This window comes from Motilimonas cestriensis (genome assembly GCF_021295315.1).
In the GTDB taxonomy this organism is placed as follows: domain Bacteria; phylum Pseudomonadota; class Gammaproteobacteria; order Enterobacterales; family CBDFNC01; genus Motilimonas; species Motilimonas cestriensis.
Window position 1 is genome coordinate 1 of sequence record NZ_JAIMJA010000029.1, and the last position, 44078, is coordinate 44078.

General features: G+C 45.4%; 31 protein-coding genes and 1 pseudogene. 25 read left to right on the top strand and 7 right to left on the bottom strand.

Annotation, left to right across the window (positions count from 1 at the left end; genetic code table 11):
• Window positions 1-118 precede the first annotated feature (118 nt).
• Window positions 119-406, top strand: coding sequence for a GNAT family N-acetyltransferase (locus K6Y31_RS22530; protein WP_427901921.1), 288 nt, complete (start codon window positions 119-121; stop codon window positions 404-406).
• Complete coding sequence (locus tag K6Y31_RS19620) at window positions 403-1206, top strand: phosphotransferase enzyme family protein (protein ID WP_233054736.1); 804 nt, start codon at window positions 403-405, stop codon at window positions 1204-1206. Before K6Y31_RS22530 ends, K6Y31_RS19620 begins: the two co-directional genes overlap by 4 nt.
• A 24-nt stretch (window positions 1207-1230) precedes the next feature.
• Here the strand turns inward: K6Y31_RS19620 and K6Y31_RS19625 are convergent, their stop codons facing one another.
• The gene (locus K6Y31_RS19625; RefSeq protein WP_233054737.1) at window positions 1231-3441 is read right to left on the bottom strand and encodes a diguanylate cyclase; all 2211 of its coding nucleotides are present in this window, start codon (window positions 3439-3441) and stop codon (window positions 1231-1233) included.
• Between the two features lie 145 nt (window positions 3442-3586).
• Here K6Y31_RS19625 and K6Y31_RS19630 point away from each other — a divergent pair, with 145 nt between their 5' ends.
• A complete protein-coding gene (locus K6Y31_RS19630; protein ID WP_233054738.1) occupies window positions 3587-4225 on the top strand; it encodes a sulfotransferase in 639 nt (212 codons plus the stop codon).
• Between the two features lie 36 nt (window positions 4226-4261).
• Window positions 4262-4834, top strand: a complete 573-nt coding sequence (locus tag K6Y31_RS19635) for a MiaE family protein (RefSeq protein ID WP_232799691.1) — start codon at window positions 4262-4264, stop codon at window positions 4832-4834.
• Between the two features lie 58 nt (window positions 4835-4892).
• Here the strand turns inward: K6Y31_RS19635 and K6Y31_RS19640 are convergent, their stop codons facing one another.
• Window positions 4893-7187 carry a peptidase U32 family protein gene (locus K6Y31_RS19640; RefSeq protein WP_233054739.1) on the bottom strand — a complete coding sequence of 765 codons (2295 nt, stop codon included), beginning with the start codon at window positions 7185-7187 and terminating at the stop codon, window positions 4893-4895.
• A 133-nt stretch (window positions 7188-7320) separates the two neighbouring features.
• Between K6Y31_RS19640 and K6Y31_RS19645 the strand changes: the two genes are divergently transcribed.
• From K6Y31_RS19645 to K6Y31_RS19675, 6 genes and pseudogenes are all read left to right on the top strand, one after another.
• On the top strand, window positions 7321-7986 hold the full coding sequence (locus tag K6Y31_RS19645; RefSeq protein ID WP_233054740.1) for a glutathione S-transferase: 666 nt from the start codon (window positions 7321-7323) through the stop codon (window positions 7984-7986).
• Window positions 7987-8093: 107 nt separating this feature from the next.
• Window positions 8094-8603 (top strand): hypothetical protein, encoded by a 510-nt coding sequence (locus K6Y31_RS19650; RefSeq protein ID WP_233054741.1) that lies wholly within the window; start codon window positions 8094-8096, stop codon window positions 8601-8603.
• A 54-nt stretch (window positions 8604-8657) separates the two neighbouring features.
• Window positions 8658-9305, top strand: coding sequence for a hypothetical protein (locus K6Y31_RS19655; RefSeq protein WP_233054742.1), 648 nt, complete (start codon window positions 8658-8660; stop codon window positions 9303-9305).
• 633 nt (window positions 9306-9938) lie between these two features.
• A pseudogene (locus K6Y31_RS22535) lies at window positions 9939-10931 on the top strand (transposase).
• 569 nt (window positions 10932-11500) lie between these two features.
• The gene (locus K6Y31_RS19670; RefSeq protein WP_233054745.1) at window positions 11501-12073 is read left to right on the top strand and encodes a hypothetical protein; all 573 of its coding nucleotides are present in this window, start codon (window positions 11501-11503) and stop codon (window positions 12071-12073) included.
• Window positions 12063-12689 (top strand): hypothetical protein, encoded by a 627-nt coding sequence (locus K6Y31_RS19675; protein ID WP_233054746.1) that lies wholly within the window; start codon window positions 12063-12065, stop codon window positions 12687-12689. Before K6Y31_RS19670 ends, K6Y31_RS19675 begins: the two co-directional genes overlap by 11 nt.
• A gap of 125 nt (window positions 12690-12814) precedes the next feature.
• On the opposite strand, the gene hisIE is transcribed toward K6Y31_RS19675, so the two are convergent.
• The 3 genes from hisIE to K6Y31_RS19690 all read right to left on the bottom strand — a co-directional run bounded on the left by hisIE (window position 12815) and on the right by K6Y31_RS19690 (window position 15693).
• Window positions 12815-13447, bottom strand: coding sequence for a bifunctional phosphoribosyl-AMP cyclohydrolase/phosphoribosyl-ATP diphosphatase HisIE (gene hisIE / locus K6Y31_RS19680; protein ID WP_233054747.1), 633 nt, complete (start codon window positions 13445-13447; stop codon window positions 12815-12817).
• Window positions 13444-14217, bottom strand: a complete 774-nt coding sequence (hisF, locus tag K6Y31_RS19685; protein ID WP_233054748.1) for an imidazole glycerol phosphate synthase subunit HisF — start codon at window positions 14215-14217, stop codon at window positions 13444-13446. Before hisF ends, hisIE begins: the two co-directional genes overlap by 4 nt.
• 261 nt (window positions 14218-14478) lie before the next feature.
• A complete protein-coding gene (locus K6Y31_RS19690) occupies window positions 14479-15693 on the bottom strand; it encodes an MFS transporter (RefSeq protein WP_233054749.1) in 1215 nt (404 codons plus the stop codon).
• Window positions 15694-15910: 217 nt separating this feature from the next.
• On the opposite strand from K6Y31_RS19690, the gene K6Y31_RS19695 reads away from it, so the two are divergent.
• The 8 genes from K6Y31_RS19695 (at window position 15911) to K6Y31_RS19730 (ending at window position 34278) form a co-directional block, all read left to right on the top strand.
• Window positions 15911-17860 carry a TonB-dependent receptor domain-containing protein gene (locus K6Y31_RS19695; protein WP_233054750.1) on the top strand — a complete coding sequence of 650 codons (1950 nt, stop codon included), beginning with the start codon at window positions 15911-15913 and terminating at the stop codon, window positions 17858-17860.
• A gap of 213 nt (window positions 17861-18073) precedes the next feature.
• Entirely contained in the window at window positions 18074-19267 is a 1194-nt protein-coding gene (locus K6Y31_RS19700) for an isochorismate synthase (RefSeq protein WP_233054751.1), read from the top strand.
• Window positions 19264-20904 (top strand): (2,3-dihydroxybenzoyl)adenylate synthase, encoded by a 1641-nt coding sequence (locus K6Y31_RS19705; protein WP_233054752.1) that lies wholly within the window; start codon window positions 19264-19266, stop codon window positions 20902-20904. Before K6Y31_RS19700 ends, K6Y31_RS19705 begins: the two co-directional genes overlap by 4 nt.
• A 1-nt stretch (window position 20905) precedes the next feature.
• Entirely contained in the window at window positions 20906-21832 is a 927-nt protein-coding gene (locus K6Y31_RS19710; protein WP_233054753.1) for an isochorismatase, read from the top strand.
• Window positions 21829-24969, top strand: a complete 3141-nt coding sequence (locus tag K6Y31_RS19715; RefSeq protein WP_233054754.1) for a non-ribosomal peptide synthetase — start codon at window positions 21829-21831, stop codon at window positions 24967-24969. Before K6Y31_RS19710 ends, K6Y31_RS19715 begins: the two co-directional genes overlap by 4 nt.
• 2 nt (window positions 24970-24971) lie before the next feature.
• Window positions 24972-25727 (top strand): 2,3-dihydro-2,3-dihydroxybenzoate dehydrogenase, encoded by a 756-nt coding sequence (gene dhbA / locus K6Y31_RS19720; protein WP_233054755.1) that lies wholly within the window; start codon window positions 24972-24974, stop codon window positions 25725-25727.
• Window positions 25728-25736: 9 nt separating this feature from the next.
• Window positions 25737-32150, top strand: coding sequence for a non-ribosomal peptide synthetase (locus K6Y31_RS19725; protein WP_233054756.1), 6414 nt, complete (start codon window positions 25737-25739; stop codon window positions 32148-32150).
• The gene (locus K6Y31_RS19730) at window positions 32137-34278 is read left to right on the top strand and encodes an amino acid adenylation domain-containing protein (RefSeq protein ID WP_233054757.1); all 2142 of its coding nucleotides are present in this window, start codon (window positions 32137-32139) and stop codon (window positions 34276-34278) included. Before K6Y31_RS19725 ends, K6Y31_RS19730 begins: the two co-directional genes overlap by 14 nt.
• 171 nt (window positions 34279-34449) lie before the next feature.
• Here the strand turns inward: K6Y31_RS19730 and K6Y31_RS19735 are convergent, their stop codons facing one another.
• Complete coding sequence (locus tag K6Y31_RS19735; RefSeq protein ID WP_233054758.1) at window positions 34450-35397, bottom strand: ABC transporter substrate-binding protein; 948 nt, start codon at window positions 35395-35397, stop codon at window positions 34450-34452.
• 189 nt (window positions 35398-35586) lie between these two features.
• Between K6Y31_RS19735 and K6Y31_RS19740 the strand changes: the two genes are divergently transcribed.
• From K6Y31_RS19740 to K6Y31_RS19750, 3 genes are read left to right on the top strand one after another with little or no spacing between them, the layout of a single operon-like run.
• Window positions 35587-36600, top strand: a complete 1014-nt coding sequence (locus K6Y31_RS19740; RefSeq protein ID WP_345790275.1) for a FecCD family ABC transporter permease — start codon at window positions 35587-35589, stop codon at window positions 36598-36600.
• 9 nt (window positions 36601-36609) lie between these two features.
• Entirely contained in the window at window positions 36610-37698 is a 1089-nt protein-coding gene (locus tag K6Y31_RS19745; RefSeq protein ID WP_345790276.1) for a FecCD family ABC transporter permease, read from the top strand.
• Complete coding sequence (locus tag K6Y31_RS19750; RefSeq protein ID WP_233054759.1) at window positions 37698-38507, top strand: ABC transporter ATP-binding protein; 810 nt, start codon at window positions 37698-37700, stop codon at window positions 38505-38507. Before K6Y31_RS19745 ends, K6Y31_RS19750 begins: the two co-directional genes overlap by 1 nt.
• 108 nt (window positions 38508-38615) lie before the next feature.
• Here K6Y31_RS19750 and K6Y31_RS19755 read toward each other — a convergent pair whose 3' ends face one another.
• Window positions 38616-39428 carry a siderophore-interacting protein gene (locus tag K6Y31_RS19755; protein ID WP_233054760.1) on the bottom strand — a complete coding sequence of 271 codons (813 nt, stop codon included), beginning with the start codon at window positions 39426-39428 and terminating at the stop codon, window positions 38616-38618.
• A gap of 402 nt (window positions 39429-39830) precedes the next feature.
• On the opposite strand from K6Y31_RS19755, the gene K6Y31_RS19760 reads away from it, so the two are divergent.
• From K6Y31_RS19760 to K6Y31_RS19775, 4 genes are all read left to right on the top strand, one after another.
• On the top strand, window positions 39831-41342 hold the full coding sequence (locus K6Y31_RS19760; RefSeq protein WP_233054761.1) for a DUF1254 domain-containing protein: 1512 nt from the start codon (window positions 39831-39833) through the stop codon (window positions 41340-41342).
• 108 nt (window positions 41343-41450) lie between these two features.
• Window positions 41451-42317 carry an alpha/beta hydrolase gene (locus tag K6Y31_RS19765; protein ID WP_233054762.1) on the top strand — a complete coding sequence of 289 codons (867 nt, stop codon included), beginning with the start codon at window positions 41451-41453 and terminating at the stop codon, window positions 42315-42317.
• Window positions 42318-42381: 64 nt separating this feature from the next.
• On the top strand, window positions 42382-42855 hold the full coding sequence (gene dfrA, locus K6Y31_RS19770) for a trimethoprim-resistant dihydrofolate reductase DfrA (protein ID WP_108122820.1): 474 nt from the start codon (window positions 42382-42384) through the stop codon (window positions 42853-42855).
• 213 nt (window positions 42856-43068) lie between these two features.
• Window positions 43069-44078, top strand: a 1010-nt coding sequence (locus K6Y31_RS19775) for a transposase (protein ID WP_233054763.1), incomplete at its 3' end; no start/stop codon positions are given.

The following is a 44078-nucleotide window of genomic DNA, read 5'->3' on the forward strand; positions in this document are numbered from 1 at the left end:
AAAATCTTAAGTTCGCGCATCTTTCTGTTTGGTTTTTTGTGTTTTGGCGAATTCATTAGATCATACGGAAAGATGCCATTCTACTTAAATTTATGATTTTTAATGAAATCATCAGGGGATTCCTCAGGGTTATGCACCAGAAGGTGCACAAGCCGCATTAGCATTTGCGTTTGACCAGCTCGACCAACCAGCTATTTATGCTTTTACCACCTTAACAAATTCACCGTCACAGCGAGTGATGGCTAAGCTGGGAATGATTAATATAGAGCAAGATTTCTTGCACCCTAAATTAGCACCCGATCATCCTTTAGCACCACATTGTCTTTATCGCATCACCAAACAACAATTCACCAAACAATTCATCGAACAGCAATCCAACAAACAGCAATCGCAGGCCGGGCCATGACACAATTGAATACAACGGATGAATTATTACCAAATGAACACGCCGCTAACAACAAAGTTACCTTACAACACCATCGAGTGTACCGTGAAACGGGTAGCTGGACACCCGCGGTACATCAGCTCTTAACCTATTTGGCAGAGCAGCAATTTGAGGGCGTACCACAATGTTTAGGTATGACACCTGATGGTCGTGAAGTGTTGACTTTAGTGGCAGGTGAGGTATGTGATGGGCGCTTAACAGGCGAACAAACCAACGATAATACCCTACAAAGCGCAGCAAAATTTTTACGTCAATTTCATGATTGCAGTGCACGTTGGTCGGAAAAGGGCAGTCAAAGTGACTGGATGTTGCCAGTGCGAGAGCCGGTTGAGGTGATTTGCCATGGCGACTATGCACCTTATAATGTGGCTTTTAAAGGCGAGCAAGTTATCGGTTTATTTGATTTTGATACCGCTCATCCTGGACCAAGAATCTGGGATTTAGCCTATGCCATATATTGTTGGGCGCCTTTTAAAACTCACCCTAATGACGCGATGGGAACGCTGGGTGAACAAATCAGCCGAGCGCGACTATTTTGCCAAGCTTATGGCTTAGAGCATGGGCAACGCGTCACACTGGTCGATAATATGATTGAGCGATTAACAGCGTTAGTGAGTTTTATGCAAGCGCAGGCAGAGCAAGGCAATCGCGATTTTCAGCAGCACATCGCCGCAGGGCATCATTTGTCGTATCTGCACGATATCGACTATCTGACGAGTAATCAGAATCAAATAACTCAAGGATTACTAACTGATCCCTAGGCATTATTATCTATCCAAATAACGCTAACCGAGTATGGCGCGATTTCGACCGGCATGCTTGGCTTGATAAAGCGCCTGATCAGCTCGTTTTAACAATGCTCGGCAATCTGTTTCATTGCGGTGGCTTGCTACGCCCATACTCACGGTTAACGATTGAATATGCTCAAATGGCAGCATCGCAATCTTTTTGCGCAGCCGTTCAGCTATTTGAAACAGCTCGGTCTCGATGGTGAGAGGGCAAATAAGTAGAAACTCTTCACCGCCCCAGCGCGCCACTAAATCAGATTCGCGGGCAAGGTAGCGTAATTGTTTAGCGAACTCGATGAGTATTTCATCGCCAATTTGGTGGCCATGGCAGTCATTAATACTTTTAAATAAATCAATATCGATCAAGATCACCCCAAAGTCATATTGATTGCGCTGCGCCAATAAAAATTCATGTTTTAAGGTTTGATTTATTTTTTTTCGGTTCCAAAGACCGGTGAGTTCATCGGTATTAGCGAGCAAAGCAAGCTCATCATTTTTCTTTGCCAGTAACAGATTCATTTGGTTTACCTGCTCAAGGGCAAGGGCGGTTTTATGCTTCTCTTTGCGCAGAGAATAGTTCCAAAGCAATACGGCAATAATGATCGCTAATAAGCCTAAGCTTATTTTAATCACCCCTTGGTAATGGTTTTTAATTTTATATTGGGTTGTTACCCATTTATTATATATTTGCTGGTTCTCTTTTTTATCCATGAGGTTAATGGTTTTTTGAAATAAACTCGCCAGCTCGGGTAAGTCGGCACGCGTCGCTACAGTCAGTTCCATATCATAAGGGATCACATCCACCACTTTTAAATTAAAATTTGGCTGCGTTAGCATGATATGGCGAGCAATAATGGCCGAGCCGATATATGCGTCCGTTTGTTTATTATTAACCGATTCTAATGCTTGCTGTGAATTTACAGCGTCAACAATGTGTATATTAGGATAGTGCTTACGAATAAATTCACCCAACAAGGTGTCTTGAACCATGGCGACTTTTTTATTTGCTAAAGAATTTAAGTCAGACAGCGTTTGATTTGCTTGTTGTGTAATAATATTGATTGGACTGGTGACAATTGGCGAAGTATAGCTAATGCCTTGGTTGTGTTGGCTTGGCTTCATCGCCAGAGTTGCGACATCACATTGACGTTGGCCTAATGCTTGAATTGTTTCTTGCCAAGAGCGAGTAGGGTAAATATTTGTTTTTAGGCCTAAGCGACTTGTTAATATAGCAAGGTAGTCCTTACTCATGCCGTCATGTTTACCTTTAGTCAGGGATTCAAAGGGCATGCCATCGGGCGTTACGCAAACGGTGATCCTTTGTTGCTGTTTTAAAAACTGCACTTCTTTAGGGCTAAATGGGATGGTATTTTGATCGCCATAGCGATCGCTGCCAAACCCACCTAGCCAGCGATTTCGCAGTACTAACATTTCGTCTGCTGTGACACTGGCTAAGCCTTTATTAATAATGCTGACCAATTCAGGTTTATCGTTACGTAAGCCAAAAGTGAGATCGAAAGGTTTTTTGCCCAGCACAAAACCAACCTCAATTAGTTTTTCTAAGCCGACTAGCTGTGCCACATAAGCATAAGACTCGTCTAACACGGTGAAATCAGCTTGATCTGAGACCAGCGTCTTAATCATGTCATGAATACTATCAACATAGACAGGGCTTATATTCATGCCAGTTGCCTTTACCATACGCTCAAAAGCAAGGTTGCCTTTTTGCAGTGCAATGCGTTTGTTTTCTAAATCGTCAATATTTCTAATATTAAGGGGGTTACCTTTTTGTACTAGTACTACGGAATATAACTTTGTATAAGGTTTAGAAAAATTCAAATAGGTTTTACGATCTTCATCTGGGCTAGCGGTACTGATGCCGTCAAACTCTCGACGTTTAGTGCGCGCTTGCATCTCTTTCCAGTTTCCTAAAGCCAGTTTGATCTTTAATCCGGTTCGCTCACTGATTATATTCACTAAATCAGCATCGAAACCACTCACGCTGCCATCAGCATTTAAAATGGTAAAAGGTTCAAATGAATCGCCACTGGCTAAAGTGATAGCAGGATTGTTTTGAATAAAAACCTGCTCATCAGCACTGAGTGCAACAGTTGAGTGGTCTATTTCATGGCCAAAACTCAATTTAGAAACGCAACAGGTGAAAAATAATAAGGTAAGTTGTAGATATAATTTAGTGAACGTAATCATCCGTTGATCTCAATTATCTTAAAATGCTAAAAATTGGTCATTAATACTATGCTTAGCAATTAGCATACCCAAAGCTGTAAAATGCTTATTACTTGATTAATATTTAATTTTGGCGTTATGTTACAGGGTTTTACTGGAAGGAAAAATGATTAATTTGAAAAAGGTTTTTATTATTGGATTACCGCGCACGGCGACAACAAGTGTTTGTTTGGCGACGCTAAAGATGGGATTAACAACAGCTCATACGGCTTATACACGCCGTACCTTTGAGCAAGCCCAAGTGTTAGCCGACACGCCGATATTTGCCGATTATGCTGAGCTAGATATACTTTATCCTGATGCTAAATTTGTTTATTTAACACGGGATCTAAAAGATTGGATCCCTTCAATACGACAATTATTATTACGCATGTTGACTAATTTAATGCGTGAAGATGGCGGGTTTAATCCTATTTTAAAGCGCTGTTATAAAAGGGTATTTTCACCATTAACGTTAGAAAATATCCATGACGATAACTTTTTGACACTTTGCTATGAGCGTCATCTTGCGCAAGTGAAAGCCCATTTTAGCAATAGACCCAAAGATTTACTGATTATTAATGTTGCCGAGCCACAAAGTTACCACTCTTTACATGATTTTTTAGCGCCGCCGAGAGCCCTTGATGTTAACGATGGATTTGAGCGTATCAACATGGCGGGCAAAGTAACGGCATGGAAGCAAATAAAGCACCCGTTGAAGGTAGAATCAACTCTAGGAGGGAAGGTTGAAACGTTGCACTACTAGCAGGTAGAATCCCCCTCATTTTGCAGAGCCAACATTATGTTTGAATTAAAATACCACACGCCCTTTGCATGGACCGAGGCTGTGTTAGCTGATTTTGACGCGTTTTTACAAGATCACGCTGGGGCGGAAAAAAAGGCCGCAGGCATGGCAATGGCGATGTTATCTCATTATCCCGACCGCCAAACATTAGTACGCGCCATGGCGGATTTGGCGATTGAAGAAATGATCCATTTCAAGCAAGTGGTTAAGTTGCTACAAGCGCGCGGCGTAAACTTAGCCAAAGACGAAAAAGACCCCTACATCAAACAAGTGAGATCGTTATTTCGTAACGGCAGTAATGAATTTTTTATGGACCGATTAATCGTCGCGGGGGTGATAGAAGCGCGCGGTCACGAACGCTTTGACTTAGTGGCTCAAGCCTTACCTGAGGGTAAAGAAAAAGATTTTTATGTCACCATTGCCAAATCAGAAGAAAAGCACAAAAACTTATTTATTGAACTGGCGTATGAATACTTTGATAAAGCTGAGGTAGACGAACGTTTAGAGCAAATACTGGTTGCTGAAGGTGAGATTTGCAGCAAACTCGCGTTTCGGGCGGCATTGCATTAGGGTTGTATTAAAAAACTTGAACAAGAAGTGCGTGACGCACTTCTTGTTCATGGTTCATTTACAAGCCGTTTTGATATTGCTGGTAAGTCGACTCAGGCACTAAGTTCGCTAAAACCTGACTGGCCTCAGATTGACCGCTAAGCAAGGCTTCAAACTGTTTGATCAATGTAATTTTGTCCGGCGACTGCCTATCACCTGCACCAATATCCGTTAGATCAATCATAAAGCCATCAAACAAATCACTAAGATCATCAATAATCTCGGTATTTAAAAACTGATCTTGGTTATAAATACTTGGGTATCCCGCTTTTTGCTTATCGATAGCAAATGAATCCCCTTTCAGGTTTTTAATGCTGGTGGATTTATCACATGACAGCATGCAGCCATTATCAATGCGCGGTTTTTCACAGCCCACACTCTGCTGGAAAAAGCACTGACGGCTCGCCATTAGCAAAATCGGGTGATAAATACTGTAGAGCATTTTGAAATTCTTCGGTCTTGCGATGTGACGGATTTGCTGCTTGCTGATTTCGTTAGAAATAAACGCGCCGCGACAATCGAAATTTTGTTGCAGTGACAACAACACATACGAGTTGGTGGTATTGAGCAGCGGCCCTGCGATCCAATTAATGCCAAGGCGCTGGGCGTGATAAGCAATGCCGGTGTTGTTGGTGACAATTAATGGCGGCTTAACTTGTTCTAAAATATTCAACGCTACGTCAAAGTCTTTGCCAATTAACACCGCGGGAAACCACGGGATCAATCTCGGATTCTCTAGTAAGAAATCGACATATTTAGTGCAGCCACGCTTGTACGCATCGGGCAGTTTAAAGTAAATATCACCATCGGTCACGTCTGCCAGCGCGGCATCGGCGGGGTCGCAAATCAGCATCGAAAGTAACGGTGCTTGCCCGCTGGGCTTGGCGTAATGTTCAAGTTTAGGCAGGGTAACTTCGGGTACTGTCGCAATGCCATCATTTAAGTAAGCCAATAGGTCATTCTTAAGCTGAGTAACTTCTCGATATGGAATACTTAAACCGTCGGTTAGCGCAGCCGTATCAAGAGCCACTAATTCATAGTTTGCGTTGGCAATGTTTTTAAAACGCTTTTCGATTGTTTCTTGATCGACGCTTAACTTTTCACTTGGCTGCATAGGGCTTTGTGAAGTCAATACAGTGGTTTTAGTTGCATTGTCGGCATTGATTAAATGGTCATTTTGCGCTGTGATCACGGTTAAGGTTAATGGCTTGCCCTGTTCGCTGGCAAACTGCAGTGTGAGCTTGATTTTATCGATGCTCAAGTGCGCGATTTTTTCATCAACGCTGGCATTTATTTGTTGTTTGTCGGCATGGAGTTGCTGCTTGGCATCAAAAATCTGCACCACTGAAATGGCGTCGCCTTGGCTGGCTTTGAATTTTTCCACCGCGTGGTGTTTTGAATGATCCCGTGGGTTATCAATAAACATCGACTGGTTTAAATCACCGCGCAAAAAGGCATTGGTAAAATCGCGATTGAACACCTTGTAAAGTCGTTCGCCATCTTGGGTGAGCTCGCCCGTTTCAATATAACCATCAATTTGTTTACGAAAGCTGTCGATCACCGTGTGAACGTAGTTAGCCCCTTTAATGCGTCCTTCCACTTTAAACGAATACACGCCAGCATTGATCAACGCGGGTAAATCAAAAAATGCCGAGTTGTCTTTGATGTTGAGTGGGAAGTTGTTGCCTGACTCGGTGGTTTCATATTCCTCGCGACAGGCTTGGCTACAACGCCCGCGGTTACCTGAGTTACCAGCACTGGCCGAGGTGGAATAACACAGGCCAGAAAACGCGATACACAGCGAGCCATGAACAAACACTTCTAGTAGGGTATCGTGCTGCTGGCCAACTTTGGCAAGTGCGGTGATTTCACGTAAGTTTAGCTCGCGTGATAAGTTAACGCGGCTGGCGCCAAGCTGTTTCAGAAACGGAATTTGCCCGGCATTATGGGTGGTGAGCTGGGTAGATGCGTGAATATCCAGCGTCGGGAAGTATTCACGCAGTACATATAATAAGCCGATGTCTTGCACTATCACGCCGTCAAGGGTCGTATTCACTAAGCGGTTGAGCAATTTAACTAAGCTTTTAAATTCGTGCTCTAAAATCACGATGTTGAGAGTTAAGAAGATCTGACAATCATATTGATGGGCAAGTCTGATGGCGCCAACGAGTTCATCGAACGAAATATTGGCCGCGCGATTACGCGCATTAAAACTGTCTAAGCCGCAATAAACGGCGTCAGCACCCGCAATAATTGCGGCTTTAATGGCGTCAATATCACCGCCGGGGGCTAATAATTCAATCTTTGGCTTCATCACTTCACAAGGTCTCGGTTAACATTAAAGGGCGAATGTTACCCGTATCTGGTGCCAATGAATATCTTTGCGGGGCATTTATCCTTGTTGTCTTCATGTAAAGGCGATGTTAATAGCCATGGAAAATGAAAATATGACTAATAAAAACAAACCATTGCCCGTGATCTACTCGCTGCGCAATTGCCCCTTTGCCATGCGCGCCAGAATGGCCATATATCAAGCACAATTGCCGGTAATGCTGCGTGATATCGTATTAAAGGATAAACCTGCTGAAATGTTAGCTGCTTCGCCTAAGGGCACGGTGCCGGTATTAGTTACCCGTGATGGCATGGTGATAGAAGAAAGCCTGGAAGTGATGTTGTGGGTGTTAAGTGAACAAGACCCAGCAGATTTATTAATGAGTGGTGACGCCGCGCACTTAGATGAAATGCGCACTTTAATTTATCAGTTTGACAGTGAATTTAAGCCGTGTCTTGAGCAATACCGAGCGGCCAAGCGCTACCATGAGCCAACCTTAGACAAGTGTCGTAGCGCTTGTGAAAGCTACATCGCACAGTTAGAGGTGCGTTTATCGCAGCATCGCTATTTAATGAGTGAGCGTGAAAGCCTTGCCGACCTTGCCATATTACCGTTTATTCGCCAATTTGCGCGGGTAGAGCGCCAATGGTATTTGCAGTCTCCGTATCCGAAACTACGCCAGTGGCTAAACTTGTATTTACAAAGCAAAATGTTCAGTAAAGTAATGGCCAAACATGAGCTTTGGCAGGTGAACCAGCAAGAGGTGTTGCTGGTGGAATAATAGAGTTTTCGACAATAACAGCGCAGTGGTACAACTATTTTGAAAAAACGCCACCCGCCGCATAACCATACTATCTAGCCAGTTTCTATGAGCTGGTGCAGTCATGTTTGATTTTTATCAATCCGCTCAGCATTAGCATCTCATTTAAATTTTCAGTTAATAACGAACTGACAGTAGACTTGCTTGTCGCAAACCAGCACACAAGATTTGGCAATTGTTGTGGTGGCTTGGTGTTTGAAGCTGGCAATGCAGTTGGAATATTTAGGTGGGTGTCCCAGCTTTTATTCCCAAGGAACGGAAAAGCTTTTTGGGGCGAATGGTTAAAGATGAATCCAGACTCTCTAAGCCACACAAACAAGGCTTTAATTGAAGGACTTAACCCGAGAACTGGAGAGAGGTTATACCGTACAAATAAGAAGGGAATAAAGGTATACTACGATCACATTGCTCCCAGAGTTGACAATACATGGATAAAGCACTTTCCAGAGCATAAAGATTTTAAATTTCAAAGAATCGAGCATCATCATGTTGATGAGGGGCGTTGGGCTATTCCTTTGCCTTGGGACCTACACCGAGGAAAAGGAAACTATAATATTTGGCATAATTTTAACGATTAGTGAAATAATCATTTAATGGTCAGGCCTCGTGTAAATGGATAAAAAAGAGATATTATGAATAAAATGAACAACCCTAGTGAAATTAACAGTTTTTTTGAGTCTTATATTGACTGGATAACCGAACTTTTTCCTGAATTGCCAGTAGGGCATCCAATGAAAGGTTCTGAAGCGGATAAGTTGATTGAACACGAGTATGCCATATTTAAGTCTGACATGTTGAGTGATGATATTCTCAAGCTCTCAGATAATCCTGATATACCAAAATATTATTTGGAATTTTTATCGGAGTATAGTTATCGAAACCTTGAGGTTCCGTTATTCTCATTTCCTTCTACGCACCCTGAGGATGGTTTACGTGAAATTAAATCTGATATTGGACGTTATATTGAGTATGGGCTGGTTCCGTTTGTTTACGATAAATCTGGCACCGGATACTACTCTATAGACCTTCGTCAGGAGGAGGCAGTAGTATTTTACAAAAATGATGAGCGTCCAAGCTTGACGGTAAGAAACAAGAAATTGGCATCGTCATTTTTGTCAGTCCTAATATTTCTTAAGGAATACCTGGACTGGGGGGGGAATATTAGTGGTCTGGATGATGAGTACAAGCCTGAAGCATTAGCCGAGCTAAAAGGTATTGATTCGCAAATTGGTGCTGTTTGGGAAGACTGGTGGTTGCCACGCCTATTGTTCAATGCATAGCTTAATTTAGAAGAGAAATAATGGGACATCCAGTGCGCCGAGCTAAATCGGTAGAAGATTGGAGGTGAAAGCCCTCTGACTGGTAAGACCTAGCAAGTCGCCAGTACCCCGAGTCATGGGCGGCGTGCCGTGAGGCACGCGGTTAAGCGTTGACAGGGGAAGCCATAGGCTAAGTATTGAGCTGCGTAATCACCCTTTATGTGTGTTGACCTTGTTGGATGAAGGGGAAAGCAATATAGACCTGAGGCGTTATGCGAGTTTCAGGCTAACACGTCGCAGTCGTAGACCTTACGCATGTGGTGATGTCTTTTATGCGGAACTCGGGAGGTCTTGTCGTTAGCTTGCGGAGCAGGCAGCAACTAGGAAGCGAAAGTGCATAGCTAGTTGCCATTAACGGCAAGAAGTCGGATCCATTCATAGTAGTGAGGAAGCAGACGAACAATCATGGTCAGTGTTTAACGCATTACCCTTGAGCGGAGTCCGTGGAGCGAAGGGATGGAACAAAGAGAAAGTCGATCAACAGGCGTACGACCATGACTCAGAGCATGGTGAATAGCGGACACCCACCACTTTTTGCGCTAACGCACATCCTGAGCCATAGTTTAAAAACCACTTATGGAGCAGGATGTGGCCATGACTTTGCCTCGCGGGCAGTTGATCTGCCCTGAATCAACGCCTTACTATCATGTCACCAGTCGCTGTGTGCGCCGTGCCTTTTTATGCGGTATCGACCACTATACTCAGCAGAGTTACGAGCATCGCAAGCCTTGGGTGTTGGATAAACTAAAGCAACTAGCGGACATTTTCACCATCGATGTCTGCGCTTACGCCATTATGAGCAATCATTACCATTTGATATTGCATATTAATTTGCTTGAGAACCGCAATCTATCTGATAGTGAAGTTGCAGCGCGTTGGCAGCAGATGTTTGCCATGCCCATGCTGGTAGATGATTGGTTAATGGGAAAAGAGCAAACAGGTGCAGAGCAAGCGGTAGTGGCTGAATTAATTGCTGAATGGCGCAGTCGCCTTAAAAACATCAGCTGGTTTATGCGCTGTTTAAATGAAGACATTGCGCGCAAGGCCAATCAAGAAGACCGCTGCAAAGGGCATTTTTGGGAGGGGCGCTTTAAAAGTCAAGCCTTACTGGATGAAAAGGCCCTGCTTACCTGCATGACTTACGTTGATTTAAACCCCATCCGCGCCGATATGTGCCAGCGTGTTGAAGAGCAATAATTCACCTCGATTTATGAGCGTATTCAGCAATTTAAAGCGAAGCAGAATGACCAGATTGTGAAATCCGAGCTGTTACCCTTTGAGCGCCAATTCGATACTCGACAACCCCATGAAATCCCGTTCTATTTTGAAGAATACCTGCAACTGGTTGATTGGACGGGTCGTGCCATTCGCGATGATAAGCGCGGCTATATTCCCGCCGATGAACCCAAGTTATTACACGAGCTGGGTATTGAACAAGATAGCTGGTTGCAACTGGTCAGTTACTTTAGCCGAAGTTTTGGCAGCGCCGCAGGCAGTTGGGAGCATCTGACTGCCCACAGTAGAAAGGCTGGCCACTGCTGGACGCGAGGACAAACGGCATGTAATCGACTGAGTGGGTTGGGATAATATTTTCCGCAGCACAAACTAACTGCGTAACTTGCTTAACAGGCAGGATTGCTCACACCTAAAAATTACACATCCAGTCAGAACTACGGATTTCTAATAACATTGTAGCCAAACCTTCCATCCATTAATGAATCAGCAGCGAATCCTTACAGCAGATCTAGCCTTTTTCGCTGGCTTTTTGCGCCATCAGATAGCTAGATTATTTAGATGGCTGTCCGATATTAATAGACTGAGTGGGTTTGGATAAAACTAACCTGAAAAAAGCTGCCCGTCGCATAACCATACTATCTAGCCAGTTTCTATGAGCTGGTGGAGCCATGCCCAATTTCTATCAATCCGCTCAGAGCTTAGCATTTCAGTTCAATTTCCAGTTTTAACTGAACCGACAGTAGACTTGCTTGTCGCAAATTAGCAAACAAAATTTGGCAATTGTTGCGGTGGCTTGGTATAAGTTTGCTTAATTATTTGGGTGGGTGTCCCAGCTTTCCTTTTCCAGCTTTCCCATAGGTGGGTGTCCCAGCTTTCCCTTTCCAGCTTTCGCATGCGCAATAACTAATAAAAGGTTGTCTATGAAGAGCAATGTAGGATTAAAATTGAGTTTTTTTACTAAATATAAGTTGTATCGAAGAGGGTTTGATTTTCGCTTTGTTGTTATATTTATGGCTATTGGTTTTATTGGGATTGTTCAGAGTCGTTATTTTAAACCTTTTCCGGATAATAAGCTTCTCAGTCAACCACAAAGTGTTTTTTTAACAGGGGTTGTTTATGTTAAGCAGAAAAAAGGAGAGTTAATTAAATTTCTGACTGCGGATCAGTTGAAAGTGCTTAATGACAGTATACAGGCTGGGGCTAAAAACCGTTACAGGCATGCTAAAGCCTCTTTTGATAAGCATCCAGATAGTTCAAGATACTGCTCTGTGGTAATTAATCTCATAAATAACCCTTTCAGCAAGGTGCAGTTATCAGGTCTTGTTGAATTAGATTTTAACAAAGGCATAAATCATGTTAGTTTGCGAAGTTTTTCTTTTGGTCATGAAAATGTTAATAGTAGTCGCCACGCTAATGAGCGAATGGATCAGGTGATTACGCTGCCTTTAGATTTTTTGTTAGAAATTGCTGGAATAAGTAAAAATGATTGCTGAAAAGCTGAAAGTACAAGATTACATTGTTTTTTTTATGATGGAATTAGTGGTTGGTTTTTTTATTTTTTTTATTTTTTCATACACTTTTTCTCATTTTATTTCAACTAAAGGTTCAGAGTTAAGTGTGGAGGATTTTATAAATAATGAGAGTGTCTATACAAAGGAGTTTAGACAGTGGGGGGTGACATCATATATTTTATCTTATCGAGAAAATGAACATTCTATTAATTTTGAAGAAGTTCGATTAAAAGATTCTGTTACCTATAATAGTTTGTCTCAGCAACTTCTTGAAGAGAGAAAGTTAATTCAGCCAGTTCCAATAAAACAAACCCTAGCTACAAGGTGTCTAATTACATTGGTTCCTAGAGAAAAGCCGGAAATAAATTACATAGAAAATGATGAGCTAAGAAGAGGGTTTGTAACCTATCCTATTCTTTTTCTGGACAATGAAATTAGAAGTTTACCAAGAGTGTCCTCAGAATTTTTTTATAATTTTGAGCATATGATTTATGCGGATAAAAAAGGGGTGGTGTTTAACGACCCTGAGTTTGTGTTGTTGATGAAACATGCGTTTGCAGAATTGGCAAATAACAATGACTTTTCATGCTTATATTAGCTAAATAAAGCTATGACTATCGTCAACTAACTTGAAAAACGCCGTACATGGGAGGATTACCGGAAACCTTGAAAAAAAACCGCCAGCGGCGGTTTTTTCAATTAATAGGTTATTATCTCAAATTATTAAAAACGAACAGCTTTTTTACCGTGACGAGATTTAAGTTGGTTAACCACTTCTTCTAGCGCTACGCCTTCGTTTTGCAGTAATACCGTTAGGTGGTATAGCAAATCGGCGCTTTCACAAATTAGCTCTTCGCGATCTTTGGCCATGGCTGCTAGGGCGACTTCAACACCTTCTTCACCGACCTTTTGGCTGATGCGTTTAGTGCCTTTAGCAAATAGGGCGGCGGTGTAGCTTTCGCTTGGATCAGCGGCTTTACGCTCGGCCAAAAATTGCTCTAAGTGGGCAATGAAGGTCATGGCAGGCTGCTGCTCGTTTTCAAAACAGCTGACATTGCCTAAATGACACGTTGGGCCGATGGGATTGGCGGTGATCAGTAAGGTGTCGTTATCGCAATCAGGGGTGATTTCCACCACTTTTAAGAAGTGACCTGAGGTTTCACCTTTACACCAAAGGCGCGATTTAGTGCGGCTAAAGAAGGTTACATTACCGGATTCGATAGTGGCGCTTAAGGCTTCTTGGTTGACATAGCCTAGCATGAGCACTTGTGCTGAAACCGCATCTTGTACAATCACTGGCATTAAGCCATCAACTTTATCCCAATCTAGGGCACTTAATTTTTCTTCGTTTATCATAATCTTATGTCAACCCCTTGAGCGATGAGATAGGCTTTAAGTTCGCCAATATTGATAATGGATTTGTGGAATACGCTGGCCGCGAGTGCGCCATCGACATCAGCTTTGTTGAATACATCCGCAAAGTGGACCATTTCTCCCGCGCCGCCAGAGGCGATTAACGGTACCGTGCAAATTTCACGTACTCTTGATAACTGCTCTAAGTCATAACCACAGCGCACGCCGTCTTGGTTCATTACGTTCAGTACAATTTCACCTGCGCCGCGTGATTGCACTTCTTTCACCCAGTCAAAGGTGTTCCAGCGTGTGGTCACGGTGCGCGACTCATCACCGGTGAACTGTTTTACTTGGTAGGTTTTGGTTTCATCGCAATAGTAAGAGTCGATGCCGACAACAATACATTGCACGCCAAATTTATCAGCTAAACGGTTAATTAAGCTTGGGTCGGCAAGTGCAGGGGAGTTAATTGATACTTTATCGGCACCAAACTCAAGCACGCGCTTAGCATCGTCTTCGGTTTTAATACCGCCAGCGACACAAAACGGAATATCGATCACTTCTGCAACGCGACTTACCCAAGATTTATCTACCACGCGCGCGTCAGAGCTTGCTGTAATATCATAAAACACTAATTCATCTGCGCCTTCTTCGGCGTAGCGTTTAGCTAAAGGTACGATATCGCCAACAATTTCGTGGTTGCGAAACTTCACCCCTTTAACTACTTTGCCGTCTTTAACGTCTAGGCAGGGTATAATACGTTTTGCTAGCATTCCATGCCCTCTTTTCTAAGTGGTTGATTCTTTGCTGTTATATTCAATTCTTTCACTTCCCTTCACCTTCATATTCACATACAGGTAAATTTTTTGGACTTATATTTTGCATAAATATTCATCTTTTAATACTTATGCGTCCATTTTATCGGGGTAATATATAACAAAATACATTGACGGGATACACGCCTAAGGGCTTGAAATTGACTTCAAGCCCAGCTGGATTGGAGCAAATTAAACTGAAAACAGATTATCTTGCTGTTACGCCACACTCGCTTCATGCCTTGCGCGTAGGCTGCGCAATAGTAAAAAGATGGCAATAGGGGCGCAAAAGGTGGTGAGTATTGTTAGTGAGGCTAAAGATTGAATGCCGATTAACTCGCCATGAGTATTAGAGGTTAGCAGCACGGAAGATGCCATGCTGGCTGCCCCCGCGGCGAGGCTAGACACCGTACCTTGATAAGACATAAAGGCGGCGCGCTGATGAGGTGCAGGAACACGAGACGTGATTGCAGAAATTGCCGCTGTTCGGGCAGAGCTAAACGCCATGAAGAGTATAAAGATAATATATACAGAGAGTGAGCCCAGTGAAATAAAGCCCAAATAGACAGTCGCGGCAACGAACAAGCTGCTTATCCATAAGGTTGACATGATCCAACCCTTATCAATCGTTCTACCAAAAAAACGCATTGCCACTAAGCTCGCCACCCCACCAAACAAATACAGCAAACTAATATGTTCTCGGGGAAAATTAAGATTAAATTGAAAGAATGAGGATAAATTTGGCACCAATAAGAAGTGGCCAAACATACTGATGGCCACTGCACTACAAGCGATAATAACCGCAGGGCTAAACAGCATATTTGCATGGCTGGCAGTCGGTTGATTATTAGGCTTCAAATGAGCGCGTAAATTTGGCATAAAGTGCCAACAAAAGCCTGCTAACACCAAACCTAATACACCAAAGAAATAAAAGTTTACTTGCCAAGATACTCGTGCCGAGAGCTCTAACGACAAGGGCACCATGATAATAGCCGCCAACGAAAAGCCACTGGCGACAAAGGCGACGGCTTTTCCTCTTTCTTTTATATCGGCTACATCAATCACCGATGCCATCATCAAGCCACTAACTGGGCCAGCGAAACAGCCAGCAAGAATAAATAGAGTAAGCAGTTCACTTTGGGTTGTAGATAAACCACACAGCACAATAAACACAGAGCGAACAACTAAAAAGCCTATCAACGCGTGCTTACGATCAAACCGGTCTAAATAAGGTGCGATGAAAAAACCCACCAAGGCCGATGCTAATGTGGCGCCACCACTAATATAGCCAATATGCTCGGCTTTCATGTCTAAATGAGTAACAAAATCAGCAGCGAGTGGCATCACCATCATTAACGTTGCAATAGACAGCATATTGATTAACAGGGCTAATCGCAGCACGTATTTTTTTGCCTTACTATTTTGCAGTTCCATGGCTATTCACATTGATTAAAAAGGCAAGGATAGTAACCAAAACTCGTTTTACATTCAATAACGGTTCTCATTATCATTTTTGCTTCTGGTATAAGGTGGCCTGCAACGTCCACTTTTTTTCTGAATATTGAAAATAGTCAATATCTAAATACTTGCTATTGATCTTACAAATAACAATAGTTATCATTCGCGCCACTATTATCATGGAGTTGTGGCAATGAACCAAATTCAAGGGAAAAAACAGTTTTCAATTAGCTTAATTAATCAAGCGCTGCTGGCGGCAGGTTTATTATCTTCGTGTCACGTGATGGCAGCTCAAGCTAATAATGAAGCGATTGTTATTACAGCGACGCAAACCAAGCACACAGAGCTAACGGCGCCTGCTTCAGTTTCCTATATCACCCGAGAAGAGTTGGATAAGCTGAATGTTAATGACGTGGCACAAGCGATTAAACATTTACCCGGTATCAATGTTAACCCCGGTACATCATACGGGCGCAACGAGATTAAAATTCGTGGCCTTGATTCCGATTACACTTTGCTGTTGGTGAATGGCCGCCGAGTAAACTCTCGAGATGCATTAACCTCGGGCTACGGTAATGATTTTGATCTATCTACCATCCCGATGACGGCTGTTGAACGCATCGAAGTGATCCGCGGCCCGATGTCGTCACTTTATGGTGCTGATGCGCTGGGCGGTGTCGTTAACGTTATCTTACGTCAACCAAGCGAAACCACAAACGGCTCAGTAGGTTATCAATTTGATGGCATTACTCAGGGACAAGGCGGAGATACTAACAAGGTAAATGCTTATATCAGTGGCGCGTTAGTCCCTGAAAAATTACTCGCCAACTTGATTATCGAAAAAAGCGATCGTGATGCTTGGCGAACAAAACTAAGCAAAAACCCAGATGCTGATGCGTTAGAAGCGCGTGAAAAATTGAATATTTATTCCAACGTGAAGTGGCTGTTAAGTGCCGAGCAAGACGTGGACTTAGATCTGATCTACAGCAAAGATGATCGTGATGCTGACTGGAATAACTGGGGCAGAGCGGTGAACAATGTGCAAGAGCTTGAACGAATTAATGCGGCATTAACCCACAAGGGTTATTGGTCGGCATTTGATTCCACCTTGCGCTACAGCTATGAGTCTACTGACTTAATGGATAATTCAGGTCTCAATAAAGCAGTGGGCGATGTTAATCAAACTAACCAAGCCATTGAAGCACAACTGTCGGGTTACATCGCGTCTCATTTGGTTACCGGAGGGGCTGAGTACCGCAAGACCAAATTAGAGAACAACCTGACGCTAGGTTCAAACACGGTAGATTATGACCAATCGGCCATTTATATCCAGGACGAATTTGATCTCGGTGAGCTGTCTTTGACTGTTGGCGGTCGCTTTGATGATCACCAAGTATATGGCGGTGAATTTAGCCCAAGGGCTTATGCGGTATACAGTATTACCGATAGATGGGTAGTCAAGGGCGGTATTGGTAAAGCATTTAAGGCCCCGGGTCTAAATCAGTACAGTGATGCCTATGGTGTTACTGCGTGTCGCGGCGCTTGTACTGTAGTTGGTAACCCAGATTTGAAAGCGGAAACGTCAGTAAGCTACGAGCTATCAACTGGTTATGAGGCAGAGCAGTTTGGTGGCAGCTTAACGTTATTCAATAATGAAATTGAAGACATGATTAAAGCTGAAGCATGGGATCGAGTAAAAACCTCATTAAGCTACATGAACGTAGATAAAGCGACTATTCGTGGTATTGAATTGTCAGCTTGGTTCGATGTTTCTGACTCGCTAAGTATTAACACCAACTATTTATTGTCCGACTCCGAAGACAACAGCACCGGTAAAGAGTTGACACTAACGCCGCGTAATACTTGGAACGCACAGCTAGATTGGCAAGCAATGGAAAACCTATCGACTTTTCTTGCTTACAACTACACCGGGTCTCAGTTCTTAGGCACGTCTTTGTCACAAGAAAAAGCCAGTGCTTATTCAACCCTAGATGTTGGCGCGCAGTATGAAGCGATTAAAAACCTGACGTTCAAAGCCGGTGTCACCAACTTAACCGATGAAGACCGCGATGATATCGCAGTGAAATACGATTACATCCTCAAAGGCCGCAGTATCTATGCCGGCGTTGCTTACGATTTTTAATCGTCAAATGGGAGTAAGCCCAGCGCTTACTCCCAGCTTGCAACAATAACAACGATTAACACCATCAAGATAAAACCAGCTGTCTGGTTTAGATAAAAATAATTATAAAGCAATGTGAAGCAATGCAAATGGCAGATCTAGCGCCTTAGATCTTCGAACAATATTGAACGAGTGAAACTCGCGTCAAGGATTTGCATTAAAAGGGGTTGTGTTATGCAACAGACACCAAATCAAGCGCTATCTTATAATCTTGCATCGTTTTCACCGCATAACGACTGTTTGTTTAGATCGGAAGATCAAACATTAGTCGCATTAAATGTTAGTCAGCGAATTGTTCAGCCTGCGGTAGGCGGTGAAGATAAAGATAGTCTATTCCAAGCAGCAATACAGCGCGCATTTGAACTAGAAAAGCAAAAAGGTAATGATAATCCAATCATCGTGGGCTCAGTGCCTTTTGATGTAACTCAACCATCTTGTTTATATATTCCACAAACGGCATTTTTTGTCGACAACATGGATATCGCACTGTCTGGCGAGGGCCAACAACAAGAGCAAATCCTGTTGTCGCATATGCGTAGCGAGCCCGATGAAGCAAGCTTTAAAGATGCGGTATGCAAAGCGGTCAATCAGTTTGCTTTGGGCGCCCTTGAAAAAACCGTCTTATCACGAGTGTTAAACTTGTCGTTTTCTGACCCAGTGTCACCCCGAGCAATTCTCGCAAGCTTATGGCAACAAAACCCGCAAGCCTATCATTTTTCGGTGCCACAAACCCAAGGCAGCGTGCTGTTAGGGGCCAGTCCTGAGTTGCTTATTCGTAAGCAGGGTACGCAGCTTATTTCCAACCCGCTAGCGGGGTCAGCAAAGCGTCAAAGTAATCCAGCGCTTGATCAACAGATCAGTCACGCGCTTTTACAATCAAGCAAGGATCGTTATGAACATCGGCTAGTGATTGAGGAAATTGCTCGGCTGCTCAAGCCACATTGTCAGCAACTTGATGTTCCAACAGCGCCATCGCTGATTAATACGCCAGCCATGTGGCATTTATCAACCCGTATAGAAGCTGAACTAGGTAGCAAGGATATGAATGCGTTGCAGCTTGCTTGTTTGCTTCATCCAACGCCAGCAGTCTGTGGTTACCCCTTTGATTTATCAAAACAAGCCATTGCGCAATTGGAGCCGTTTCAACGCGGTATGTTCAGTGGAATGGTGGGTTGGTGCGATTCGCGTGGCAATGGAGAATGGGTTGTTACCATACGCTGTGGTGAAGTTAAACATGACCAAGTTCGTTTGTTTGCCGGGGCCGGTATCGTGAATGGCTCATGTTCAAATGCAGAATGGCTAGAAACACAAGCAAAATTCGGCACTATGCTGAAGGCGTTTGGCTTTAATGAACAGGAGGCCAAATGAGTATCCCATTCACCCCATGGCCAGAGCCACTGGCGAAACGCTATCGCGAAAAGGGCTATTGGAGTGGCCAGCCACTGGTCGACATTATTACACGGCATCAAGCAACCGCAGCCGATGATCTTGCGTTGATTTGTGGCGAACGTTGTTATCGTTATGCTGACCTTGATAGGCTCAGCTCTCATCTAGCGTCACATTTGCATCAAATAGGCTTGCGGGCAGGCGCTACCGCATTGGTGCAACTGCCTAATATCGCTGAGTTTTACCTCGTATATTTTGCTTTACTTAAAGTGGGCATTGCGCCAGTTAATGCTTTGTTTAGTCACAATAAAGTTGAGTTAATGTCGTACGTTGAACAATTGCAACCTGAAGTGGCCATTGTGTCTTCGCAACATGCCTTATTCAAAGATAACGCTTTTGCACAGCAATTACGCGCTATTTGCCCAGTGTTAGATCATTGGTTGTTAGAAGGGGAAGCGTCATGGGCACACTCGCTTAGCGCCTTGTTTGATTCGCCAGCGGCGAATGTGTCAGCTACGGACTGGCAATCTACTTCGCCCGATCAAGTTGCATTTTTTCAACTGTCGGGCGGCAGCACGGGTACGCCTAAGCTGATCCCACGAACCCATGATGACTATTACTACAGTGTGAGAGCCAGCGCCGAAATTTGTCAGATAAATACCGACACTCGTTATCTTTGCGCACTGCCAGCGGCCCATAATTTTAGCCTTAGCTCACCCGGCAGTTTAGGCGTGTTTTACGCTGGTGGAACCGTGGTATTAGCCACCGACCCCAGCGCAATGACTTGTTTTCCACTGATTCATAAGCACGGCATCACCGTCACCGCGTTAGTGCCGCCTGCGATCACTTTGTGGCTACAAGCCGCGAGCAGTTTTCCTGATTATTTAACGACCCTTAGCGTAGTGCAAGTGGGTGGTGCCCGTTTAAGCGAAGCGTTAGCAAAAAGGATCAAGCCAGAGCTTGGTTGCCAATTACAACAAGTGTTTGGCATGGCGGAAGGCTTAGTGAATTACACCCGATTAGACGACGATGAATGGCATACTTTTCATACTCAAGGTCGCCCTATTAGTGAGGATGACGAAATCAAAATCGTCAATCAAGCGGGGGAGCGTGTTCCGACTGGCGAGGCTGGGGCACTGTTAACACGCGGTCCTTATACCTTTCGCGGTTATTACTTGAGCCCTGAGCACAACGAAACTGCATTTGATCAAGAAGGTTTTTATCGCTCGGGTGATGTGGTTAAGCAAACTGAATCGGGCTACTTGATTGTGGTGGGTCGTGATAAAGACCAAATCAATCGCGGCGGAGAAAAAATTGCCGCGGAAGAAATCGAAAATCAATTACTGACGCATCCCAGTATTACCAACGTCGCGATTGTGTCGATGCCTGACCCCATAATGGGCGAAAAAAGCTGTGCTTTTGTCACTCGGGAAGATGAAACCTTAACCGCGATGGCACTTCGTAAGTACCTTCGATCCCTTGGTGTTGCGGCATATAAATTACCCGATCATGTTGAATTTATTGATCGTTTACCAGAAACCCCGGTTGGCAAAATAGATAAACGCCAATTGCGTCAACTTATACAGCAAATTAAATTTAAGCAAGTGAAGGAATCTTAATATGGCCATAACCGCGCTCTCAGCATACCCATTACCCCGTATCGAGGATTTTCCAACCAACAAGGTGTCATGGACTTTTGATCCTAGCCAGGCCGTATTTTTAATTCATGACATGCAAGAGTACTTTGTGAGTTTTTATGGTGCAGAAAACGCTTTGATCGACGAGGTTATCGCTAATCTCGTGTCAATTAAGGCTTATTGTAAAGCGAATGGCATTCCTGTTGTTTATACCGCGCAACCAAAAGAGCAAAACATTGCTGACCGAGGTTTACTGACGGATATGTGGGGGCCGGGGATTAATCAATCGCCAGAGCAACAAGAAGTGGTATCAGCGTTAGCACCTGAGCCAGAAGACACAGTGCTAGATAAGTGGCGCTATAGTGCTTTTCAGCGTGCGCCACTTGAACAAATAATGAAAGAGTTAGGCCGCAATCAGCTATTAATTGGCGGCATTTATGGCCATATCGGTTGTTTAATGACCGCGGTTGATGCATTTATGCGAGATATTAAACCTTTTATGGTTGGCGATGCTGTTGCCGATTTCTCTAGAGATGATCACGACATGGCGCTTAAATATGTCGCCACGCGATGCGGACAAGTCGTCACTACCGCATCGGTGACAGAGCAAGCCACACCAGCGATCAACCAGGCCGCCAATGCCACCAATGAAACGACCAATGGAGCAGAGTCGCCTATCACCAAAGCAACATTACAAGGAACGATCCTGTCATTAATTGATGAGCCTGAAGATGAATTTGATGCGGATGAAAACTTACTGGATTACGGCTTAGATTCGGTTCATGTCATGTCGTTATTAACGCAATGGCGCAAGCAAGGTATTGAACTCAATTTTGTTGCTTTGGCCAATGAGCCAACATTAAACAATTGGTGGCAGTTGATCAGTGCGCAACAAGAGGCGCAAATATGAAGCAGTTAAATACCGCGCAGCAAGGTCTTTGGCTGGGGCATACACTTAATCAAAACAAAGCCTTATTTAACACGGCTGAATGCATTGTTTTTCAAAGTGAAATACAAACACCTTGGCTAGCGCGCGCAATTCAACAAACAGTGCAGGAAATAGCGTGTTTATCATGTCACTTTGTCAGTGATGATGCCAACGTCCCTTATATGCAGCCCGCCACGCTGCCGGCTCAGCTACCCACTGTCCGGCTCGATGAAGTAGATGAGGTTGCTGAAGCCAGCCTTGTTAGTGCATGGGCAGAAAAAGACATTGAGATCCCTTTTGATTTAAGCAAGGAATTACCTTGTCGGTTTACCTTATTAGAAGGGCAAACGAAACAATATTTGTACACCTGTGTGCACCATATTGCATTGGATGGCTTTGGCACAAGCTTAATGTTTCAGCGAATTGCCGAGATTTATTCAGCCCTTGTTAACGACAAGGCGATTACACCAAGCCCCTTTGGTCAATTTGATGCAGTGCTCGCGGAAGATCAGCAACGCAAAGAATCGGGCGCTTATCAGAAAGCGCGAGACTTTTGGCTTTCTTTGCTGACAGCGCAATCTCCCGCGTCTTCTTATGCAGAAAAAGTGATGCCCATTTCAGCCCGTTTTCATCGACAGTCGGGTCATATTGATGGGGCAACATGGCAACGAGTGCAGCATCTTGCGCAAATGAATAAAGTTACTTGGGTAGATGTTCTATTAGCTGCCATCAGCGTGCACTTAAGATGCTATACCGGCGACAAGCAAGTGGTCATCGGCATGATGGTAATGAACCGTATGGGATCAAAATCATTAACGGTGCCCTGTATGCAAATGAATATCGTGCCATTAGTGGTAGATATTGAAGACCAAGACCAGCTAATGGACGTGGCCAGCAAAATTGCCAGTCATAAAAAGAAAATGCGCCGTTTTCAACATTATCGTTATGAGGATTTGCGCCGTGATATCAACCGCGTTGGTGGCGAGCAGCGGTTGTTTGGCACCTTAGTGAACATCATGCCCTTTGACCATCCGCTGAAATATGGCGATGTTACTGCGCAAACGTTGAACCTGAGTGCTGGACCTGTTGAAGATTTAACCATAGAGATACACAGTCAAAATGAAGGGGCTCCTTTATTGGATATTGATGCGAACCCAAGTGTGTATCAAGCACAGCAAGTGGCGTCGATTAAGCAAGAGTATCTTGATCTGCTTGAGCGTTGGTCAGGCGCGCCCGAGGAAACCGTAGTAACACTGTTGAATAGTTGTTTTGCGCGCGAGCGCGCGCAGGCGATTATTGCTGGAGCGCCGCTAAATGAACCAAGGATTACGGGTTGTGCGCTTACTCAGATCCGTCATTGGGCTGAGTATACACCTGAGCGAATTGCCATCCGCTATCAAGATCAAGTGTTGTCTTATGGTGAGTTGTGGCAACAAACGCAGCAGGCCGCTGCTGCTCTTAATCAGCAAGGGGTGAGGGCTGGCGATCGAGTAGGGGTTGCGTTGCAGCGATCGCCAAAGCAGATCATTAGTACCTTAGGGGTGCTGTTATCTGGCGCTGTTTATGTGCCGCTCGATCCTGAACAGCCATTGTCGCGCCAACAAAGTATTGTGCTACAAGGGACCATAAACACCCTGATCACCCAAGCCGAATACCAACATCAACTTGCCCCCTTAGCCGTCGCTAAGGTGTTGCTAGCTGGAAGTTTGAGCGCTGAGCCTTGTTTTGAATACGCAAGCACCGCGCAAGATAGCGCTTATGTCATGTTTACCTCCGGCTCAACTGGCCAACCGAAAGGCGTTAACATCAGTCACGGGGCATTGGCCCATTTTGTTGCCAGTGCTCGCCAAGCTTATCAAGTTGGCTGCGATGACCGCGTATTGCAATTTGCGCCGTTTAATTTTGACGCCAGTATTGAAGAAGTGTTTGTTACCTTAACCGCAGGCGCAGAGCTGGTGCTGCGAACAGATGCCATGCTTGAATCCATGAACGAATTTGTGGCGTTTATTGAAGCGCAGCAAATAACCTTATTGGATTTACCTACCGCTTTTTGGAATGAATGGGTGGTTAGTTTAGATAGCGGTATGGTTAAACTGCCCCATTGTTTAACAGGCGTGATCATTGGCGGTGAAGCCGTTTATCCAGAGCAACTAGCTAAGTGGCAACGGGCGGTAGCAAGGGATGTTTTACCGTTAAATCAGAGTATTCGCTTGTTAAATACCTACGGGCCGACGGAAGCCACGGTGGTTGCAACTTATTGTGATATTCAGCATGTCGCGACGAATGTTAGTCAGCTTCCCATTGGGCAACCGCTGCCGGGTGTAGCAGCATTAATCTTAGGCAAAGGGGATAAACCAGCGCACAGCGGTGAGTTAGTGTTACTCGGTCCGACCTTAGCTCAAGGCTATGTTGGATTACAACACGACGCATTTACTGAACTGCTGATTGGTGACCAATGGCGCCGCGTTTATCGCACGGGTGATCGGGTCAGCTGTGACGCAGATTCTTCTAACAATATCGTTTACCTTGGCCGCATTGATAATGAGTTCAAAATAAGTGGCTATCGGATTAATCCCGGCGAAATCGAGTCGCACTTATTGGCGCAATCTAAAGTGCTAGAAGCCTGTGTTCAAGGCATTGTCTATGACAGTGGTATCCGCCGGTTGGTGGCCTTTGTCGCCAGTAATGAAGCAGATTTATCAGCTAAGGACATCAAGGGCGAGCTGAGCCAAGTGCTGCCCGCCGCCATGGTGCCAACGGATTACCGCGTAATGTCATCCCTGCCGAAAACGAGCAGCAATAAGGTCGACCGAAAAGCGCTATTGGCTTTGTATCATCAAGACACTGAGTTCACTGAGCTGGCGACCGAAACCCAAACCCGCGTTTGCGCGATTTGGCAGCAAATATTAGGCGTGTCAGGGATCCAAGGTCAGGACAACTTTTTTGAGCTGGGTGGCCAATCCTTACAGACCATTCAAATTGTTAACCGTCTCGCCGCTGAGTTTGGCCTTAGTGTGAAGGTATCCGATGTGTTTGATCGCCCAATATTAAGTGAGTTTTGTCATTTTCTGGAGCAGCTGCAAACACAAGGTGAAGATGAAGTGGAAATGGTGTGGTAAGCATGCAAGAGCAACTGTTTTTAAACAAAGTGGTGTGGGTAACCGGTGCTGCAAAAGGAATTGGCCGAGCGATTGCGCAGCAGTTTGTAGACCAAGGGGCCGAGGTTATTGGATTTGATATTGCCTTTGGCGCAGACAATTATCCTTTTGTCACCCAGCGCGTTGATATCAGTGATGCGGCTGCTGTTACCGCTATGGCACAAAGCGTGCTGGCGCAGCAGCCCCAGCTGGATGTACTGGTTAATGTAGCGGGGATATTACGCTTGGGAGAAGTAGAGCAACTTACGGTGGATGACTGGCAAGCCTGCCTTGACGTGAATGTTTCAGGTCCTTTTTATTTGTTGCAACAAGTGATCCCGACTTTTAAGCGTCAGCATCATGGTGCCATTGTTAATGTCAGCTCTAATGCCGCCCACGTGCCGCGTCAGTTAATGTCGGCATACTGTGCCTCAAAGGCGGCCTTAACCAGTTTATCTCATTGCGTGGCACTTGAGCTTGCGCCTTTTGGTGTGCGCTGCAATTTGGTGTCACCGGGTTCGACGGATACCGACATGCAACGCGCCTTATGGCACAGCCATGATGCCGAGCAGCGCACGATTGAGGGCTTTCCCAGTCAATTTAAACTTGGCATTCCACTTGGAAAAATAGCCAAGCCACAAGACATCGCTGGTGTTGTGCTATTTCTTGCTTCAGAGGCTGCCAACCACGTTACCATGCAAGACATTGTGGTTGACGGTGGCGCTATTTTAAATGCTTAGGACCTTCTCATGACAGACATTATATCGTTGTTAACTGCTTTAGAGCGCCAAGGTGTGCGTTTAATGTTAAACGAACAAGGCCAATTAACCTCGCAATCGAGTAAAGCGGCCATGACCCCAGCAATTGGTCAACAAATAAAAATGAACAAGGACGCCATTGTTGATTGTTTAGCCGCCAAGGGCCGGTTTGAACAGCCAATTAAAGCAACTGGCCAAAGCATTGGGCCACTTTCTTCATCACAAAGTGGCTTATGGTTTATTGAGCAATATGAAGAGAATTCGCACCTTTATAATATGCCCGTGCATTTTCGACTGACTGGCCAGCTGGATGTGGCAGCGTTGCAGTATAGCTTTAATAGCTTAGTGCAAAAGCATGCCAGTTTGCGCACGCGCTTTGTTAAAAATGCCCAAGGTAAAGGTGAGCAACATATAAGTTCATCAGGGGCACTGCAGATTAACCATAAAAACCTGATGCATCTGCCGATAGGTGAACGCGAAGCCAAATTAAAGCAATTAGTGATTGATGATATTAACCAGCCTTTTGCGCTAGCGGCTGGCGAGTTAACACGCGTGACCTTAGTGCAGCTTCAACAAGATGAACATTTGTTGATGCTCACCCAGCATCACATTATTTCTGATGGTTGGTCGGTGAAAAATATGTTCGCGGATCTCAAGCAGGCGTTTCTTGCTTTTCAAAATGGACAAAGGACAAGCCCTGAAGGGGCATTTCCCGCGGTGACACCGACTAAGCTGAACTATCTTGATTATGCTAATTGGTTTAACTCAGCAGATTTTTTAGATTATCACAATCTTCATAAGGCTTTTTGGGTTGAGCGTTTACGTGGCATTCCCGAAGTACACAGTTTGCCATTAGATAAGCCAAGACCTGCCCATCATAATAACGATGGCGCTTTGGTTTTTTCGGCCATTGAGTTGTCGACATGGGAGCGTTTTAAACACTTATGCCAACGTTATAGTACGTCAAATTATATCGGTCTACACAGTGTGTTTTCTTTGTTAATGGCCCGAGTCAGTGCCAATAATGACATTGTTATTGGCACGCCGTTAGCGTATCGAGAGCGGCATGAAATTGAAGATGTCGTCGGTTTTTTCGTCAATACCATCGTACTGCGGACACAAGTACCGGAGCAACAATCCTTTGCCGATTACTTAAAAGCGTGTCGTGAACAAGATCTGGCCGCATTTGACCATCAACTTTATCGTTTTGAAGCCTTAAGTGAAGCGATTGGAGCCGACCGTACCACCGCCATAAACCCCATTTTTCAAATCATGTTGGTGTATCAAGCCAAGGTTGATTTTAATGACTTGATCCCAGGTTGTGGTGCGGTTGAAGAGCCATCGCCAGTGTTGCCGGCTAAAACCGATATTTCCTTAAAGGTGACTGAACTGGTTGATGGTGTGAAACTTGAGTGGCTATACAGCACAGGGATTTTTGAACATCAAATGGTGCAAAATCTAGCTGATACTTTTGTCCGTTTGTTAGAGAGTGTGCTGGCGTCACCCGAACAAGATATCTGGCAATTACCCATCATTGCTAACGACTATGAGCAAAGGGTCGCGGCGCAATTAGCGGCGCTGCCCAGTGACTATCAACGCGCTGGTTTAGGCGACACTTGTTTGGCGCATCATTTGTTTGAGCATGCGGCCCAAAATTATCCTGAGCATCTCGCCGTCAGGTGTCAGGACCAAGCGTTAACTTATGCAGAGCTAGAGCAGCAAGCTAATCAGCTGGCCCATTGGTTACAGCAACAAGGCGTCGGCAAAGAGCAGCGGATAGGGATAGTGGCACTGCGTGATGAGGTATTTCCCATCGCGGCACTGGCCATTTGGAAAGCGGGCGGAGCATATGTCCCCCTTGATCCTGACTACCCGCCAGAGCGCTTAACCCATATTATTAATGATGCTGAGTTAACATTTATCTTGGCGCCGTCAGCAACGTTTGCGCAGCAACATCCTCATTTATCGGCCACAATTATTGACTTATCTGGTCCTGAATCACGGGCGGCGATTGCACTTTGTCCCGCCACATCGGTTGAGTTATCCAGTCCGCAGTTGGCTCAGCCCAATCAACTCGCCTATGTCATCTACACTTCGGGTTCAACTGGTTTGCCTAAAGGCGTGATGGTTGAACATGGCGCTTTTGTTAATTTGATGCAAGACCATTTGCAGCGTTTGCAAATCAACGCAGAAAGCGTGATGTTTAACTGTATGTCACTGTCTTTTGATGCCGGCAATATGACCGCTATGTTGCCATTAATGGCGGGGGCTACACTGGCTTTTGGTGAGCCAAATGAACGGCTTTTAACCCACAGTGAAACACTCAAAGCCACGCACATGATTATTTCTACGGCCTTGTTTGCTGCTTTGCCGGTGCAACCGCTAAGTTATTTACGTGTTGTCGCTATTGGGGGCGAGGCGTGCCCAACTAAGCTGGTGGATAATTGGGCCAGCCAACTGACATTGCATAATATGTATGGCCCTACCGAATTTACGGTAACAGCCTTAGTGCAACCTTTGCTTAAAGGCGCGCCTGTTACTATCGGTCACTCGATACAACATTGCGCAGCTGTGGTACTGGATGGTTGCGGTAACCTTTGCGCTCAAGGTGTGCCCGGTGAGTTATGTCTTGCCGGCATAGGGCTAGCGCGAGGCTACTTAAATCAACCTGAGTTAACGGAACGTGTTTTTACCGAGCAATGGGTAGCTGGTCAGCGTGTGCGTTTATATCACACTGGCGATAAGGCACGCGTGCGTCACAATGGTGAAGTAGAGTTTATGGGGCGGCTCGATCAGCAAGTTAAACTAAGGGGCTACCGTATTGAGCTGGGGGAGATTGAATCTCAGCTGGCCCAAGTTGCGCCATATATTCAGCAAGTTAAAGCCTTAGTGGTTGAGCAAGGTAACAATCCAATATTGGTGGCGTACGCCAGTTGCAAAGCCAATGCCCAGCGCGCGCCAAGCAGCGATATTTTACGTGCGGTTGCGGCAAAATTACCTGAGTACATGGTGCCCGTGCATTTGATGTTTGTTGACACTATGCCATTAAACCCAAATGGTAAAGTGGACGTGACGGCGTTGCCGGCATTGACCATCCGCCAAGGTGCGAACGATGAGCCAGCATCTGAGTCAGAGCGTCAGGTGTTGGATCTTTGGCGCAAAATATTAAATTGTGACTGCGGAGTGGAAGATGACTTTTTCCGCCTAGGTGGCGACTCGATTTTAAGCATTCAACTGACGACGCAATTACGGGCTGCGGGCTTTGAATGTTCAGTTAAAGATGTATTTGAAAGTAAAACGGTGCGCCGACTGTGTCAGCATTTACAGCAACAACAAACCGAGCTAATGACGATTGATGCAGAAACGGGTGTATTGACGGGTGAGTTTCCTATTTTACCGATCCAAGCTTGGTTTAATGAGCAAGCTTATGTTGAACCAAATCACTGGAATCAAGCGGTTATCTTAGAGATTCCAGACCTTAACGACAGCGAGCTTAGCGCTATGATGGAGCAGCTTATGTTGCATCATGATGCCCTTCGTTTAAGCTTGTCTGCTGGCATGGGAGGAGAGACGCAACGATACAGCGACTTACCGGTAATACCGCCGCTGACACAGCTAAACGCGAGCCAGTTGAGTGAGTCGGAGTTATATGACGCGCTTACTCAGTTACAAGGGGAAATGGATTACTCCCAAGGTAAGGTGTTGGCATGGGCGCGTATTAGTGGTCACCCTTTGGCGCAACATGGTTTATTTTTAGCTTTTCATCATTGGGTTATTGATGCCGTCTCTTGGCGAATCATTAGTGAAGACCTCAGGGCATTAGCCCAAGGCCATCGTTTACCTGCAAAAACATCCAGTTTGCGCCAGTGGGGCGAAGGGTTGGCAAATTATGCCGCGAGTAATGAAAGTCAATTTGATTACTGGCTAGGTCAATCTCAAGGCGTCGACTATCAAGACTTGCGCACCCATGCTGCGCTGCCATCTTTGCGTCAAGCGGTTAAATTGTCGCTGTCAAAAGCACAAACACAAGACTTGATCCATCACTGCCATCAGGCCTTTAACACCGAAGTGAATGACTTACTGATTGCGGCCTTAACGAAAACGTTAACGGACATGGGCTGGGGCGAAAATCACATCATTATGCTTGAGGGCCATGGCCGAGAAGCCATTGCCGAGCGGCTGGATGTGAGTCGCACTGTGGGTTGGTTTACCAGCACTTATCCGGTGAAAATGAAAGCTGATACAGAGTTATCTCGCTTGATCAAGCAATGTAAAGAGCAGGTACGCAGTGTGCCGCTAAAAGGTGTCGGCTTTAATGCATTTCGCCAGTTCCATCCCGAGGGAAAGCGGCTAACTATATCACCCATTGTGTTTAATTACTTGGGCTTGCAAACCCAGCAGCAAGGTCAATGGCGGCCATTACCGATTGAGCCCGGACAAGTGATGTCGGCTTTAAATCAACCTGCTGAACTGATTAGTTTACATGGCGGCATTATTAATGGTCAGTTAACGTTACGACAAGTGGGCGCGCTAGCTTATCCACTGAGTCAAAGGTTTATGGGGCAGTTAACAGACAATATTTTGGCGTTAATAAGCCACTGCCAACAGGTGTACAAGAAAGTTGGTGAGCAAAAAACCTGCAGTGACTATCCTCTGGTGAAACTAAGCCAAGGGTACCTTGAGCAACTGCAAGCACAACAAAATATAGCGATGCTATTACCCGCTTCCTCGTTGCAGCAAAGCATGTGGGCGCATAGGCAACGTTGTCCAAATGACGATGCCTATCATTTACAAACGCCAATAACATACCGTCAACGTTTAAATATTAACGCCTACCAACAAGCTTGGCTGTCGGCAATAGCACGTTTTCCGGCGCTGCGGGTGGTGTTAATAGAAGGGGATGGTGGCAAAGAGCACACGCCATTAATACAACTGGTTCGGGCTTATTCTGATCATTTAACCTTACCTATATCTGTCACTGATTTGTGCCAAAGTGAGGATCCGGCGCGCATTATTTCAAGTTATAAAGCCGATGATTTAGCGCGTGGTTTTAATTTAAGCCAAGGCCCACTGCTGCGTATCGCGGTGTTTAAGCTTAGCCAGCAAGAGTTTGAGGTGGTGTTTAGTTGTCATCACGCCATTATTGACGGCTGGAGCGGGCCACGCTTATTTGCCGCTGTGCATCAAGCTTATGCCAATATAATGAGATCGGCGGCGACAGAATTAAGCAAAGGCGATCAGGTATTAACTAGCGTGGAGCCTGATCATGCGTACCTTGAACAGGCCGCATACGGTGTTAAACAGGCCGCTAGGGTGGCTACTTACTGGCAGGAAAAGGGTGTTGAGCAACAGTTTGCAAATGATTTAACCGGATTGTTTGAAAGTGATTTTAGTGCTGTAACGCAACAATCGCCAGCAGTGGTGCGTCAATCATTGAATGTTGAGCAGCAAGCGCAACTGGCATTACTTGCCCAAAAAGTCGGCGTAACCACTAGTGTGGTGGTGCAATATGCTTGGCATAGATTAATTGCGCGCATGACTGGCGCGTTAACCACGATAGTGGGCAATGTCACTTCTGGTCGAGATCTACCTGTTGACCGTATTGGTGAAAGTGTTGGTTTATATATTAATAGTTTACCTTTGATCCTCAGTTGGCCTGACGGTAATGAGGTGAGTGCAATTACCTTAGGCGATCATATTACGCAGTTGCAAACTGAGCTTATGTCAGTAAACCAGCACGCGACTCAGTCTTTAATCGGCCTGCAGCGAGGTCGTGGGCGGTTATTTCAAAGCTTATTTGTTTATGAAAATTACCCGCGTCCAAGTGCTAAACGCGATCAAAATAGCGCCTCAGACGAGCTATTACAGCCAGAGTTTGGGGCGGCTTATGAGAAGGTTGAGTTTCCTCTTAATTTGGTGGTGTCTGAAATGTCAGGGGTAACACAGTTACGCTTTGAGTTTGACCGTCATCAAATTGAGCCTACGCGCGCAGAATATGTGTTATCGCTTTGGCTGGCTGAATTAAATGAGGTTATCGCACAAGACTGGCAAACGCCTGTGACTGTGCTTGTGTCTGGTGATGGCAGCAGACAAACAACTACCTCAAACAGCGATACTTCATTGGCATTTTCGCCAAGCTCAGCCACCGCTCAGCAAGTGCTGTCGCTGTGGTGTGATGTTGCTGGTTTGCCGTTATCAGAGCGTTACTGGCAGTGGCCCTTATCAGAGTGTGCGATTGACTCTCTTAATGTGATCCGATTAGCGGCGCGTTTGTCTGAGCGATTTGCGGCTGAGGTTTCAATTTCCGAGGTATATCAATACCCGACGCCAGCTGCCATGACGGATTATTTAATGTCGCACTTACTTGAAAATCATCGTCAGGGAGGTTGTTATGAACCCGCTTGATGACTTTTCACCGCCGTTATCGTTAGCAAATAAGTGGCTTAGCCAAGATTCGGGGGAAGCGTCTATCGCTTCGCGGTCATTAGCAGCAGTATTTGAACCCCTTTGCTTTGTCTGCAATCAGTATCAGGTCAGCTTAGAAACCCTGTGTTTAGCTACTTGGGGCTGGTTGCAGCAACAATATAGTGGCGAGACGGAGGTAACCATTGCCGTTCAACAAGGATCGGTCACCTGTGGTTTGCTGCTATCTATGCCCACGACAGCGGATCAGACTATTGCTAGCTGGCTGCAACATATTCAACGCCAGTGGGCTCAGGCAGGCGATGAAAATGTGTGTCAGCAACAGGGGCAAGAGAATGACCTTGCTCTTTGCCATAGTTTGCTGACTTTTGAGCCGCTCACAGTTAAACATTGTGCTGAGTTAAAAGCATATTGTCAGCTTGAACAGCAGCAATTAACCTTGCAAATCACCTCATCAATGGGGCTATTTAATGGCGATCAACTTAACTCGATGATGCAAGCTTGGTATCAATTACTGGCTGGAATTGCGGCGCAAGATTGGCGCTCGCCGACTGATTTTTGTTTGGCTCAGTGGTCCAACTTAGCCACCCCGATAGTACATAAGAGCCTAAATGAATCACTGCTTGCAAGCATGACGGTGGCCGCGCAGCAAAATAGCGTAGCCTTATATTACAACGGCGAAGCCATGCGTTATTGTGAGTTGCTAAGCTTAGTGGCTGCGCAGCAAGCTTGTTTAATGGCTCATGGCTTGCAGCAAGGTGACAAAGTGGGGCTGTATCTGCATCGTGGGCCGGAGATGGTAGGGTGCATGTTGGCTTGCCTTTTTTCAGGCATTGCTTTTGTGCCACTTGAGCCGCAGTTTCCGAAACAGCGACTTGCCACCATTGCCAAAGAGGCGCGTTTAAATTGCGTGTGGTCAACCACCGAATTAGCCAGTTGTATCGATTTTGTTTGTCCGGTGATCCCATTAGCGCCAACCGAGCGAGTGAATGCAGATGCCACCGCGCAGGGGAGTGAAATGGCACCTGATGTTGCACTCACTTTGGCTGAGGATACCTTAGCCTATATGATGTTTACATCGGGCTCTACGGGCAAGCCCAAAGGCGTGATGATTAATCATCACGCGCTCAATACTTTTCTCGCCGCGGCGAATGAGCGCCTTCAGTTAGATCAAGATACGGTGTGGTTACTGATAACCACAATGGCCTTTGATATTTCTATGCTAGAGATTTTTGCTCCATTGCTAGCGGGAGCGACGTTAGTGATTGCCAATAGCGAGGAGAATACTGATCCCCTTGCCATTTGCCGTTATTTAGAAGCGCCTGCAGCCCAGCAACCCATTATTAATGTGTTACAAGCGACGCCCGCTTTTTGGCGTATGTTGTTGCAAGTTGGTTGGCGGGGCAGTGCTCAATTAACCGCGTTGTGTGGTGGCGAGGCATTGGATGCAACACTGGCGACGAAGCTTCTCTCGCGCACGGCCACTTTGTGGAATTGCTATGGCCCAACTGAAGCGACGGTGTGGTCGATGATGCGCGAAGTGAGCCATGGCATTGATCTTAAAATAGGCCATTCTCTGGCTGGTTACTCTCATCAAGTGCTTGATGTTAATGATAACCCAGTTGCCATGAACATGGTGGGGGAGCTGTGTATTCAAGGTGCGGCGTTAAGCGATGGTTACTGGCAACGCGATAGTTTAAACAAAGAGAAATTTGTGGTGCTAGCTGCAACCGGGGGACGTTATTATCGCACGGGTGATAAAGTGCGACGACTAGGCAGCGATAGTTTTCAATACTTAGGTCGCTTTGATGATCAAGTAAAATTACGCGGTTTTCGAATTGAACTGGGGGAAATTGAAGCCCAGCTAAAACGGCTTAAACGGGTGAATAATGCCGTGGTCAAACTGCAAGGGCAAGCGTCTGAGGCTTGTTTGGTCGCGTATATTGAAACCAGTGGTGGGCAGCCCATTCCTCGGCTGATGATCCGTAAGGAACTAGCAAAATGGTTACCCAAATATATGTTACCCAGTAAGTTTGTGTTTTTAGCGCAATTGCCTAAGACAGGTAGCGGAAAAATAGACAGAAAACAGCTAAACCTAAATTTGGTTTAAGTATTTTGCGTTTGCCGTTGCTGCGTTGGGAATTATTTCGCTTATCTAGCATTCGGGTTATTTAGTATGGCTGGGGAGGTAACCCAGCCATAGCCGAACAAACGGTTTGAGCCGCGTCAATTAGGCAGTAGCTGAGCACAAGCTAATCACCCAATGAACGGCGTTTTAGCGTTACGGCTCAAGAGTGCGAGCTAGTGGTGTAGCAGTGGGCTGATTAACTAAGTTAACAATATCTTTTAATACACTCAGCGCTGCCAAAGGGCCGCCAACAGAAGTCCATAATGAGCCATCTACCGCGGCGTAACGCTGCGCTTGAATCACCTGTAGTTGCTTAAAAGCAGGCGTCGATTTGGCTTGCTCCATGGCATCAACGGCCTCGCCATTAGTACTCAGTGTCCCAATCACCATCCAGTCGCCTTCTAAATGATGAAGGGCTTCTAGACTTAAAGATTGTGAATGAGTATGGCCTTTGTCTTGCTGGTGGGGAGGACGCACCATGCCAGCGTCATAGATCACTTGGCTTGCGAACGAGTCGCGGAACATGTAAGCAGGACCTTTTGGGTTCCAACGCACCACACTGATACTTTGGCCAAGCTTATCGCCAATAGCGGCTTTGGCGTCGGTTACGGCTTGGTTGTAGCGAGTCATAAATGCACTTGCTTGTTCGTTTCTGTTTAAAATATTAGCCGTGCGAGTAAAAACGTTTTGCCAGTTTTCCCCGTAGCTAAAGGTCACCACCGTTGGGGCTATTTCATTTAAAAGGGCAATTACTTCCGGGCGATTAGGCATGGTTAAGATCAAATCAGGCTCAAGCTCTAATATGGCCTCCATGTTAGGTCGATTTAGATCGCCAACAATTTGGATCGGGCCTGCTATTTCTGACATCAGGTAGCGAGGCAAGGTTTGCTGGCCGCGGCCATTCACGGTGCCGATTGGCGTCATGCCCAGCGCAATAGTCGCATCAAGGTCAATTTCACTTAAAGTGATCACGCGCAGTGGCGTTTCAGGCACGATAACTTCATTGCCTTGAGCATCCTTTACCACTCGAGTCGCCTCGGCAGATGCAGTTATTGATGTAAAAATCAGCGCTAAAGCAAGCGCAGCATGACGAAAAAGCATAACCATTCCTTCTTGATAGTCGTGTAAAACGGGAGTGATGATACTACATGATAAAGGTACTGATAACTATTACTATTAAGACTACTAAATGTATTTCAGTGCTGATATTATGTGCGCCGTTAAAGTAGGTAGCTACCTGAGACTGGGTAAGCCGCGTTGAAGCTGGTTAAGAATATTGGAGTGGTCATAGTGACAAAACATCACTGGATTTGGCTAGGGGCAGGACTGGCGAGTGTGCTATTGCTTGCCGCGACATCGGTGTCGGTTGGTGCTGGGCAATATGGCTTTACGGATGCGTTTAAATACCTCGTATTAGGCGAAAGAAGCCAAGATCAACAACTTGCTATGGTGATGGACACCTTACGCTTACCACGTACTTTATGCGCTGTGATAGTGGGAGTCAGCTTATCTCTGGCCGCGTCATTGCTACAAAGTGCAACGCGTAACCCGTTAGCAGAGCCCGGTTTATTGGGCGTTAATGCCGGTGCGGTACTCGGCCTTGTCACCGGACTCACTTATTTCGGGGTTGAATCAGCCCATGGCTATTTAGTTTGGTCAGGAGTGGGTGCGTTTGTTGGCAATGGGGTTGTGTTGCTTATTGGCCATTTATTGGGTAATTCGAGCCCGTTAAAACTGATTTTAGTGGGGGTTGCATTGAGCGCTACTTTTGGCGGTCTGTCGAACTACATTTTATTGTCCAACAACGTGGTGTTGGATCAATTTAGGTTTTGGAATTTAGGCTCATTAGCAGCAGCGGATATGCAAGCCATGCTGATGATCATGCCTTTTATGCTGGTCGCCATGGTTATCACCATTATTTTGGCGCGTAAGCTGACACTCATGCAACTTGGTGAGCATCAGGCTAAGTCCTTGGGCATTGATACTGGTTGGGTGCGTATTGGGGTGTTGATTGCATCAACTATTTTCACCGCTTGCGCCATTTCGGTAGCCGGCCCGATTAGTTTCGTGGGCTTTCTAGCGGCCTATTGTGCGCGCATGGTTGAGCCTGTTACTTTGTCTAAACAAGTCATGTTTTCTGCTTTGTTTGGTATTACTTTTCTATTTATTGCAGATATTTTAGCGCGCTGGTTGATCCAACCTTTTGAAATGCCAAATGGCGTGATATTAGCACTGATTGGTGCGCCTGTTCTTATTGCGGTGGTGCATCGCGGTGGGTTTCGATCGTTACTGGCGGTTAAATAAGGAATTGCTGTGTCTTTAACTTCATTCGCAAAAACCAAGGTTTCGCCCCCACTTCATGGTGCTGCTATACCCACTGGTAAATGGCTTTTTACTTGGCGCCGTCACAGTTTGTTGCTGGAAAAGCGTGCCGTGTGCATCGGGTTGCTTTTGCTGCTCGCTTTGATGATCTTGTCGGTAATTTCCATCAGTGTTGGCTCTGCTAAGCTGACGCCTTGGCTAGCGCTGCAAGCAATATTTGGTGACACCAGTCGTTTAATCGAAATCATGGTATTTAAAATACGTTTACCCAGAGTGGTTGCGGTGTTGACTGCCGGCGCGGCAATGGGCCTAGCGGGGTGCTTGATCCAATCATTGGTCAGAAACCGCTTAGCTACCCCAGATATGATAGGGGTAAATGAAGGCGCGACGCTGGCCATTACCTTTTTTACACTTTATATCACCATGGGGTCGTGGCCTTGGTGGATAGCGCCAATAGGTGCCATGTTCGCGGCGTTGATATTATATTTTTTATGTAAAAACCCCGGTGAGCAGGGCTATTTATTTGTTGTTATTGGCATTGGTGTTTCAGAATTAATGCGCGCCTTGGGCGAGTTTTTGATGTCGACAGAATCAATTGTCCATGTCAGCGCGGTGTACATGTGGACGATGGGGAATTTTGTTGGTCAAGGTTACAGTACCAGCTTACCCGTTGCGGCTATTTTATTGGCCCTTTGTCCTTTAGTCATGTATTTCTCACGGCAGTTAAATGTACTTCGGTTAGGCGTGGACACAGCGCAAAGCTTAGGTGTTAACGTTGATAGGGTGCAATTGGCCATTTTAATGCTGGCCATTATGATTGCCGCATTGGGCACGGCCATTGGTGGTCCCGTGGTATTTATTGCCATGGCGGCACCAATTATCGCTTCTTACTTATTAAAAGACCGCATTGTTCCATTATGGTGCGCAGCTATTTTGGGCGCCTTGCTGTTACTGTGCAGTGACACCTTTGTACGAGTGTTAGCGGATCCCCACGAGGTTGCTACGGGGATCATGACACGGATTTTAGGCGGAGTGATGTTATTAATCTTTTTATTGCGTGATAAAGGAAGGGCTGACTAATGGCATTATTGTCTGTTAACGGAATAAATTTTTGCTATGAAAGTAAGGCTGTGATTAAGGATGTTTCAATTACCTTAAGTGCCGGCTCTTTAGTGGGTATTGTTGGACCAAATGGCGGCGGGAAGTCAACCCTAATCAAGTTATTGGCGAAGCAAATGATGCCGACAGCAGGTGAAATTGTGTTAAAACAACAGCCGTTGTCAAACTACACGATGAAGCAACTGGCTAAGCATATCGCTTATTTACCACAACACCCAACAATCCCGGCGGGCATCACGGTAGAGCAATTGGTGCAATATGGGCGACATCCTCATCAAAGCTGGTTTAGGCAGTGGAGTGAGCAAGATGCTGAGCAAGTTGCCAAGGCGATCCAATTAATGAATCTAGAAAGCATTCTTGATCAGTCAGTTGCTAGTTTATCTGGCGGTCAACGTCAACGCGCTTGGTTAGCGATGATCCTTGCCCAAGACACCGATATCATCCTGTTGGATGAGCCAACCAGTGCGCTAGATATAGGCCATCAAATTGAGGTACTAGAAAGTATTAGCGAAATGGTGAGTGCAGGTAAAACGGTGGTCTTAGTGATCCATGATTTAGCCGCGGCTGCCCGCTATTGCGATGAGCTGATCGCGATTGGTGAAGGCAAGGTGATAGCATCAGGCCCGGTAAATGACGTTATCACAAAAAGCTTGATTGACTCGCTTTACAAAACTGATGTGGATATTATGCAAGCGCCATTTGATCATGCCCCTGTTATTGTACCGCGCCGGAAAAAGAGCAACGTTGTTGACTTAAAACGGTTAGGCTAGGGGCGAGTCAGCACATTTTCATCCCTGAACACGAAGTTTTGCTAACCCTCAGAGGGAATCGGGAGATCGATTGATGCATCCCGATAGCGATGTCTTCACATAGAGAAATCAGTTTTCTAATACATCATGTCGGCGTTGGTGGTAGGCATCTTCACTTTGGCCATTACGCCAATAGGGAATGGCATAAACCTGAGTGCGCTCAATATCTAAATGGCGACGAACATGGCGACGTAAGCCCACCACAATCGTTTCTTCGCCGCCAAACCAAAAATAGCTATCTTCACTTTGCAATGTTTGCTCGATGAAACTTTGGATCAACCTATCACTTTGTGCCGGCTGACCAACAAACCAGCGAACAGTGACGCCTGTGGGTACCGCTAAATCATCGATATCAGTCTTACTTGGCACTAATAGCGCAATATAACCCTGACTAGTGGACGGCATATCGGCAATCATCGCACTGATGGCGGGAAGGGCCGTTAAGTCCCCTGCCATGTAGTAATAACGAGCGGGTTTTAACATTGGCTCGGGGCCACCTGGGGGCGAAATCCCAAGCACATCGCCAATTTTAACGTGGGTGGCAAAGCGGGTTGCTGGGCCAAGATCGCCGTGCAGCGCGAAGTCAATCTCAATCTCTTGCTCTGCTTCGCGAAATGCACGAATAGAGAAAGTGCGTAAGATAGGCTTATCTTTATCTGACTCCCAGCGTGGTCCTTTGCTGGTCATGGTCGGTAATATTGGCTCTAATTGATGTGGCTGAGGCAGCATAATTTTTATGTGCGCACCATTACATTGAAACGGGTAGCTAGCCAATGCGGGGCCAGTAAAACAAATGCGGCGTAAATGGGGACTAATATCGCGAACAGACTTCACTGTAACAAGTATCGGTTGGCGGATCTTAGTTGACGGTTGTTGCGGCATAAATGCATCCTAAAAAGTAAATGAGATGTATTACTATTTTCAATTATACGGAAAGCAGTTAATTATAAAAGTAGAATTTACAATGCGCGTTGAGAATGTCGGTATCGGTGGATAATTGAATTTGATTAGTAACAAACATGTTTTGAGCAAAATGAGTTAATACTTGTCGCATAACATTGTTAGTCGCCGTTTTGTCGGAATATGACAGCGAAAGCGCAACGTAATCTATAATTGATTGTTTACTATATATAAAAATGATGTAAATATTGTGGATATGTTTTAGACGCCGTTTTGGGGCGCTTTATCACCCCATTATGGGATCTAATAAGCTGTTAGCTGACTGAATCTGTAATATTTCATCGATTGTTTTAATGGTTTTGGGTAACCAAGGGAAATACAACTATGAAGAAGTTCAACCCACTTACATTGTTTTTTACATCTGCTGTGCTCGCTTTATCAGCCTTGTCGACGGTTCAGGCTGAAGTATCGCCGGAAACGCTGGAATCAATATCGATACCCGACAGAGTTAAGACACCTATCGGTAAACTGGAATTCTTCGATGGTGTGCCGAGCGATGCCACGATCGACAAGCTTTATGACAACCTCGACCGGATGCGAGCTGTAGAAGTTTACCTGAACAACCAGGGTGCCGGATCGTTGAATGCAATGCGGGCTGGCAATGCGAGTATTGGCGCGAATCGTTCAAACGTGGTGCCTATCTCCGAACAGCTACTCAAGCCTGAATCCCTGTACCTGACCGGCAACACGTCTACTCTGTATGCCGTCAATTATCTCGACCTGAAGACCGACGGGCCACTGGTCGTCGAACTACCTCCGGGCATGCTTGGGTTCCTCGACGATGCTTGGTTCAGGTTCGTCAGCAATCTTGGTGCGATCGGCCCTGACCGCGGCAAAGGTGGCAAGTATCTGATATTGCCCCCGGACTACGCTGGGCCGGAACCGGCAGGCTACTTCATCGTGAAACCACGCACCTACAATAACCTGATGTTCTTGCGTGGCTCGATCAAGGACGGGCTAGCGCCTGCCGTGCAGAACATCAAATCAAAGCTCAAGATTTACTCGCTTACAGAAGCGGATAATCCCCCCGAGACTGAGTTCGTAAACTTTTCCGGCATGAGCTACAGCACGATCGTGAGTAATGACATTAGCTTTTACGAGGAGCTCAACAAGCTCGTACAAGTGGAGCCGATCGATGCCATCGGAGCAGAGATGCGCGGTCAACTGGCGGCTATAGGCATTGTCAAAGGCAAGCCGTTTAAGCCCGACGCACGCATGACCAAGCTGCTGAACGAAGCCGCGATGATTGGCAGTGCCACCGCGCGCGCTATCACTTACCAGCCGCGCATAGACGGCGTGTTTATTTATCCCGATACCGACAGCTCCTGGACGATGGCGTATGCAAACAAGAACACGTCGTTCGAGGAGGAAGGCGCAATGGGCCTGGATGCGCGGGTATTGTTCTATTTCAATGCGACTGGCGTAACGCCGGCCATGGCGACAACTCATGTCGGCGCCGGTTCCGACTATGCCCTGGCATACCTGGATGCGAACAAGAAAGCATTCGACGGCTCAAAGACCTACAAGCTTCACCTACCGCCGAATGTTCCTGTCAATGACTTCTGGGCAGTGACGCTGTATGACACGCAGACGCGTTCGCTGCTACAGACCAGCCAGATGTTTCCGACGGTTGGCAGCCAAAGCGATGGCTTCCAGAAAAATGCCGACGGCTCCTACGATGTCTATTTCGGGCCGAAAGCACCAAAAGGAAAAGAGTCGAACTGGCTGCAGACCGTACCGGGCAAGAGTTGGTTCACCATCTTACGCATGTATGGCCCTCTGGAACCCTGGATCAACAAAACCTGGCGCCCTGGTGAAATCGAGAGGACTGAGTGAGCTGGATCAGCTAACAAACACATGCAGCTGGACAACAAACCGCTATGCGGTTTGTTGTCCTCTGATGTGAAGCGTTAGCTGTGGTTAACCTTCACACATTTAAGGAAAATGATGTTTTTTAAGTTTATTAAGTTGGCTTTTGCTGTTGTTATTTTTTTCTCTGCGTCGCTAAGTGCCAAGGAAAGCACCGAATTTGAAATTCGAAATACGCATACCCTGAAAATAAAATCTGAAGTAAGCGGATTGGAGTACGAACTGTATATCCGCCTGCCTAACGATTACTCAGAAAATAACAAAAAATACCCGTTGGTATTATTAAATGACACAGGTTATTCAGTTGCAGTGGCGAGCGGCATTGTGCATCTGATGGCTGGCCGGGATATCGAGGATGTCATTATTGTCGGGATTTCATATTCCAAAGGGCATAACCCTTTGCTTAGTCGCACAAGAGACTACACACCAACATATGCCCCAAATGAAAAAAGGGGACATTCGCTCGAAGTTCAAAAGTATTCAGGTAAAGCCAGTCAGTACATTAGTTTCATATCAGACGAGGTTTTCCCCCTGATTAATCAAACATATCGAATCAGACAGGATAAAAAAATATTTGTTGGTCATTCATATGGCGGTTTGCTTGGCGCCAACATCTTGATCACTAATTCCGAACTATTTGACTACTACATCTTAGGCAGTCCATCGTTTTGGTATGACAACAAAGTGATGTTTCGGCTGGAAAGTGACTTTGCAAAAAATAATAAGGCCATGAAAGCAAGTGTATTCATGTACATCGGTAGTGAAGAAGGTAGTATGGTAGAGGAAATGCTGGCATTCGAGAATCAGTTAAAATCACGCGATTATCAAGGTTTAAGCATCCAATCCAAAGTATTGTCGGGATTGACTCATCACAGTGCTTTTGCAGTGTTGTTAACGGATGGCCTTCAAAAAGCTGTTCCAAGACAAAGCAAAGGCAGCTAACAAATTTAGCCAGCGGATGCCTAACGGCACCGCTGCTAAAAGCGTTAGCCCTCATTGGAGTCGCATGAAATTATCATTAATCGCTGCTGTTTCTGAAAACGGCGTTATAGGTTCAGGACTGGATATCCCTTGGTCAGTAAAAGGTGAGCAGTTATTGTTTAAAGCTATGACATACAATCAATGGTTAATTGTTGGTAGAAAGACTTTCGAGTCTATGGGTAAATTGCCAAATAGAAAATATGCAGTAATTACTCGTTCTGAAACAAAGTCCGAAGATAGCGATGTTTTCTATTTCTCTTCTATTGATAATGCATTATCTACTCTGAAAAATATTACTGATCATGCATTTGTGTCGGGCGGTGGCGAAATATACAAAGCACTTATCAATCGAGCTGAAACACTTCATATATCAACAGTTCATAGTGAAATTGAAGGTGATATATTTTTCCCTAATGTACCAAAGGGCTACCATAATGTGTTTGAACAACGATTTAAATCAAACTTAGATTACACGTATCGCATTTGGCAAAAGGGCTAACAAGGCAATTAAACGGAACTAAAACAGTGGGTTACGTTTCGCTTCGCTACACATTTTAACCCACTGTTTTAGTCCGCTTATTGCGGCGTTGAGGCTGTAGAATTTCTCTTTTTAGGGGCTAATACGCCCGATTTTCAAGTTGGTCGTTTTTTAACCTTGAACCATCTTTCATGCTGTGATCTAATCAATATTATTCACCTGCGACTCATTGTTATGGCCAACTACAAGCCTGACTTATCCTGCCAAAACAAATTCATTCCTATCAATTTTGCTGAGCAAATTCTGCCGGGCACATTTGAGTATGCGCTTTGTTATATCGTCGAAAACAAGCTCGATTTATCCGGGTTTGATGCATGGTATAACAACGAAAAATCAGGTGCCGCGGCTTACCCACTTGCAGTGATGTTAAAGATTATTCTATTGGGTTATGCCCATGGTTTTATCAGTAGCCGCCGCATTGCAAAGGCCTGTGAAACGAATATTTTATTTATGAGCGTCTCCGGTGATATTCAGCCGCATTACACGACTATCGCTGGGTTTGTTGCAAAAATGCACGAGCAAATTGAGCCGCTATTTACACAAGTGCTGCTGATATGTGATGAAGAAGGTTTGATAGGTCGTAACATGTTTGCGATTGATGGCTGCAAGTTAAAATCAAACGCGAGTAAGGAATGGAGTGGCACGTTCGACGAATTAGGGCGAAAAAAAGCGAAATTAGCGCGTGCCAGTCAACGCATCATCGAGCGCCATCAATGCCAAGATAATCTAAGTGAAGAGTTGATAACGCAGGACTTAAAGCAAAAAGAAAAACTGGATAAGAGCATCGAAAAAATCGCTGAATTTCTCGCGACTCACCAAGAAAAAACCGGCAGCAAAGGCAAGCCAGTTAAAAGCAATATCACCGACCCCGATAGCGCGAAGATGACCACATCCAAAGGCACTATCCAAGGCTACAACGGGATAGCGATAAACGATGATAAACACCAAATTATCCTGCAAGCACAAGTGTGGGGCTCGGTTGGTGAACAACAAACTTTGCAACCCGCGGTGACGCAATTAAAGCAACAGCTTAATAAGCTCCGCTCCCCTCACGGCGCCACCGACAACACCATCAAGTTTACCGCAGATAGTGGGTTTAACAGTGAAGCAAACTTAGCGTTTATGGCACAAAGCGGGTTTGATACCTACATCGCAGATAACCAATTTAGAAAGCGAAACCCACT

Coding starts and splice junctions, on each gene's coding strand:
- K6Y31_RS19620 (WP_233054736.1), top strand. CDS start 403: ATGACACAATTGAATACAACGGATGAATTATTACCAAATGAACACGCC.
- K6Y31_RS19625 (WP_233054737.1), bottom strand. CDS start 3,441: ATGATTACGTTCACTAAATTATATCTACAACTTACCTTATTATTTTTC.
- K6Y31_RS19630 (WP_233054738.1), top strand. CDS start 3,587: ATGATTAATTTGAAAAAGGTTTTTATTATTGGATTACCGCGCACGGCG.
- K6Y31_RS19635 (WP_232799691.1), top strand. CDS start 4,262: ATGTTTGAATTAAAATACCACACGCCCTTTGCATGGACCGAGGCTGTG.
- K6Y31_RS19640 (WP_233054739.1), bottom strand. CDS start 7,187: ATGAAGCCAAAGATTGAATTATTAGCCCCCGGCGGTGATATTGACGCC.
- K6Y31_RS19645 (WP_233054740.1), top strand. CDS start 7,321: ATGACTAATAAAAACAAACCATTGCCCGTGATCTACTCGCTGCGCAAT.
- K6Y31_RS19655 (WP_233054742.1), top strand. CDS start 8,658: ATGAATAAAATGAACAACCCTAGTGAAATTAACAGTTTTTTTGAGTCT.
- K6Y31_RS19670 (WP_233054745.1), top strand. CDS start 11,501: ATGAAGAGCAATGTAGGATTAAAATTGAGTTTTTTTACTAAATATAAG.
- K6Y31_RS19675 (WP_233054746.1), top strand. CDS start 12,063: ATGATTGCTGAAAAGCTGAAAGTACAAGATTACATTGTTTTTTTTATG.
- hisIE (WP_233054747.1), bottom strand. CDS start 13,447: ATGATAAACGAAGAAAAATTAAGTGCCCTAGATTGGGATAAAGTTGAT.
- hisF (WP_233054748.1), bottom strand. CDS start 14,217: ATGCTAGCAAAACGTATTATACCCTGCCTAGACGTTAAAGACGGCAAA.
- K6Y31_RS19690 (WP_233054749.1), bottom strand. CDS start 15,693: ATGGAACTGCAAAATAGTAAGGCAAAAAAATACGTGCTGCGATTAGCC.
- K6Y31_RS19695 (WP_233054750.1), top strand. CDS start 15,911: ATGAACCAAATTCAAGGGAAAAAACAGTTTTCAATTAGCTTAATTAAT.
- K6Y31_RS19700 (WP_233054751.1), top strand. CDS start 18,074: ATGCAACAGACACCAAATCAAGCGCTATCTTATAATCTTGCATCGTTT.
- K6Y31_RS19705 (WP_233054752.1), top strand. CDS start 19,264: ATGAGTATCCCATTCACCCCATGGCCAGAGCCACTGGCGAAACGCTAT.
- K6Y31_RS19710 (WP_233054753.1), top strand. CDS start 20,906: ATGGCCATAACCGCGCTCTCAGCATACCCATTACCCCGTATCGAGGAT.
- K6Y31_RS19715 (WP_233054754.1), top strand. CDS start 21,829: ATGAAGCAGTTAAATACCGCGCAGCAAGGTCTTTGGCTGGGGCATACA.
- dhbA (WP_233054755.1), top strand. CDS start 24,972: ATGCAAGAGCAACTGTTTTTAAACAAAGTGGTGTGGGTAACCGGTGCT.
- K6Y31_RS19725 (WP_233054756.1), top strand. CDS start 25,737: ATGACAGACATTATATCGTTGTTAACTGCTTTAGAGCGCCAAGGTGTG.
- K6Y31_RS19730 (WP_233054757.1), top strand. CDS start 32,137: ATGAACCCGCTTGATGACTTTTCACCGCCGTTATCGTTAGCAAATAAG.
- K6Y31_RS19735 (WP_233054758.1), bottom strand. CDS start 35,397: ATGCTTTTTCGTCATGCTGCGCTTGCTTTAGCGCTGATTTTTACATCA.
- K6Y31_RS19750 (WP_233054759.1), top strand. CDS start 37,698: ATGGCATTATTGTCTGTTAACGGAATAAATTTTTGCTATGAAAGTAAG.
- K6Y31_RS19755 (WP_233054760.1), bottom strand. CDS start 39,428: ATGCCGCAACAACCGTCAACTAAGATCCGCCAACCGATACTTGTTACA.
- K6Y31_RS19760 (WP_233054761.1), top strand. CDS start 39,831: ATGAAGAAGTTCAACCCACTTACATTGTTTTTTACATCTGCTGTGCTC.
- K6Y31_RS19765 (WP_233054762.1), top strand. CDS start 41,451: ATGATGTTTTTTAAGTTTATTAAGTTGGCTTTTGCTGTTGTTATTTTT.
- dfrA (WP_108122820.1), top strand. CDS start 42,382: ATGAAATTATCATTAATCGCTGCTGTTTCTGAAAACGGCGTTATAGGT.